The following is a 56912-nucleotide window of genomic DNA, read 5'->3' on the forward strand; positions in this document are numbered from 1 at the left end:
GCGGTGGGTGACGGAGAGGTCGGCGACGTGCTGGCCCTGGTCGAGGCGGCGGAGGCCGCCGACGCGGTGGGCCCGCTGTCCGAGCACGCGCTCCTCGCCCTGCGCGGCGGCCGCGCCGGGACGGTCGTCGCCGACGGCCCGACCATCGTCGCGTACGCGCATCTCGACCCGGCGACCGACGAGGAGCCCGCGGCGGGGGAGCTGGTCGTCCATCCCGAGCACCGGCGGCGGGGGCACGGGCGGGCGCTGCTGCGCGCGCTGCGGGAGCGGGCGGACGGTCCGCTCCGCGTCTGGGCGCACGGCGACCTGCCGTCCGCCGCCGCGCTCGCGAAGGCCGAGGGGATGTCCCGCGACCGCGCGCTGCTCCAGCTGCGGCGCCCGGCGTCCGGTCCGCTGCCGGAGCCGGACCTCGCCGAGGGCGTCGCGGTCCGCCCGTTCGAGCCGGGCAAGGACGAGCGCGCCTGGCTGGACGTGAACGCCCGCGCCTTCGCCGGCCACCCCGAGCAGGGCTCCTGGACGATCGAGGACGTCCGCGACCGCGAGGCCGAGGACTGGTTCGACCCGGCCGGGTTCTTCCTCGCCGAGCGCGGCGGCCGCCTCGTCGGCTTCCACTGGACGAAGGTCCACCCCGGCGGCGTGGGCGAGGTCTACGTCGTCGGCGTCGACCCCGACGCGCAGGGGCTCGGCCTCGGCCGCGCCCTCACCCTGACGGGCCTGCGGCACCTCCGCGACGCGGGCGTCGGGCAGATCATGCTCTACGTCGACGAGTCGAACGCCGCGGCCGTCCGCCTGTACGAAAAACTGGGCTTCACCAGGCACGCTGTGGACGTCATGTACGCCACGGAGACCACCGCCTGACCCGGACCGTTCTAAACCTCCTTGACCCGACCCGGGTGGGCTTTTTGGCTTTGTGAGCTGCGGTGTTAACCCAGCGGCCACTGCAAATCGGGACATTCTTCGCAACCAGGCTCTACCCCGTTCATCTGTCGTTCACCGGGATCAGGGCGGCTGGTCACCTCGCCTGCCTAGCGTCGCACTCGACGGCGACCCCGGCGCCTGGCGGAGCGGACCAGGACCGGCCAGGGGCTTCGCCCAACCAAACCAAGGAGACCCTCCGGTGAAGAACGGTTCCCGACTCGCCGCCCTCGGCGGCGTGGTCGTCGCGGGGGCGCTGGCCCTCACCGCATGCGGGAGCGACAACAACACGACGGCCAGTTCGAGCAGCGCCCCCAAGGGCGACATCGACTGCGCCAAGGCCAGCGTCAACGCGGCCGGGTCGAGCGCCCAGAAGAACGCGGTCGAGGAGTGGACGAAGCTCTACGCGAGCAAGTGCGCGGGCGCCAACCTCAACTACAACCCGAACGGCTCGGGCGCGGGCATCCAGGCGTTCACGAGCGGCCAGGTGGCGTTCGCCGGGTCGGACTCGGCGCTGAAGCCCGAGGAGGCGACCGCCGCGCAGAAGCGCTGCCAGGGGGGCAACGCGCTGAACCTGCCGATGGTCGTCGGCCCGATCGCCGTCGTCTACAACCTGAAGGGCACCGACGGCCTCAAGGTGTCGTCCGAGACACTCGCGAGCATCTTCTCGGGCAAGATCAAGAAGTGGAACGATCCGGCCATCGCGAAGGAGAACGAGGGCGCCAAGCTCCCCTCCTCGGACATCAAGCCGATCTACCGCTCGGACGAGTCCGGCACGACGGACAACTTCACGAACTACCTGCACACCACCGCGCCGAAGATCTGGACGTGGGAGAAGGCCAAGAAGTGGCCGAACTCCACCGGTGAGGGCGCCCCCAAGTCGGACGGCGTGAGCAGCCAGGTGAAGAGCACCGACGGCTCCATCTCCTACGTGGAGCTGTCGTTCGCGAAGAACAACGGCCTCCAGACCGCGCAGGTCAAGAACGGCGCCGGCGAGTACGCCGAGCTGTCGCCGGACAGCGCGTCCAAGGCCATCGCGGGGGCGCAGGTCACCGGTACCGGCAACGACGTCGCGCTGAAGATCGACTACTCCACCAAGGAGCCGGGCGCGTACCCGATCGTCCTCGTGACGTACGAGATCGCGTGTGAGAAGGGGCTGCCCGCGGAGCAGTCGAAGTTCGTGAAGTCCTTCCTCACCTACACGTCCAGCGCGGACGGCCAGAAGATCCTCACCAACCTCGGCTACGCACCGCTCCCGCAGAGCGTGCTGACCAAGGTCCAGACGTCCGTGAAGGCGCTGTCCTGACCGCGGACGACGACACCCGCAGCCCCGCCGCCGGCGACCCCGGCGGCGGGGCAGGCGTGGGTTCGGGCGACGTGACCGAAGGAGGACCCCCCATGACCAGCGAGACCGGCGTCGAGGCGGGCGCGGAGGCGCGGGTCGGCGCGCGGCACCGCGCCACCGGCGCGCGGATGAGCACCGGACGGGCCGGCGACCGGATCTTCGCGGGGGCGGCCCGCGGCTCGGGCATCACGGTGCTCGCGATCGTCGCCGCGATCGGCGCCTTCCTCGTCTGGAAGGCCATCCCCGCCCTCCAGGACAACCAGGCGAACTTCCTGACCGCCGAGGAGTGGAACCCGAACGCGGCGCCGCCGCGGTTCGGGATCGCCCAGCTCGCGTTCGGGACGGTGATGTCCTCCCTGCTGGCGATGCTGATCGCGACCCCGGTGGCGATCGGGATCGCGCTCTTCATCTCGTTCTACTCGCCGCGCCGGCTGGCGACCGGGCTCGGCTACGTCGTCGACCTGCTCGCCGCCGTCCCGAGCATCGTGTACGGGTTGTGGGGCCTCGCCTTCCTGTCCAAGCACATGGAGGGCATCAGCGACTTCCTGAACGGCACGCTCGGCTGGATCCCGCTGTTCGGCGGCGACAGCCCCGGCAAAAACTCGATCTTCACCGCCGCGGTGGTGCTGGCGATCATGATCCTGCCGATCATCTCGTCGATCTCGCGGGAGGTGTTCCTCCAGGTCCCGCAGTCGCACGTGGAGGCGTCGCTGGCGCTCGGCGCGACCCGCTGGGAGATGATCCGGATGTCGGTGCTGCCGTACGGGCGGTCCGGCATGATCGGCGCCTCGATGCTCGGCCTCGGCCGCGCGATGGGCGAGACGATCGCCGTCGCGATGGTGCTGACCTTCGTGCCCGGGATCAACTGGCACATCCTGGAGAACGGCGGCAGCACGTTCGCGGCGAACATCGCGAACAGCTTCGACGAGGCGTCCACCACCGGGCGCGGCGCGCTGATCGCCTCCGGTCTCGTCCTCTTCGTCATCACCCTCGTCGTGAACATGGCCGCCCGCGCGGTCGTCGCGCGCCGGAAGGAGTTCGCGTGACCACGGTCTCCACCCGCAAGGACCGTCCGGGGGCCTCGCTCTCCTCGATCTCCGCCGGGCGGCGGATCAAGGACCGGACCGTCCAGGCCCTCGTCTACCTCGCGTTCGGGCTGGCGCTCGTCCCGCTGCTGTCGGTGCTGTGGACCGTCGTCGTGAACGGCGCGAAGCGGTTCGACCTGACGTTCTTCCAGTACTCGATGAACGCCGTCAGCGGCAACGACTCGGGCGGCGGCGCCTACCACGCCATCATCGGGACGCTCGAACAGGTTCTGATCACGAGCCTGATCGCCGTCCCGATCGCCGTGCTCACCGCGATCTACCTGGTGGAGTACGCCGGGAACGGGCGGCTCGGCAAGGTGGTCAGCTTCACCGTGGACGTCATGACCGGCATCCCGTCCATCGTCGCGGGCCTGTTCGTGCTCGCGCTGTGGCTGCTGACGTTCGGGTTCGACTTCTCCGGCTTCGCCGGGGCGCTCGCGCTCACCATCCTGATGATCCCCACCGTCGTGCGGGCCAGCGAGGAGATGCTGAAGCTCGTCCCGAACGAGCTGCGCGAGGCGTCCTACGCGCTCGGCGTGCCGCGCTGGCGGACGGTCCTGTTCGTGGTGCTGCCCACCGCGCTCACCGGCATGATCACCGGGATCATGCTGGCGGTGGCCCGGGTGATGGGCGAGACGGCCCCGCTGCTGCTCACGATCTTCTTCACCAAGGCGATCAACGAGAACGCCTTCAGCGGGCCGCAGGGCTCGCTGCCCACCTTCATCTGGGAGCAGGCGAAGGACCCGAACCAGAACTCGATCGACCGCGCCTGGACGGGCGCGCTCGTGCTGATTCTGATCATCATGCTGCTCAACCTCGTCGCCCGCTTCGTGGCGGGACGGCGCAGGCCCGCGGGCCGCTGACATCCGGACAAAGGAGCAACCACCCCATGGCCAAGCGGATCGAAGTGTCCGGGCTGCACGCCTACTACGGTGCCGTCCACGCCATCGAGGACATCTCGATGACGGTCGAGCCGCGCTCGGTGACGGCGTTCATCGGGCCGTCGGGCTGCGGCAAGTCCACGTTCCTGCGCACGCTCAACCGGATGCACGAGGTCATCCCGGGCGCCCGCGTCCAGGGCAAGGTCATGCTCGACGACGAGGACCTGTACGAGTCGTCCGTCGACCCGGTCGCGGTGCGCCGCGTCGTCGGCATGGTGTTCCAGCGGCCGAACCCGTTCCCCACCATGTCGATCTACGACAACGTGGCGGCCGGGCTGAAGCTGAACGGGGTGCGCCGCAAGGCCCGGCTGGACGAGATCGTCGAGGAGTCGCTGCGCGGCGCCAACCTGTGGAACGAGGTCAAGGACCGGCTGAGCCGGCCCGGCGCGGGGCTGTCCGGCGGGCAGCAGCAGCGGCTCTGCATCGCCCGCGCGATCGCCGTCCAGCCGCAGGTCCTGCTGATGGACGAGCCGTGCTCCGCCCTCGACCCGATCTCCACCCTCGCCATCGAGGACCTGATCGAGAAGCTGAAGGCGCAGTACACGATCGTCATCGTCACCCACAACATGCAGCAGGCGGCCCGGGTCAGCGACCGCACGGCGTTCTTCAACATCGCCGGGACGGGCAAGCCGGGCAAGCTCATCGAGATCGACGACACCAGCAAGATCTTCACGAACCCGGAGCAGAAGGCCACCGAGGACTACATCACCGGCCGCTTCGGCTGAGCGGTCGGGCCCTGGCGCCCGGGGCTCCGGGGACTTCTTCGCGCGGACGCGCGGCTTCGGTGTGTTCGCGGACGTGACGTGGTAGCACGGTCGTATGGACCGTGTGTACCGGGTCCTCCTGCCCGCGATCGCAGGCGCCGCCTGCGCGCTCGCGGCCTGCTCGGGCGACGCGGGCGGCGGGCTCGCCGTCCAGGCCGGGCGGGCGCGCTGCGGCGACGGCTGGCGGCCGGCGAGCGCGGGCACGCGGACGCTGCTCGTCCACAACGGCGACTCCGCCTCGGTCGACGTCACCGTCGTCGACCCGTCGAGCGGGACGGTCTTCGCCGAGCTGGAGGGCGTCGGGCCGGGGACGACGCGGCCGCTGCGCGTCGGGCTCGGCGCGGGCACGTACGCGATCGGGTGCCGTCCGGCGGGCGGCGCGGCCGTCACCGGGCCGCGCGTCCGGGTGTCCGGGCCGGGCGGGGGAGCGCGGGGCGTCCGGCCGCTGACGGCGAACGACCTGGATCCGGCGGTGCGCGCGTACCGGGGCCGGGTCGTCGCGGGGCTCGGCGCGCTGGTGCGGCGCACGGACGCGCTGCGGGACGCCGTCCGGTCCGGTGACCTGGACGCGGCGCGCGGCGCCTGGCTCCCCGCCCATCTCGCCTACGCGCGGCTCGGCGCGGCGTACGGGGCGTTCGGCGACCGCGGGGACGCGATCGACGGGCGTCCGGCGGGGCTGCCGGACGGCGTCCGCGACCCGGGTTTCCGAGGTTTCCACCGGGTGGAGCGGGGGCTGTGGCACGGCGCGTCCGCTGCTTCGCTGCGCGGGCCCGCCGACCGGCTGGCCGCCGACGTCCGGGCGCTGCGGGACGGCTTCCCGCGCGCGGAGCTCGACCCCGGCGACCTGGGGCTGCGGGCGCACGAGATCCTTGAGGACGCGCTCCGCTTCGAGCTGACCGGCGCGACCGACCAGGGCAGCGGCACGACCCTCGCGACGGTTGCCGCGAACGTCGACGGGACGCGGACGGCGCTCGCCCCGCTGCGTCCGCTGCTGGCCGACCGGCTGCCGGAACTGCCGGAGATCGACGCCGGGCTCGACCGCGCGTCCCGGCTCCTCCGGGCTCAGCACCGGCACGGGCGGTGGACGCCGCTCGACCGGCTCGGCGCGGTCGAGCGCGAACGCATCAACGGCGCGATCGGCGAACTCGTGGAACGCCTGGCCTCGGTCGCGACCGTGGCGGCCGTGCGGAGGACCCCGTGACCGCCGCCGCGGGGCCGGGACGGCGGACGTTCCTGCGCGGCGCCCTCGCCGCCGGTGTCGCGGGCACGTCCGGCCGCGCCGCCCCCGCGCCCGCGTCCCGGTTCCACGGCGTCCACCAGGCCGGGATCCTGGACGGCCCGCGCCCCCGCGCCATGCTCGCCGCGTTCGACGTGATCGCCGCGACGCGGGCCGAGCTGACCGACCTGTTCCGCGCCGTGACGGTCCGGGCCAGGGCGCTGACCGGCGGCGGCGCGCCGCCCGAGGTCGGCGTCGCGGGCCCGCCGCCCGACTCCGGCGTCCTCGGCCCGGACGTCCCGGCGGGCGGCCTCACCGTCACCGCCGCCGTCGGAGCGTCGCTGTTCGACGACCGGTTCGGGCTGGCGTCCCTGCGTCCGGCCCGGTTGACGCCGATGCGGACGTTCCCGAACGACGACCTCGACCCGTCCTGGTGCCACGGCGACCTGCTGCTCGCGTTCGCGGCGCCCGACGAGGACACCGTCCTGCACGCGCTGCGCGACGTCTGCCGCCACACGCGCGGCGCGATGCAGGTCAGGTGGCGGATCGGCGGGTTCACGAGCAGGCCGCGGCCGTCCGGGGCGTCCCGGAACCTGATGGGCTTCAAGGACGGCGTCGCGAACCCCGACGTCACCCGCGCCGCCGTCCGCGACCGGCTCGTCTGGGCCGCCCGGGACGGCTCCGAGCCGGCCTGGACGGCGGGCGGGACGTACCAGGTCGTCCGGCTGATCCGGATGCTCGTCGAGTTCTGGGACCGGATCGCCCTGACCGAGCAGGAGCGGATCTTCGGCCGGGCCCGGGACACCGGCGCGCCCCTCGACGGCACCCACGAGAAGGACGTCCCGCGCTATTCGGCCGATCCGGTCGGCGAGGTCATTCCGCTCACCAGCCATATCCGGCTAGCGAATCCCCGCGTGCCGGAGACCGAGGACAGCCGCGTCCTGCGCCGCGCCTGGAACTACGACCGAGGCACGGACGGCGCCGGGAACCTCGACATGGGGCTCGTCTTCACCTGTTTCCAGCAGGATCCGAAGCGCCAGTTCGAGGCCGTCCAGGAACGGCTCAAGGACGAGCCGCTCACCGACTACATCTCCCCGTTCGGCGGCGGCTGTTTCTTCGCACTTCCCGGCGTCGTGAACGCCTCCGACCATCTGGGCCGCGCGATGCTGGCCTGAGCCCGCCGAGGAGAGGAGGAAGGGAAATGCGCCGCAGGGCCACGGGATGGACGGCGTTCGCGGTGGCCGCCGGAATGGTGGCCGTTCTGGGCGCCGCCTGCGACTCCGCCGGAGACGGGAACGAGGCGAGCGCGACGCCGCCGCTCGGAGGCCGGACCGGCGCGACGAGCACGCCCATCAAGCACGTCGTCGTCATCTACGGCGAGAACGTCTCGTTCGACCATTACTTCGGGACGTATCCCCGGGCGGCGAACACCGACGGCGTCCCCTTCCACGCGGCCAAGGGAACCGCCAAGGTCAACGGCCTCACCAAGAAGCTCCTGACCAAGAACCCCAACCGGTACAACCCGAAGCGGCTGCGCCGATCCCAGGCCCTGACCTGCGACCAGGACCACGGCTACGCCGCCGAGCAGAAGGCCGTGAACGGCGGACGCATGAACAAGTTCGTCGAATTCACCGAGCACGGGAAATGCACCGGCCAGCCCATCCTGTTCGGCGAGCCGGGCCTGGTCATGGACTACTTCGACGGCAACACCGTCACCGCCATGTGGAACTACGCCCAGCGCTACGCGATGAGCGACAACTCCTGGGACTCGGTCTTCGGGCCCTCCACGCCGGGGGCCCTGAACCTCATCTCGGGGCAGACGCACGGCGGTTACGCGGCCGACCCGAAATCGCACAAGAAGGTCGATGACCCGTCCGTGGTGGCGTCCCCGAACGCGAAGGGGATCGGCACGGTCATCTCCGACCCGGACCCGGCGTTCGACGACTGCTCGAACCGCGACCACACGTCCGACAACAATCTCGCCGTCATGACCGGACGCAACATCGGCGACCTCCTCAACGCCAAGAACGTCACCTGGGGCTGGTTCCAGGGCGGTTTCCGCCCGACCGGGACGAAGAACGGGTACAAGGCGTGCGGGTCGTCCCACGCCAATATCGGCAAGAACCTCGTCATCGACTACAGCCCGCATCACGAGCCGTTCCAGTACTACAGGTCGACGGCGAACGAGAGGCATCTGCCGCCGTCCTCGACCGCCGCGATCGGCCACGCCGACCAGGCCAACCACCAATACGACCTGGCCGATTTCGACGCCGCGCTCGCCGCGCATCACCTGCCCGCCGTGAGCTTCCTCAAGGCCGCGCAATACCAGGACGGGCACGCGGGCTATTCCGACCCGCTTGACGAGCAGACGTTCGTCGCGTCCACCGTCAACAAGATCCAGCGGTCGCCTGAATGGGCGTCGACCGCGATCATCCTCGCCTACGACGACTCGGACGGCTGGTACGACCACGCCGCCCCGCGCGTCACGAACGGCTCGAACGACCCCGCGCAGGACCAGCCCGCCTGCCGGAAGGTCCCCGCCATCGCGGGGCGGCAGGACCGCTGCGGGCCGAGCCAGCGCCTCCCGATGCTCGTGATCTCCCCGTACGCGCGGCCGGGGCACGTCGACCACCGCCCGCTCGAACAGGCGTCCGTGCTGCGGTTCATCGAGGACAACTGGGCGACCGGCCGGATCGGCGGCGGCTCCTTCGACGCCCGCGCGGGCGCGCTGACCGGCATGTTCGACTTCGCCCGACCGCGCGCCGGACGGGTGATCCTCGACCCGGCCACCGGGAAGGTCGCGCGGTGACGGTCAGGTCCGCGCGGGGGCCTTCTCCTCGGCGTCGCCCGGACGGTGGTCGGGCACGAACCGGTACCCCACGTTCCGCACCGTGCCGATCAGCGACTCGTACTCGGCGCCGAGCTTCGCGCGCAGCCGCCGCACGTGGACGTCCACGGTCCGGGTGCCGCCGAAGTAGTCGTAGCCCCAGACCTCCTGGAGGAGCTGCGCCCGGGTGAAGACGCGGCCCGGGTGCTGCGCGAGGTACTTCAGCAGCTCGAACTCCTTGAACGTCAGGTCGAGGACGCGGCCGCGCAGCCGCGCCGTGTAGGTCGCCTCGTCGATCGTGAGGTCGCCGCTGCGGATCTCGCCGGGCACGTCGTCGTCCTCGTCGGCGGCGGCGCGCCCGGCGGCGAGCCGCAGCCGGGCCTCGACCTCGGCGGGGCCCGCCGTCTGGAGCAGGACGTCGTCCAGGCCCCATTCCGGGCTGAGCGCGGCGAGGCCGCCCTCGGTCACGATGGCGACGAGCGGGCAGTCGAGCCCGGTGGTGCGCAGCAGCCGGCACAGGCTCTTGGCCTGGACGAGGTCGCGGCGGGCGTCCACGAGCACGACCTCGCCGGGCGGCGTGTCGATGAGGGCGGACGCCTCCGCGGGCGCGACGCGCACCGAGTGCAGCAGGAGTCCCAGCGCGGGGAGGACCTCGTCGGAGGGCTCCAGCGCGTTGGTCAGCAGGAGCAAGCTGCTCAAATGCCGCCTCCGTCCAAAAAAGACGTAGGACCCAGGCGGCTCACCCTTCAGCCCCCGGCCACGGTCGGCGACTCAAGGACGAGGTGACCATGAAGGGTCTGTCGGATGAACTCCATGGCCTCGTCGCCCGGATCCCTCACCCCTGAGCATAACCGAGCCGTCTCTCCCGGCGCGGGGCGACCACCTGCGGACGTCCGTTTCCCAGGGTGGAGACTTGGGACATGGGCAAAGGAACCATGCGCTACTGGGCGGCGGCCAAGGCCGCGGCGGGGACGCACGAGGAGCCGTACGACGCCGCCACGCTGGCCGACGCGGTCGCCGCCGCGCTCGCCGCGCGGGCGGGACGGGACGGCGGCGAGTTCGAGCGCGTCGTCCGGCGCAGCTCGTTCCTCGTGGACGGCGACCCGGTCGGGAGCCGTCCGCACGCCTCGGTGGCCCTGCCGGACGGCGGCGTCGTCGAGGTGCTCCCGCCCTTCGCGGGCGGCTGATCCCGCTCCGGTTCGGCGTTACCGGAGTGATTTTCCTGGTAGTTAGGTCATTCTCCGGTCTGACTCGTTCGCCATGGTTCGCCCACTATCGTGTGGCGACGCGGACGCCGGAGCCGAAGGAGAATGATGCGGAAAGTACTGCTCGTCCTGCTGATCCTCGTCGCCGTGGGTCTGGTCGTCGCCGACCGGCTCGGCGTCCGGATCGCGGAGGACAAGATCGGTGAGCAGGTCGCCGCGCAGTACGACCTGCAGCAGCAGCCGGACGTCACCATCCACGGCATCCCGTTCCTCACGCAGGCGGTCGGCGGTGACTACGACCACATCGAGGTCGAGATCGGTGACTGGACGGAGCGCGGCGTCACCGTCAGCGGCGTCAAGGTCGACATGCGCGGCGTGAACGCGCCCATCTCGGAGGTCACGAAGGGCGGCGCCGCGAACGTCACGGCGAAGACCGCGACCGCGTCCGCCGTCGTCCCCTACGCCGTGATCAAGAAGGAGGCGCCGCGGGAGGTGAAGGGGATCAGGCCGAAGGGCGACAACCTGGAGGTCGACCTGCAGACCGTCTTCCTCGGCCGCCCGTTCACCGGCACGGCCGTCGTCCAGGTCAAGCCGACCGCGCGCGGCATCGCCGTGTCGCCCCTGTCGGTGGGCTCGCCGGGCGGTCCGCAGATGCCGCTCGCGCTGGTCAGGCAGCAGCTCACCTGGATCGTCCCGGTCGCGAGCCTGCCGCTCGGCTCGCGGATCAGCGAGATCCAGCCGACCCCGGACGGGCTGCGCGTCGCCGCGACCGCCGAGAACGTCCACCTGAACGACCTGCGCCAGCAGACCAAGCAGTGACGGCAGCCGAGGTGACGGGCCGCCGAAATGATCCGGCGGGTGTGAACCGGTTCGGGAAGGCGTACGTGTCCTAGTTGTGGGTCCCACCGCGGATGAGGGTTTGCTGCGCGCCCTGTACAGCGAGCACGGCGGTCCCCTCCTCGGTTACGTCCTGCGGCTGACCGGCGGGGACCGCCCACAGGCCGAGGACGTCGTCCAAGAGACGCTGGTGCGCGCCTGGAAGCACCCGGAGGCGCTGGCGGGACGGCCCGTCCGGCCGTGGCTGTTCACGGTCGCCCGCAACCTGGTCGTCGACGCGCACCGCGCGAAACGGGCCCGCCCGCCGGAGACGGGCATCGACGAGCACGTCATGATGACGGCGTCGGGCTCGGACGACATCGACCGCGCCCTGGAGTCCTGGACGGTCGCGGAGGCGCTCGCCGGGCTCAGCCCGCCGCACCGCGCGGTCCTCGTGGAGACCTTCTACAAGGGCCGGTCGGTCGCGGAGGCGGCGAAGACGCTGGGCGTCCCGCCCGGCACGGTGAAGTCCCGCACCTACTACGCGCTGCGGGCCCTCAAACTCGCATTGGAGGAGCGGGGGTTGGCGCCATGAACGGCTGCACGGACGCGCGCACCTCGCTCGGGGGCTACGTGCTCGGCGCGCTCGACCCCGCCGAGCGGACCGACCTGGAGGCCCACCTGGCGGGCTGCCCGGCCTGCCGGGACGAGCTCGCCGGGCTCGCGGGCCTGCCCGCGATGCTCGGCCGGGTCGACGAGGCCCAGCTCGCCGAACTCGCCGGACCGCCGCCCGAGCTGCTGGACGGCCTGCTCGCCCGGGCGGCCGACCGGAGGAGGGGATGGCTCGGACGGCGGCCCGGCGCCCACTGGGCCCCGCTCGCTGTCGCGGCGTGCCTGCTGCTGGTGGTCGGGGCCATGTTCGGCGGTCTCGTGCACCCGTCCGGGTCGGACGAGACGGCGGACCCGCCCATCCGGCCGCCGTTCGTGGGCGCCGAGCGGATCACCGCCGCGAACCCCGCGAGCGACGTCAAGGGCTACGTCCTGCTCAAGAAGAGGCAGTGGGGGACGGAGGTCGAGCTGCACCTCGCGGGCGTCCCGAAGGGGTCGCACTGCAAGCTGCTCGTGATCGCGCGGGACGGCCGCCGGGACGCGCTGGGGAGCTGGTACGTCCCCTACGACGAGGGCTACGGCGAGTACCGCGGCTCCACGATGTTCCCGCGCGGGCAGCTCTACTCGTTCGAGATCGTCGGCCTGGACGGCCGGCCCCTGCTCTCCATCCCCGCCTGACGTCCGTGGCCCGGGCATGTCCGAAAAAGAAACGGAAGCGGATGCGGAAGAAGCCGCGCCCCGCGACGGTTGTCGATTGCGATGACAGGTCTATGGATCGCGGTGGCCGTGCTCGCCGCCGCCACGGTGTTCGGGCTGCTGCGGCGGCGCCGTGACGGCGTGCTGCGCGCGCGGCGGGGGAGCGGGGACGCGGTGGCCGACACCCTCGGGCCGGACGAGCTCGGCGCCGAACTCGGCGAGAAGGCGACCCTCCTCCAGTTCTCCAGCGCGTTCTGCGCGCCGTGCCGCGCGACCCGCCGCGTCCTCGGCGAGGTCGCCGAGATGGTGGACGGCGTCGTCCACGTCGAGCTGGACGCCGAATCCCACCTCGACCTCGTGCGCAGGCTGAACGTGATCCGGACGCCGACGGTGCTCGTCCTGGACGGCGCCGGACGGGTCGTCCGCCGCGCCGCCGGGGCCCCGCGCAAGCCCGAGGTGCTCGCCGCCCTGGGCGAGGCGATCCCGTGAGCCGTCCCGCCGGCCGGCCCGTGACCCATCCCGAGAGCCACACTTCGTTGACCTGGGTTAAGGTCACTGTAACTGTCTCGCAAGCCGAGACGGATGTGACAGCTTGTGGATTGTCGGCTTAACATCGTGGTCGTGCGTTACTGGACAGAGCAGATGCTCACGAAGCGTCGCGCGGTCGACTTCTGCCGCGTGTCCGCCTCGCTCTGTCGCATGGCCTGAGGCATCGAGCCCTACCGCCCCCGAGCACTACCGACTTTCCCGCTCGTACGCACGTTTCCTCCGCCATGGAGCACCCCGATGCAGGTTGACCCACGTGGGCCGCGCTTCGCGGCACTCGTCACCACGGTCGTCCTCGTCGCGGTCCTGGTGACCGGAAGCTGGGCACTGCTCGCCGCTCAGGCCGTCGTGTTCGCGCTCGCGACCTTCCTCGGCCTCCGGTACGCCCCGTACGGGCTGGTGTTCAAAGTGCTGGTCCGACCCCGGCTCGCGCCGCCGGGCGAACTGGAGGACGCGGCCCCGCCCCGCTTCGCGCAGGGCGTCGGCCTCGTGTTCGCCCTCGTCGGGACGGCCGGTTACGCCACGGGGACCACCTGGCTCGGCATCGGTGCCACCGCCCTCGCCCTGGCGGCGGCGTTCCTGAACGCGGTGTTCGGGTTCTGCCTCGGGTGCGAGATGTATCTGCTCATCCGTCGTTTCACCGCGAAGAAAGATCGCTCCGAGAGGAAGGTTCCCGCATGAGCCGCTCCGACGTCCTGGTGGACACCGACTGGGTGGAGTCCCACCTGGACGACCCCGGTCTGGTTCTCGTCGAGGTCGACGAGGACGTCTCCGCCTACGACAAGGGCCACATCCGTGGCGCCGTGAAGATCGACTGGAAGACCGAGCTGCAGGACCCGGTCCGCCGCGACTTCGTCGACAAGACCGGTTTCGAGCAGCTGCTGTCGAGCAAGGGCATCGCCAACGACGACCTGGTGATCCTCTACGGCGGCAACAACAACTGGTTCGCCGCGTACGCCTACTGGTACTTCAAGCTGTACGGGCACGACAAGGTGAAGCTGCTCGACGGCGGCCGCAAGAAGTGGGAGCTCGACTCGCGCGAGCTCGTCACGGACGTCCCGTCCCGGCCGGCGACCCAGTACACCGCCAAGGACCAGGACCTCTCGATCCGCGCGTTCCGCGACGAGGTCGTCGACGCGATCGGCACGAAGAACCTGATCGACGTCCGCTCGCCGGACGAGTTCAGCGGCAAGCTGCTCGCCCCGGCGCACCTGCCGCAGGAGCAGTCGCAGCGGGCCGGGCACGTCCCGACCGCGCGCAGCATCCCGTGGTCGAAGGCGGCCAACGACGACGGCACGTTCCGCTCCGACGACGAGCTCCGCGAGCTCTACAGCGAGGCGGGCGTCGACCTGAACAAGCCGACCATCGCCTACTGCCGGATCGGCGAGCGCTCCTCGCACACCTGGTTCGCGCTCCGCGAGCTGCTCGGCCTCCAGGACGTCAAGAACTACGACGGCTCCTGGACCGAGTACGGCTCGCTCGTCGGCGTCCCGATCGAGCTGGGCGCCCCCAAGTAAGACCGATTCACCGCCACGCCAAGATGTGCTCCGAGATGGAGGAGAAATGACCACCCAGGGATGCGCAGCGCCCGAACAGACGGCGCACTTGCCGGCGACCGTCGACCTCACCAACGAAGCCGTGATCCAGGGCACCGTCACCCGTGACGGCGCGCCCGTGTCGAGCGCCTACGCCCGCCTGCTCGACTCGACGGGCGAGTTCACCGCCGAGGTCGTCACCGGCGAGGAGGGCGTGTTCCGGTTCTTCGCCGCCGACGGCGACTGGACGGTCCGCGTCCTCGCGGCGGGCGGCGTCAGCGTCGACAACGCCGTCACGGCCAAGACCGGCGAGGTCGCCGGCCTCCAGGTCGCGATCTGACGCGCCGAGAAGCGTAGCCGGACCCCGTCGCCCGCCCCGTGCGGACGGCGGGGTCCGCTCTGTGTCGGCATGTTCGGCTCTGTGTCAGCATGTTGGGCTCTGTGTCGGCATGTTCGGCTGGGCGGCGGCGCCCTCGGATCGGCGGTCGGCCCCGATACGATCGGGCGCGATGTTCGGAATGTCCGCGCGGTCGCCGCTGATCCTTCCGTGGGCGACGCTGAAGCTCGCGGGACGGTTCGTCCTGCCGCTCGCCCTCTGGTTCACGGTCGGCGAGCTGCTCCGCTACGGCGTGATGTACGCGGGCTACGAGCTCGGCACGAAGAAGGGCGCGATCGGCACCGTCGCGCCCATCACGACGATCGGGCTGCTGGTCGTCATCACGCTGACCGTCGCCGTGCTGATGGTGCACAGCGTCCGCGAGGGCCTCGACGTGGTCCACGCCCGCGAGGCGGACGGCGACCTGACGCCCTGGGCGGTCGGCAACGAGGAGTCGGTGATCGGCGCGACCGGCCGCGCCGCCCTCCCGTTCGTCGTCTTCTACCTGGCCTGGGGCCTCCAGGGCGAGGACGCCCGCGAGTTCGCGAACATGGCGTCGAGCCGCGGCTTCGCCGAGAACGGCATCCAGGGGCAGATCGACGGCCTCGGCATGCTGCTCTCGCTGGAGAAGCACGTCGGCCTCGCGATCGGCCTCACCGCCGGGCTGTTCGTCATCAAGGTCGCGGCGGAATGGCGGCTGGAGGAGCGGCTGCCCCGCGCGATCGGCGCGCTCATCGCGTTCCTCGAGGTCAACTTCGCGCTTTTCGGCATCTTCACGATCGACCACCTGCGCGGCGAGGGCGTCGACTGGCTGACCGCCCGCCAGGCGTGGACGTGGGTGACCGACACCGCCGGGCCCGTCCTCGACCTGTGGCCGCCGTTCAAGGACGCGGTGCTCGGCGCGCTGATCTGGCTGGTGATCGCCGGGGTGATCCTCGGCCTGGACGCGGGCGACGAGCAGGTCGTCCTCGGCCGCGGCCGGGCCGGACGGCGGCTGGCCCAGGCGGGCGGCGTCGGCCGGACGAACAGCGTCCGCGAGCTGCTCACCCGCGGTTTCCGCGAGATGTGGCTGCCCGCCTGGTACGGGCTGCGGCTCGTCCGCCGGTCGGGGATGATGCCGTTCGCCACGTTCTGCGCGCTGTTCGCCGGGCTGGACGTCGCGGAGGACGCGTCCCGCCGCGCCGTCTACGAGCTGATCGGGCCGCACGAGGTGACCTGGTGGATCCAGGCGCTGCCGTTCGTCGGATACGGGACGGAACTCGTCTTCGAGATCCTGCGGATCTGCCTGCTCGCCGCCGCGTTCAACCTCGTGATGGCGCGGGTCAGCGCTCGAACCGCAGCGAAACCAGTGGTGCCCCCTGCTTCCGCTCCGGTTTCGGCGCCCGGACCTGCAACTCCAGTGAATCAGCCTTGGTCCGGGGCACCGTCCCCCTGACCGTGACGCGAATTGGAACGCCCGGGCGCGGTGCGCCGTCCTTCACGCCTAGGGCCGACCATTCGTGCCCGTCGTCGTCGAGGAACCGGTAAGTGAGGCCGTAGGAGTCGACCGATTTCGCGCTGGCCGCGTCTCCGGGGCGGACGGCGACGGCTATTCGCAACTCGACCACGTCGTTGCCGCTGCCGCCTGTCAGCGGGCGGGCCGTCTGGCGTCCCATGACCTTCCATTGCGCGCCGGCGAGTTCGCCGATCTGCCCTTCCCGGACGCTCGTCACCTTCTCCGGCGGCTTGAGGTTCTTCTGGACGTTGTTCCTCTCGTCCCTCCATTGGATGACGAGAATGGCGGACACGGCGCAGACGAGCGCGATCGCCTGGAGAATCCGCCGGTCGAGCGGGCGCAGCCGGCCCGCCTCCTCCTCCGCCTCCGGCCGGACGATCGGCTGGGGCCGGGTCTCCGCCGCCGTCATGGCGAGCCCTTCTCGACGTCGTACCGTTCGGCCGCCGCGCGGACCAGTTCAGCCGCCCTGCCTGCGGTGATGCCGAGGTCGATGTCGGCTGCGGCGGACAGTTGCGGCAGCAGGCCGCCCGTCCCCACGACCAGATGCGCGCCTTGGAGGCGGTTCTTCGGAAGCTCGAACACGAACGCCGTGGCCGTCCAGATCATCGGCTGGAACGTCGGCTGCGAATTGGACGCGGAGCCGGTGCGCGGGTCCTGCCGGTACGTGTATCCGCCGGTCTCCAGTTCCGCCGTCCGCAGTTCGAGGGGCTCGCGTTCGCTCTTCGCCTTCGCCCGGACGATGAGGTAGACGCCGTCCGTCCCGATCGCGGGCGGGTTGCCGAGACTCAATCCGGGCGCGAGCGATTTCGCCGCGTCCACCCTCTCGATCCGGACGGTGAAATCGCGGTTGTGCACGTCCTCGCCGATCCGGCCGCCGTTCCGGATCGGCTCCAGCGCCTCCGCCTTGACCTCCGGGCGGACGGAATGCAGCCACATCGCGGCGGCGAGCAGCGCCGTCCCGCCGATCCCCGCGCCGCAGTTCAGCAGCGCTTTCCGCGCGTTCACCGCCGACTCCCGGTCGGCCGCGGCGTCCGCGCGACGGAGGGCCGGACGGCGGGCGTCCGGGTGGCGGACGGCCGGGGTATGGGCGTCCAGGTCGCGGGCGGCTGGGGGAGGGCGGCGACGTCGAGGGTGAGGCGGCCGACGAGCGTCTCGTCCTCGCGGTCGACCGTCCAGTTGAAGGTGCTGTCGGTGAACCCGTGGCCGTACTTCCATTCGCGCAGGCCGACGGTCAGCTTGCGCGGCGCGTCCGCCGGGCCCATCTTCCACATCGCCGACGCCTCGACCGGCAGCCCCGGCTGGACGACGTCGGTCTTCGACCCGGCGGCCACGCCCTCGATCCGCTCGGGCCGCAGCCATTTCCCGGCCCTGGTCAGCGCGGACACGCCGTCCGACAGCCCGCCCAGCCCGAGCGGCTCGGTCTCCTCGCCTTTGTTGACGACCCTCATCCGGACGATGAGAAAGCGCTCCTTGGCGCTCCCGAACGTGGCCGTCGCGAGCCCTATCCGCGCGTCGCGGACCGTGACGTCGAACAACCCGAGGTCGAGTGGACGCCCCGGCCGCTTCACCGGCTCCTTCGGCGTCTCCTTGAACCCGCCCGTCACCCACAGCACCGGCACGAGGACCGCCACCGCGCACCCCACGGCAAGCGGCACCGCCCAGCGCTTGATCCCCCTCCCGCCGGGCGGCGGGGGAGACGGCGGGGGGACGGGTCCGTACGACTGCACCCGCCCGATGGTAATGGCCACATTCCCGCCACGCCGGAAACGTCCCCATGCCGAACGCCGAACCACACAGCGAACCCGTCAGCACGCCGGAGAACGGACCGGCTGACGGGCGCGCGCTGATTGCGCTGGAGCACGACGCCCTAACCCGGCGTCCCCGTCCGGCGCCGTAGTCCGGTGCCTTAGCCCGGCGTCCTAGTCGTCTGGTCGGTCGGCGGAGACCCGGACGTAGCCGGGGCGCCAGCCGCGCCGCCTGCCGAGGGGGATCAGCATCCCGGCCGCCACGACCAGCGCCGCCGCGCCGAGGGCGCCGCCCGTGATGCCGAGCGCCACCTTGCGCGTCGTCGGGTCGGTCCGGTCGGCCATCGCGATCCGCACGGGCTGCGCGGCGCCCGGCCGCCCGGCGGCGCCGACGTTCACCGCGGTCAGCGCCTCGACCGGGTTGATCATGCCGTGTCCGCTGCCGGCGCCCTTGCTGCCGTCCGCCGTCCCCTCGATCCGCTGCTTGACCTCTGCGGGCGTGATGTTCGGATACGCCTGCTTGATCAGTGCGGCGAGCCCGGCCACGAACGGGGTCGCGAAGCTCGTGCCCTGTTCGGCGACCGCGTAGGTGCCGTCCGGGGCCGTGGTGACGATGTCCTTGCCCGGGGCGATGACCGAGACCGGGGTCGCCGGGTTGGAGAACGTCGTGACCTGGCCGTCGTGCCCGACGGCGCCCACCGAGATCACGCCCTGGTACGCGCCCGGGTACATGAGGCCCGGCACGGTGCCCTTCTTCGGGTCGATGTTCCCGGCAGCCGCCACCACGACGGCGCCCTTCGCGATCGCGTTCTCGACGGACGCGCGCAGCCGCGGGTCGTCGCCGAGCGACTGGGTCGAGACGTTGATGACGTCCGCGCCGAGCCGCACCGCCGCGTCGATGCCCTTCGCGGCGAGCCCGCTGTCGACGCCGCTCGACTTGCCCGCGAACTTGATCGGGATGATCTTCGCGTCCGGCGCGACGCCGTAGAACGGGGTGACGCCCTGCTTCGCGGCGATGATCCCGGCGACCCAGGTGCCGTGGCCGATGCAGTCGTCCGGGCCGGTGCCGGAGACGTCGGCGCCCTTGAGCACCTGCCCGGCGAGCTGCGGGTTCGCCGCGGACACGCCGCTGTCGACGACCGCGACCTTCACGCCGCGCCCGGTGGCGTGCTCGTGCGCGGCGCCGAAGTTGAGGATCTGCTGCGCCCAGGGCGGCCCGTTCTCGTTGATCTGCTGGGCGGTCATGACGCCCCGCGGCGCGGCGCACCCCTGCGGCGCCCGCTGCGCCGTCCGCGCCGGCGTCGTCCGCGCGGTCGGCGTCGCGCGCGCGGTCGGCGTGGTCCGCGCGGCGGGTTTCGTCGGCGTGGCCGGTGTCGTGGGCGCGGCCGGCGCCGCCGGTGCGAGGGGGGCCGCCTGGGCGACGGGCGCCGTGAGGAGGGCCGCCGTGGGCGCGAGGCATCCGGCCAGGACGGCGATGGCGGTCCATCGCATGGGGGAGCTCCTTTCGCCGGACATGACTTTAGAGGACGTCCCCGACAACACGCCGCCCGGAGAGGCGAGGCGACATGGTGACTTCGTCCGATGGACGTGGACAGATGACCATGATGACCTATCCTTCGGTACCGACGGGGATACGGTCTGCTATTCCGGGACGTCCCGCCGGGCGGAATTCCACCGGCGGACGGACCGATCGCGAACAATCCGTGTGTCGGACGACATCCAACACGTCCAAGGGGCGCCCTCGCCGGAGGGGCGCCGGGCGGAACGAGGCGAAGGGCGGCGGCGTGGGCGGCGAACTCAAGGTCAACCCAGCGCGGATCGACCAGCACGGCAAGGAGATCACCAGCGAGATCCGCCCCGCCCTGGAGAAGGCGCGGAAGACCCTCAACGACAACGGGACGATCGAGGGCGGCGACTTCAGCATCGCCGGCACGATGGCGTCCATGGCCTATCCGATGGGTCTCCAGTTCGTCTACGAGGACCTGAACACCCATCTGGAGATGCTCGACGGATTCTCCAAGAACCTGGCCACCGCAGCGAAGAACTACGGCGGCGCGGAAACGTCCAGCACGATCAAGTACGTCTGAGCGAGGGGACGCGGCGATGGGCGCCTTCAATTCCTACGACACACTCATGGGCACCGCCGACATGGAGGTCGGCGTCGCGCAGTTCATCCTGCCTCCGGCCGTGATGATCGGGTTCCAGTTCAAGCTGGCGAAGGGCAACCCGACGAACCTGGAGAAGGCGAGCCAGTCGTGGGACGAGGCCGCGAAGGCCATCGAGCAGACGAAGACGCTGATGCAGCAGCGCCTGTCCGCCATCTCCGCGGAGGACTGGACGGCCGACGACCGTCCGGCCTATGAGAAGAAGGTCCAGGAGTTCATCTCCCAGCTCGACGTCCTGCACATCTACTGCCAGGCGGTCAGCATCGCGCTGATCGCGTTCGCGTGGGTCCTGATGGTCTACGCGATCTTCGCGATCGGGATGGGCACGTTCCTCGCCGCGCTCGCCGCCGTCGCCGCCGCGGCGCTCGCCGGGATCATCACCGCGGAGATCACCGCGACCTGCGAGGCGATCGCCGCGACCTGCCTGACCATCACGATCGTCGCGACCGGCGTGCTCGCCGCGGCGGCGCAGATGGCGGCCATGGTGTTCCAGGGCGGGTCGATGATCGCCGCGGCCGCCGAGGCGTTCAAGGGCAACGACAAGGCGCTGTCGGACTTCATGACGGCGCAGGCCACCGGCTCCGCCGCCGCCCTCGCGAACCTCGGCCAGAACGCCGTCAACGCCGGCCTCGCCTTCGCCGGTTCGCGCGGCCCCGGCACCAAGGGCTCGCCGATCTCCAACGTCGACCTCGACGCCGACCGCAACGCGAACCACACGTGGAACGTCGGCGGCGGCGTGACCGCGAAGACGCCCGGCGGCTACGAGGTCACGGGCGGCGGCCACGTCAAGTACGGCGACCACGGGTTCGCGGGCGGCGACATGTCCGGCGGCGTCAAGACGCCGGTGGGCCTCGGCGTCAACGGCAACGTCGAGTACACCGACGAGGACGGCGTCGGCCGGGGCGACCACGGCAGCGTCAAGTACGGCGCCGGAGCCGAGTACTCGACGCCGGGCTCGGTGAAGTCGGGCAACCAGGAGGTGCCGATCCCCACCGCCGGGGGCAAGGTCGGCATCGAGGGCGAGCACAACTTCGAGACGGGCCAGGGCAAGGTGTCGAGTTCCGGCAGCGCCACGGTCAACGGCGGCGACGTCGTGAAGGGCACCTCGGGCATCAACTACGACGGCAAGGGGCACACGTCCACGTCCGGCTCGGTCGACACCCCCGGCGGGACGAAGAAGTACGGCGACGAGACCCCGCCCTGGGACAAGTGACCCTTTCCTGAGGGCTCCTGAGGGCTCCTGAGAGCGGTCGCTCTCCTTCGGAGGACGACTCCCGAAGATCGTCCGTGCCCTAGTATGTCCCGGACCAGCGAGCACGACGCAGCCCCCCGATACGAGAGGCACCCGTGGCTCCCACCAAGTCGGCCGACCCGCAGCGCATCGCCCTGCACGGCAAGGACATCACCGACGTCGTCGTCCCCCGTCTCACCAACGCCGGAAACGCGCTCAACAGCGACGGCACGTACAACCTGGAGGGCGGCGACTTCAGCATCGCCTGCACCGGCGCCTCCACCGCCTACCCGATCGCGATCCAGTTCGCCTTCGAGGACACCAAGCTCCTGATCGACACCGCCCAGGACTTCGCGAAGAAGATCGGCGCGGCGGCGGAGAACTACGCCAAGGCGGAGCAGTCCAGCACCCTGGTCTGAGCCTTTCCGGAATCCCCGACGAGAGCGACGCGACGAGGAGCGGACGGACATGACCCAGCACGGAGGCGGCCCCGGCGGCGGCGGTGGCACCGACGGCAGCACGGGCGGCGGCGGGAGCACCAGCGGAGGCGGCAGCACGGGCGGCGGGAGCACATCGTCCGGCGGCGGCGGGAGCACAGGGTCCGGCGGCGGAGGGCGGACGGCGCCGTCCACCCCCGGGAGCCAGGCGCGCGGCAAGGGCATGGGCGCGGGCGGCGCCGCGGCCGGCGGCGCGCTGATCGCGGCCGCGACCGGCGGCTCCGCGACGGCCGTCGCCGAACCCCTGATGGACGCGGCGATCGCCATGGTCAGCGCCGCCGTCCTGCTGCCCCCGGCGCTCATGATCTCCTTCGAGTTCCGGCTGGCGAAGGGCAAGCCGCAGAGCCTGGAGAAGGCCGCGGCGCAGTGGAGCAAGGCGGCGGAGGAGATCCAGCAGGCGGCGAACGACCTGCAGAGCCTGGCCAAGGGCGTCCCCGAGCAGGCGTGGAACATGGACGACCGCCAGGGCTACGAGGGCAAGGTCGACGAGTTCCGGGCCCAGGTCGACGCGCTCAGCACCTACCTCCAGGCGGTCTCGATCGCGCTGACCGTCCTCGCCTACGCGCTGCTCGCCTACGCGATCTTCGCCATGGGCATGGCGGTGTACATCGACGTCCTCCTCGCGCTGGCGGTGGCCGCGCTGGCGAGCATCGTCGGCGCCCCCTCCTACGCCGCGATCCTCTCGGCCGCCGCGACCGGCCTGACCGTCACGCACGTCGCGACCGCGATCCTCGCCTCCGCCGGGACGATGGCGGGCGCCGTGATGGGCGGCGGCGCCGGGCTCACCGCCGCCTACCAGGCCGGACACGGCAACGACGGCGCGGGCGCCGCGTTCAAGGAGGCCGTGGTCAACGGCTCCGCGGGTGCCGCCGCGAACCTGCTGCAGAACGCCGCGAACGCCGGACTGTCGTGGGTCAACCGCTCGGACGGAACCACGATCAACGGCGGCCTCCCCGGCGGCAAGTCCGCGGGCGGCAAGGGCTTCCCGATCAGCGAGATCGACCTCGACGCCGACCGCAACATCAACGAGACGTGGACCTACGGCGGCGGAGTCAAGGTCAACACTCCCGCCGGCGAGACCGAGATCGCCGGAAACATCAAGAAGAACGAAGAGGGCTGGGCGGGCGGCGAGGTCGGCGTCAACCAGAAGATGAACGACCCCACCGGCACCTACAACGGCACCGTCGGTGGCAAAGTCACCTGGGACGAGAACGAGAACGTCGGCGGCGGCTTCAAAGGCGGCGTAGGCGACAACAAGAGCGGCAGCAAGGCCGAATACGAAGGCGGCTGGGACGGCAAGGGCGACTACACGGACAAGTACAACGTGAACAGCCCGGTCTTCAACCGCGAGGGCTCCTTCGACCAACCGAAGGACGAGACGCCCCCCTGGGACAAATGATGACCGCGGCCCTTTTCACCAGCACCGCCCTCCGCCTGAACCCTTCCGACCTCTACGAGTTCCAGGACGCCGAAACAGGAGCAACACAGGCCCGGCTGATCGAGGCGGCCCGCGTCCGCTCCCCACGCGGCACTTTCCTGACTCCCGACCAGGTCCAAACACCGCGCCTGACGTTCGCCCTGCGGGCCCCCGACGGCTCGACACTGATGTACGCCGACCGAGCCGAGCACCTGAAACTCAACCCGGTCGCCCCGCAAATGGCGTTCATCGGACCTGACGGCACGGTTCTCGGCAGGGTGGAATACGACAGCCATTCCACGTTCCAAGGCGGCGGCCGCATCCTGGGAACGACCGAACAGGGCCTGAACCTGAGCCCCGCCGCCCGCCTCCTGGACGCGAACGCGCAACCTCTGGCAGACCTGGTATTCGAGCAGCCGCCGAACCTGGACCGCCCGACCCTGCCCGACGGACGCGACGCCCGCACCGTCCGCTGGATCGCCCCCAACGGCGCCCACCTGGCCGAACGCCGCAACGGTGACCTCCACATCGACAACCGCGTAACGGGAGTCTGGCGCGCCCTGATAATAGGCTCCTACCTGGCCGCCGCCTTCGAATTCCACCTCCCCATAGCCAACGGCGACCCCACCGAAACACCCCCCGAGATCTACCCCGGCTTCACAAACGTCCACACGGCCTACGACGACTTCCAACACGGTTTCGTAGAGGAATACAGCACCCCAACCCGCACCCGAGCATCCTCTGCCGTATTCCGCCCAGGCGTCCAAAGAGCCCACCTAGAACACCTCTACAAACTAATCTTCCCAGTAGCCGTAGCAATAGCAGCAATAGTCCTAATAATCCGCTTCATCACCTGAGGCTCCGGTACATCCGGGCGTGACACGCCAGCCCCTGTGTTGATCATCTTGATTGCGGACACTCTACTTCCGCTGCAGGCGCCCTGTAAGCCAGCGCAAAAACCCTGCTCCGACGCCTGACCACTTCCGCGGTACCCTCAACGCGCTAGTAACGGATCGTCCATAACGAGCAGCCAGTGGATCGCACGTTGCGCTCCGTATCCGAATCGCTGGACCATGGCGTCGTATTCCCTCTAGGCTGGTCAAGCCTTGTCAAAGATCAGTCAAAAGCAGGCCATGGGAGGGAATGTCCGGAAATGGGTGACGTGCGTGTTGACCCGGACGGAATCAGAATTCACGGCAGGATGGTCGAGGACCGTGTCGTGACCCTCCTCGACGCCGCCAAGAAAAAGCTCGGGGAGGACGGGGTCGCCAATCTCGAAGGGGGCGACTTCAGCATCACCCTCGCCGGTGCCGCGATGGGCTACCCGATCGCCGCCCAGTTCGGGTTCGAGGACGTCAGCGCCCTGAAGAAGGAAGCCGACGACATGGCCAAGAAGCTCGGCGCGACAGCCCTGAACTGGCACCGGGCCGAACAGTCGAACACCGCCAAGTAGGCAAGTCCACGAACTGGAAGGCGGAAGAGCCGTGGGACAGGGCAGAGCAGGCGGCGGCAGGGCCCCGAGCGGAGCCGTCGGCGGAACGGCGGCCGGCGGGGCCGCCTCGGGAAGTCTCCTCGGAGGAGCACTCGGAGGAGTGTCAGGCGGCGGAGTTCAGGCGGGAATGCTGGGCAGTGCCGAGACCCTGATGTCGTTGGCGACCGACATGACCGCGGGGGCCTTGATTTTGGCACCCGCCCTCATGATCTCTTTCGAGTTCAAGCTGTGCTCGGGGAAGCCGCAGAACATCATGAAGGCGGCCTACGGCTGGGACAACGCCGCCGACCTTCTGCAGAAGGCGGCCACCGAACTGCGGGAGTTGGTGGCCGCACTGCCCCGGCAGACTTGGTCGGCGCAGGACCGCGAACGGTATGAGAGCACGGTTCAGCAATACACACTGCAACTCGACTACCTGCACGACTACTGCATGTCCGTGAGTATTTCGCTCACCGTTCTCGCGTGGGCGCTGTTCGGTTACGCGCTCTTCGCGATCGGCATGGCGACCTGGCTCGACGCGCTGGCGCTGGCGGCGCTGGACCCGTTGCTCACGGTGGAGTGCGAAGCCGCCGCTGCCACTGCCCTTCAGATCACGACCATCGCCACCGCGTCGCTGGGCGCGGCGGGCGCAATGGCCGGTGCGGCCCTCACCGCAGGCGCCAATCTAGTCGCCGACAACCAGAGCGAGCACGGCAACCAGTACGCCAGAGCCGCCTTCGATGAGGCGTTCAAGAACGGTGGCAAGACCGCGCTGACGAACCTGGCGCAGGACGGGGTCAACGCTGGCCTGGCCTACATAACCAGGGCGGACGGAACAAGTCAGGAGAGGCCCTTCCCCCTAAAAGGGGTCGACTTCGACGCGGACCGGGACGGCGAAGGAATCTGGAGCATCGGGGGTGGAGCTCAAATTGAGACTGGCCCGGTTGACACCGAGTTGAACGGCCACGCCAACGTGGATCACGGCCACGTGACGGGCGGAGATGCGGAAGTCAAAGGGAAGCACGAGTTCGTTAACACCCCGCATGCCATTGCGGGTGGCGGCAAGCTCGAATGGGGGAAGCCGGGTGGTAACGACGGGATCGTCCCCGACAGCTTCACTGGAAGCGGCGGGTATGAGAACACCGATACAGGAGCACAGGCTGGTGCTGAAGGCGGTTACAAGGAGGGCAACTGGGAGGGCAAGGTGCAAGGTGCTTCGAGTCAAGGCACCGCTGAACTGAGCGGGTCGACGAAGCAACCGGACAAGAAACCTGACGAGACGCCGCCTTGGGATCGGTAATGGGGAGCCGGACAGCGGGGCAGGCGGAGCCGGTGCGGCCCAAGCCTTATGTGTGGCGAAGGCCCGATCCGCGCGGCTGGCTTCTCGCACCTGTCGGCTGGATCATTCTCGGCGCGGCACTACTGCTCAGCATCAGCGACTCGCCGTCCGTTCCGACTGAAGTGCGGGTGGTGATTGGCTTCGCGGGGCTGGCCGTCCTGGTCTTCTCGGGTCTGTGGATCTCGGGTAGCCACCAGGCGTGGTCGCCATTTCTGACAATGGGCGGGGCGTTCGCCGTTTGCCTCGGAGTCTTGGATCATGATCCGCCGGGTGCTCGCATCGTATGTGCGCTGATCGGGCTAGCGATCCCCGGAGTTGCCCATCTGTCCGGTCGCGTGTATCAGAACTGTCTGCCGCACTTGTACGGCGAGCCGCGCATCGTTCGACCGTCACCGAGAGCGAAGCCCGATTACGGGAGTTGGTTGGTTTCCACGGCCTCCGAGCTGCATCATGCGCCGATAGTGGTGCTCAACCGGCGGAGTAAGCAAACGGCCTTCGAACTCACCGACCATCGGGGGCAGGTGCTCGCCCGCGTCCGGGAGATTCCCCACCCCCGCGCTGACGACGGTATGCGCGCCGCCTTTGACTTCCGGAACATGGCGGCACCGAGATATGTGATCGAGGTTGCCGCGTTGGACGGCAGGCCGCTGTTCTTTATCGACGGCTCCGAAATACAGATCGACACGGCTGTTCCCAACGGTGCTGGATTCCATCGCGCGTTCGCGGTTGTGCGTCCGGACGGACGGGAGATCGCCTGCTGCGGTGGCCTCCTCTTCGATCGTGTCTACGCCGATGTCATGCGGGATGTCGGCTTCAAACTCGACGGACTGCTGTACGAGTGGGGCCAATCCATGATCGTCGAGGCTGGGAACGGTACCGTCCCTTGCAGTTGGGCGACCAACAGAAGCAAAGTCCGGTGGCGGAGGACCTTCCATTTCACGCTTCTCGATGCGGACGCTGCGACCTTCGCCCAACTCGACTTCATGACCGATATCAAGGTGCGCCATATGATCCGTTTCCGGGAGCAGATCCCGGACAACATGCGGATGCTTGGTATTGCCACCCTGGTCGTTCTGGGAAGTGAGCGGCGGAAAGAGGTGCTGCCTCCTGATCCGGCGGCACCCGAGCCGTACCCCGGGTTCGGAGATGTGCACCAGGCCCACTACCGGAGGTTGCGGGGTTTTATGGATGGGCTTGTTGCTGAGTGTCGGCGGTAGTGGGAAAGGGGTGGCCCCGGAGCGATTGCATCGTTCCGGGGCCGGTGTTTGGGAGGGTTAGCGGGGGCCGGGGGAACCGGGGCCCTTGTAGTTCTCCATTGCCTGTTGGGCGCGTTGTTGTTGGACGCCCAGTTCGCGGGCCAGGTCTCGGAGCTGGCCTGCGAAGCCGTTGGCGATCTTGTCGAGGGAGGCCAGGGCCTTGGCGGGGTCCATGGTCTTCTGCGGGTCGTCCGGGAGGTCGAACATCGAGGAGCTGGCCTCGCGGACCTTCGTCTGGAAGTCCTGCGCGGCGGCGTTCACCGCGGTGCGGATCGCGTCGCTGAGTTCCACGGCGGGGAGGCGCAGCGCGCGGGGGTCGAGGTCCAGTTTGGTGAGGCCGCCCTCCGACCTGTACTCGGCCACGATCCGGCCGTCGGCCGCCTCGCCCCGGCCGACGGCGGCCTTGATGGACTCCTGCATCTTCGTCAGGTCGCCCATCTGCTGCTGCATGTCGCGCTGGTAGCGCTCGAAGTCCGGCCCGAGGCTGAACTCGGCCATAAGGGGGTGCTCCTGTTCCTATTCCTGGTGTGCGGTCTGGATGAGGCGGGTGCCGTTCCGGCGGTTGATGAAGTAGCCGCGGCCGGGCGGCAGCGAGTGCCCCTTGACGTTGCCGAGCACGACGCCCTCGTCCTTGTTGCCGGACATGAGCAGGCCGGGTGAGCCCATCTCCTTGATGCGCTGGAGGACCGGGTCGTACATGGCGCGGCCCGCGCCGCCGAACGCGCGGGACACGATGACGTGCAGGCCGATGTCGCGCGCCTGCGGGAGCAGTTCGGCCAACTGGACGACCGGGTTGCTGGACGTCGCGACGAGGTCGTAGTCGTCGATGATGAGGTACAGGTCGGCGCCGCTCCACCAGGACCGGTCGCGGAGCTGCTCCGGGGTGAGGTCGGCGGGCGGGAGCCGCTGCTGGAGGGCGCCCACGATGTCCTTGACCAGGCCCTGCGCGGCGGCCGAGGACGCGGCGTACCCGATCCGGTGCTCGGTCTCGGCGGCGTCCAGCAGCGACCGGCGGTAGTCGATGAAGATCATCCGCGCCTGTGCGGGGGTGTACCGCTCGATCAGCCCGCTGGTGATCATGCGCATCAGGTTCGACTTGCCGCACTCGGTGTCGCCGATCACCAGGAAGTGGGACTCGGACGCGAAGTCCAGGAAGACCGGCGACAGGCTCTCCTCGTCGATGCCGATCGGGATCCGCGAGCCGCTCTCCGCCGCCGCGGGCAGCGACGACACCGGCAGGACGGACGGCAGCATCCGCACCTTCGGCGCGCCGGGGCCGTCCCAGTTCTGGGCGACGGCGGCGACCAGCTTCCGGACGCCCTCGGCGAGCGACGAGTCGTCCGGGTCGCCGTCCAGGCGGGGGAGCGCGGTGAGGCAGTGGTGGCCGTCGCGGGTGAGGCCGCGTCCCGGCTTGCCCTCGGGGACGTTGTCGGCGAGCTTCCGGTCGATCTCCGACTCATACGGGTCGCCGAGCTTCAGCTCCAGCTTCGTCCCGAACAGGTCGCGGACGTTCATCCGGAACTCCGACCACTTGTTCACCGTCGCGACCACGTGGATGCCGTAGCCGAGGCCGCGGGCGACGAGGTCGGTGATGACGGGTTCGAGGTTCTCGAAGTCCTGCCGGAGGGTCATCCAGCCGTCCACGATGAGGAACACGTCGCCGTAGCCGTCGCCGGTGATCTCGCCGGACGCGCGCATCCGCCGGTAGGTCGGCATCGAGTCGACGCCGCGCTCGGCGAACTCGCGTTCGCGCTGCTCCAGCAGGGCGGTGACCTCGGCGACCGTGCGGCGGACGCGGTCGCCGTCCAGCCGGTTGGCGACGCCGCCGACGTGCGGGAGGTCGGCCAGCCCGGCGAGGGTGCCGCCGCCGAAGTCGAGGCAGTAGAACTGCACCTGCTGCGGCGAGTGCGTCATCGCGAGGGACGCCATCAGCGTCCGCAGCATCGTGGACTTGCCGGTCTGCGGCGACCCGGCGATGCCCGCGTTGCCCGCCGCGCCGGACAGGTCGACGTACATCGGGTCGCGGCGCTGGTCGAACGGCTTGTCCGCGATGCCGACGATGGCGTGCAGCCGGTTCCGCCAGCCCTCGTGCTGCGTCGTCAGGCCGAGGCCGGGGACGACGGCGAGCGTCGGGAGCAGCTCGTCCAGCGTGGGCGGGGCGTCCAGCGGCGGGAGCCAGATCTGGTGCGCGGGCGGGCCGTGGTTCTCCAGCTGCTTGACGACCACGTCGAACAGCGACGCCTGCGACTCCTCCTCCGCGCCCTGCTGCTGCTCCTGCCCGTTCTCGATGACGTGGGGACGGATGTAGTCCGGGATGTAGGGGACGATCTGCCGCACGACCTGCGGCCCCGCCTTCTCCTTGGGCTGCAGGTCCTCGGTGGCGGGGCCGGACACGTACGCGGCGCGGAACCGCGTCATCGACTCGGTGCCGAACTTCATGTAGCCGTGGCCCGGCGCGGACGGCAGCTCGTAGGCGTCCGGCACGCCGAGCACGACGCGCGACTCCTGCGCGGAGAACGTCCGCAGGCCGATGCGGTAGGAGAGGTGCGTGTCGAGGCCGCGGAGCTTGCCCTCCTCCAGGCGCTGCGACGCCAGCAGGATGTGGACGCCGAGCGAGCGGCCGAGGCGTCCGATCATGACGAACAGGTCGGCGAACTCGGGCTTGGCGGACAGCAGCTCGGAGAACTCGTCCAGCACCAGGAACAGCGTCGGCATCGGCTTGAGGTCGGCGCCCTGCTCGCGGGCCTTCTCGTAGTCGCGGAGCGAGGCGTAGTTGCCCTGCGCGCGCAGGTACTCCTGGCGGCGGACCATCTCGCCGTGCAGCGCGTCGTACATGCGGTCGACGAGGGGGAGCTCGTCTTCAAGGTTCGTGATGATGGCGGAGACGTGCCGCAGGTTCTCCATCCCGAGGAACGTCGCGCCGCCCTTGAAGTCGACGAGGACGAAGTTCAGCACCTCCGACGAATGCGTCAGCGCCAGCCCGAGCACCAGCGTGCGCAGCGCCTCCGACTTGCCGGACCCGGTCGCGCCGATGCACAGGCCGTGCGGACCCATGCCGCCCTGCGCCGACTCCTTGATGTCGAGGTGGACGGGACGTCCCTCGGTGTCGACGCCGATCGGGACGCGCAGCCGGTTGCGCGGCGCCCGCGGCCGCCACGTCTCGTTCGGGTCGACGCTGAACGGGTTCTCGATGCCGAGCAGCGACGTGACCGTGGTGGCGCCGGACAGGGCGTCCTCCATCGGGCCGGACGCGGCGCTCGCGCGCAGCGGCGCGAGCTGCCGGGCCAGCGCCTCGGCCTGCTGCAGGGTGATCGAGTCGGGCTTGCCGATGCGGGTCGCGACGTCCTTGCCGGTGCGGTCCTTGGTGAGGCGCGCGACCTGCTCCTTGGTGACGCGCAGCCGCAGCATCGTCGGCTCCGGCGTCGGCGCGACGGACCCGGTCAGGTCGATGACGCACACGCCCTCGACGCCGTCGGCGGCGAGCTGGGAGTCGTAGGACGCCTGCCCGCCGTCCATGATCACGATGTGGTAGGGCAGGTCGTCCTGGGAGAGGCCGGGCTGGAAGCGCGGACGGTCCTTCACGTCCTGGCCGAACATCGCCTCCAGCGTCGTCATGCTCTCGGCCATCAGCCGCACCGCGCCCGCCGCGTCGCGCTCGCTCGGGTGCAGGTTGTGCGGCAGCCACTTGACCCACTGCCACCACGGCATCCGCTCCCGCGACGCGCACACGGTGACGCGCACGTCGTCGGGGGAGTGGAACGTCGCGATCTGCGCGATCAGCGCCCGGACCATCCCGTACACGGCCTCCGGGTCGCCGGACGGGACGATCCGCGAGAACGACCGCAGCGACAGCGAGATCGGCAGGCCGGGGACGTTCGCGTGCGTGCGCATGAAGCGGCGCAGCGCGCCCGCCGTCATCGGCTCCAGGTCCTCGATCGGCTTGGTCTCCGGCGCGATGAGCTGCACGGCGAGCTTCTGCGCGCCGCTCGCCAGCCGCACCTGGATGAAGTCGTCGTCGGACGGCCGCCGCTCCCACAGCCGGGCGCTCATCACCAGCGACCACAGCGACGCGGGGTCGGGGCTCGCCCACTCCAGCGCCTCGCGCTGCTGCTTCGCCGCGCGGCGGACCTTCTTCCGCACCTGCCCGAGGTAGCGCAGGTAGTCGCGCCGGTCGTTGTTCAGCTTGACCTTGCGCTCGCCGCTGCCGCGGCCGACCTGGCCGAGCATCATGCCGAACATGGAAACGGCGAACATGCCGCCCGCCACGTACTGGAGCGTGCCGCCGCCGCGTCCCGCCATCATGAAGACCATCGCGCCGGATCCGGCGAGCATCGGCAGGTAGGTCAGCACCGCCTGCATGCCCTGCGGGATCAGCTCGGGCAGTTCGGGCGGCGACTCGAGCAGGATCTCCCCACGCGGCATGGGCGGGGGGTCACGTCTCTCCCTGCGCCGGACGATGTCCGTGCTCACGCTAGCCGTCCTTCCGTCGCACCCCTGCGTCGCAGCGGGGGGTCCAGGGAACACTTCATCCGCGGTCGCCCACGCCGCGTGGCAGCGGGCAGACCGGGAACGGGAGCGTTCGATGCAGCGGGCGGGGTGCGCCGTCGGCCTGCCGGCATCCTGCTGCATACCGTGTCGCGTCGTCGTGCCGTTACTCGATCGGTACGAATCGTAGAGGCATCGGTTCCGGCGTGCGAGCCGTCCCGGGCCCGCCGGTGACCGGACGGGTACACGGGGGACGCATCCAGACATTATGGTTGGCCCGGTTCACATCACACCGAGGCCCCGCAGCCGAGGCACCCCGCATGGCACCATGCTGATGCCCCGCCCCCCGTCCGCACCGGAAGATTTGCGAGGAAGAAGTCGTGAGTGCGCTCCCTGGAGCTGACCTCTGCCGCATCACGGTCGTCGGACCGAGCCGCCGGGTCGACATCGCACTGCCCTCCGACGCGACCTTCGCCGAGCTCTACCCCACGATGCTGCGCTACGCCGGCCAGAACCTCGCCGACGCCGGGCTGGCGCACGGCGGGTGGGTGCTGCAGAAGCTCGACGAGGCCCCGTTCGACCCGTCCAGCACCCCGGCGCAGGCCGGGCTGCGCGACGGCGACCTCATCTACCTGCGCCCCCGGATGGCGCAGATCCCGGACCTCGTGTTCGACGACGTCCCGGACGTCGTCGCGACCGCCGTCAAGGACCGTCCCGGCCGCTGGCGGAACGACTCCACCCGCAGGTTCGCCCTCGGCTGGGGCGTGGCCGGGCTGGTCGTCGGGTCGCTGACGCTGCTGCTCGCGGGGCCGTCCTGGTACGCCCCGGCCGGGGCCGCGGGCGGCGTCGCGCTGCTGCTGCTGATCGCCGCGATCGCGCTGTCCCGCGCGCTCGGCGACGCGGGCGCGGGCGCCGCGCTCGGCTACGCCGCGCTCCCGTACGCCTTCCTCGCCGGGGTGCTCGGCCCGGCGGGCGACGACAAGCTCGGCGACATCGGCTCGCTGAACCTCGCCGCCGGCTTCGGCGCGGTGGTGCTGGCCGCGACGCTCGCCGGGTTCGCCATCGCGGACGGCCTGCCCGTCTTCTACGGCGCCGCCATCGCCGCCCTGCTCGGGACGGTGAACTGCGCCATCTCGCTCGGCTTCGACATGGACGCCGCGGGCATCGCCGCCATCACCGTCACCGTCGCGCTCGCGCTGACGCCGCTGCTTCCCGGCGTCGCGTTCAAGATGGCGCGGGTGCAGCTGCCGCCCGTCCCGGGCAGCGCCGAGGACCTGCGCCGCGACACCCTGGTGGTGGACGGCCAGGCCCTCCTCGACCGGACGGCCGTCGCCGACCGGTTCGTGACCGGCGGGGTGTCGGCGATCGGGCTGACCGCGCTCGGGGCCGTCGTCCCGCTGTCGATGGACGGCGGCTGGGTGTGCCCGACGATGTGCGTCGTCCTCTCCTTCACGCTCCTGCTGCGGGCGCGGATCCTGCGGGGACGGGCGCAGAAGCTCTGGCTGCTCATCCCGGGCGTCGCCGGGCTCGGGGCGCTCGCCCTCGCGACCGCCCTCGACACCGACTCGCAGATGATGCTGCTGCTCGGCGTCCTGCTGCCCACGCTGATCGTGTCCGGTATCGCGACCGGGGTCGGAATGTGGCTGCCCGGCAACCGGCTGACTCCGTTCTGGGGCCGCGCCGGGGACATCCTGGAGATCATCCTGGTGGTCGCGCTCGTCCCGCTGGCGCTCGGCGTCGCGGGGGTCTTCGAGTACGTCCGCTCCGTGGTGGGCTGACGAGGCTGACGAGGAGGAGGCTCGATGCAGACCAAGAGGGATCTGCTCCAGGCGCACCGCCTGATGACCCACCGCGCCTCGCAGGCGCTGATCCTCGCCGAACCCGACTACCCCGAGCAGCCGCTCCGCAAGCTGAACGTCGGCACGTTCGCCGGCATCATGGTCGGCATCCTCGTCGCCGCCGGATTCGGCATCGTCGGGCTGCTCATCGGCGGCGGGGGCAGCGGCCTGGACAAGCCCGGCGTCGTCCTCATCGAGAAGGAGACCGGCGCGGCGTTCGTGTGGTGCAAGCCGCGCGGCGCGCAGAAGGACGTGCTCTGCCCGGTCGCGAACTACGCGTCCGCGAAGCTCGCCGCGTCCCTCGCGGGCGGCGGCAGCGGCGGGCCCGCCGAGCAGAAGTCGGTGTCGGCGAAGGCGCTGTCGAAGTTCACCCGCGGCCCGATGATCGGCATCCCCGGCGCGCCCGACTCGGTGCCCGCGGCGAAGCGGCTGGTCGGCGGGCCGTGGTCGGTGTGCGTCCGGCAGAACGCGGGCGGCGGCCCCGGGCAGTCGGTCGTCTCGCTGGTCGGCGGACGCGACGTCGGCGGCGAGCCGCTCGACCCGGCGACCGGCGTCGTCGTCAGCACGGGCGCCGACAACAACTGGCTGATCTGGAAGAACCAGCGGATGCGGCTGTCCCCGGCCGGGCTCACCGTGCTCAGCGCGTCGGCGCCCGCCGCGGTGTCGCCCGGGTTCGTCAACGCGCTCCCGCCCGGCCCCGACTTCGCCCCGCCGCGCATCCCCGGCGCGGGCGGCAAGCCAGGGTTCGCCGGGGCGGCCGGCGTGATCGGGCAGGTGTTCGTGGTGAAGGGCGTCGGGTCGGGCGACCAGCCGTACGTCCTGATGGCGGACGGCTACGCGCCGATCAGCCAGCTGCAGGCGGCGCTCATCCAGAACTCGGCCGGATACAACAAGCCGAAGGACACCCCGCTCGACGGCGCGGCCGTGACGAACCACCGGTCGGCGCAGCCCGTCCTGGACGAGCGGCTCCCGCAGACGGCCATCAAGGTGCGCCCGTACGACGCGAAGGACTCCCTCTGCGTCGTCTACCCCGACACCAAGAAGAGCTCCACCGCGGCCAAGCTCACCATCGGCGGCGGCGCCGACCTGCCCATGCCCACGCAGGCGACCGGGACCGGCGTCGACAACGTGGTGCTGCCGCCGGGGAGCGCCGTCCTCGCGGGGGTGCTGCCCGCGTCCGGCTCGATCGAGGCGATCAACACCTACGCGCTCGTCGCCGACGACGGCAAGCGCTACTCGCTGAAGTCCCCGGAGACGGCGAAGGCCCTCGGCTACAGCATCTCCGAGGAGAAGAACGACGCCGTCCCGGTGCCCGCGAACCTGCTCAATCTCGTCCCGCAGGGACCGGCGCTGGACCCGCAGAAGGCACTTGAACCCATTCAACCCGGCAGCCCGGGCACATGATCAGAAAAAATGGCGAGTTTCCCAACGAACCGGCGAATCTTGATACGATCGCCCGGCGTTGCGGTTCATGACGGAGGGTTGCCGTGAGTCAAGCGTTCAGCACCGAGTACGCCACGATGCAGCACGCCCAGGCGATGTTCCAGTCCAAGCACCAGGAAATGGTCCAGTTGCTGGACGCGCTCGAGGCCGATCTGCAGAGCCGGCTCGGCCGCTGGGAGGACGACGCGCGCGACGCCTACTTCGAGGCCAAGGGGAAGTGGGACAAGGTCGCGCGTGAGCAGGCCGACACGGTGAAGGAGTTCGGTGAGTCGGTGGGCGCCGCCCACCACAACTACAAGTCCGCCGAGGGGACCAACACCCAGATGTGGGCCTGACACCGCCGGGTCGTCCGTCCGCGCCCCCCGCCGTTTGACGACGACCCCTTTTGGTGTCATGTGGTCTTCCGTAAGCTGAATCGGCGATCATCTGCCGTACTGCATCCGTAACGTGCTTTACGAGGATGTGCGTTGTGCCTGACGATGGTGTTCAAAGTCGACCGGGTCGGCAGTGAACCAACGGGGGCTCGCGCCGCGTCGAACACGAGTGGTACCAAGTCGGGAAGGGTGACTGATGAGCCAGAAGTCTGCGGTTGACAGAGGGGAAATGGCCCAGGCGGCCCAGCGGGTCGAAGAGGCCGCGCAGGACCTGCGGAAGATCCAGGCTGATCTCGGGCATGAGCAGGCGGCTCTGTCGGGTCGGTGGATCGGTGAGGCGGGGAGCGCGTTCACCAAGGTGTACAACGAGTTCAATGGTGAGCTGGGCAAGGTCCTGGATGTGCTGAACCAGCTGCACGAGAAGTTGGTGCAGGTCAAGATCAATTACGAGGGTAGTGAGCAGCAGCAGACCGAGGCGGTCAATCGGGTCGCCGGGCTGTTGAACGGCTGATCGGTCTTCTCGGTACTCACGAGCACACGGAGGAACAATGGGCTACAGCTCGATGGACTTCGGGGCGATGGAGCAGGCGTACGCGCAGTTCCAGCAGAAGTTCAACCAGATGAACTCGGAGCTGGACGATCTGGCCAGCAGTGTGGAGTCCAAGCTGGGTCAGTGGGAGGACGGGGCCAAGGACGCCTACTTCGACGCCAAGCGTCAGTGGGAGGCGTCTGCGGCCGACATCGCGCGGATCGTGCAGCAGCTGGGTCAGGTGATCCAGTCGTCCAGCCACACCGGTCAGGGCACGGTCAAGACCAACGTCGGCATCATCAGCGGCTGACCACAGACCACAAGCTCCCCCCGGCCGGCCGCCCGACACCGAGGCGGCCGGCCGTGGCGGCGGTCAGGCGCGAAACTTCTACGAGAAGTCAACACGGGGTAGCGGGCGACTCCCGGCCCGCCGGAGGCTCACATGGGTGATCAGAAGAGCGAGATCGACACCGAAGAGGTCAAGAAGATCCTCAAGAAGCTCAGAGCGAACTACGAGGACTTCGACAAGGGCAAGGGCACGCGCAACGACATCTCGGTGCACGGCAACATCACGAACGCCGACCTGGGACAGTATCCCGCTGTGCAGGGCCTGGCCGCGTCCACCACGGCCGCCTATACGCAGATCAAGACCCAGTACGACCAGTTCCTCCAGAGCTACAAGGGTGTGATCGACGCTCTCGATCGCATGGTGGGCAACCACGACGAGAAGGAACAGCAGAACACGGCCGCCGCCAACCGGGCGATGACGAGCGGTGGTGCTGCCACACCCACCACCAAGAACACGAGCGCGTACTAGGCGCGGCTAGGCGGGATCGATTACTCATGGGCAAGCACGACGAGCCGATTCGCTCACATCAGAACAGTCCCACCGACTGGGACGGCGGCATCGACGACATGAACAAGATCCTTGATGCCACCAATCCGCAGCGCGTCAGCGACGCGGGCGGATACTACACGGCCGCCGCACAGAAGTTCCAGGAGGCGGCAGGCATCCTCCGCGCGCAGAAGAGCGCGCTCGCCGGAGTCTGGAAGGGCGACGACGCCGACGAGACCGTCAAGCAGATCCAGCGCCTGGTGGACAGCGCGACGGGCATGCAGCAGGTCTCCCACACCACCGGCGCGGCCCTGACCGACCACGGGCAGAAGCTCGACTGGTACAAGACGCACCGTCCCGGCAAGGGATTCGTCGGCAACCTCTCCTGGGACGACGCGGGCGTCGTCGCGGCGGGCACCATGGTCGGCGGCCCGGGCGGCGGCATGCTCGCCCTCGGCGGCAAGAAGATCGGCGAGGCCCTCGGCATCATCGACAACGCCGAGGAGAAGGCCGCCAAGGAGCACATGAAGCGCCTCGGCGAGCGGACCGTCCAGGCCAACGGCAACATGCCGGAACGCATCTCCACCGACCTGCCGCAGATCCACGACAGCTTCACCCAGCTTCCCAAGAACAACCTGCCCGGCGGCGGCAAGATCAGCAACCCGGGCGGCGGTGGCGGCGGCGGGAGCATCCCCGGCGGTGGCGGCAGCATTCCCGGTGGTGGAGGCGGCAGTCTTCCCGGCGGCGGCCACGGCGGCAACATCCCCGGCGGGGGCAACATCCCCGGCGGCGGTGGCGGCAGCCTTCCCGGTGGCGGCCACGGCGGCAGCATCCCCGGTGGCGGTCCCGGCGGAGGCAGCGACCTCGCCGGTCTCCCGCCCGGCGGTGGCGGCGGTGGCGTCGACCCGTTCGGCAAGGGCGGCCTGCCCGGGGGCGGGCTTCCCGGCGGCGGTGGCGGCGGCAGCATCCCCGGTGGCGGCGCCGGTGCCGGCGGTCTGGCCGGGGGCATTCCCGGTGCCGGAATGGGCGCGGGCAAGGGCGCCCTCGGCGCGGGCCGCGGCCTCGGCAAGGCCGGAGCCGCCGGTCGCGGCGGCATGGGCGGCCCGATGGCCGGACGCGGTGGCGGCGGCAAGGGCGAGGAGGAGCACGAGCGCACCACCTGGCTCATGGAGGACGAGGACGTGTGGGGCGGAAACGATGGTGACACCGCTCCTCCCGTGATTGGCTGAGCGAGGCTCAGTCACCAGAGGACGCAGCAGGAGACGGCGTGAGCGGATCGGCGAAGTCGGGCCGCTCACGCCGTGTTCCGTGTAGTGAGGTTTCGTTGTGCGACGGATGACACGATGGCTCGCCGCGATCGGAGCGACGTCCGCTCTGGTCCTGACCACCGCGGCACCGGCCGGTGCGGCTCCGAACCCGCGAAGCGACCAGTGGTGGTTCTCCGCGTGGGAGATCCAGCAGAAGGTCTGGCCGGTCGCCAAGGGAGACGGCGTCACCGTCGCGGTCATCGACGACGGAGTCAACGGGAAACTTCCCGACTTTCAGGGAGTCATCGTCCCTGGAACCAACACCGACACCGGCAGCGGTGACGGCCAGATCGGCCCGACGTCCAGCGTCGAGGACTCCCACGGCACGGGAATGGCCTCGCTGATCGCCAGCCAGGGAACGGCCTCGGGCTTCGTCGGCGTCGCTCCCGGCGCCAAGATCATGCCGATCATCACCCAGCACGGCGGGTGGGACAAGGCGATCCACTTCGCCGTCGATCACGGCGCGAAGGTGATCAACGTCTCGCAGGGCCTCTCCGGCGAGTGTCGGCCGGAGAACCAGCAGGCCGTCGCCTACGCGCTGCAGCGCGACGTGGTGGTCGTCGCGGCCGCGGGGAACACCGGTGACGTCGGCAATCGCCCGGAGGAGCCGGCGAACTGCAGCGGTGTTCTCGCCGTAGGGGCCGTCGACAACAAGAAGAACGCTTGGACCAAGACCCAGCGGCAGCCCTATGTCGCCGTAGCGGCCCCGGGGCTGCTGGTCAACGTCCTTCGCGCGGACGGCCAGGTCATGGACCGTCTGGCTGGGACGAGCCAGGCGACCGCGTTGACGTCGGCCGTCGTGGCGCTGATGCGGTCGAAGGACCCGCAGATGCCCGCGCGTGAGGTCGTCCAGCGGATCATCAACACGACCAAGGACGCCGGTCCCCCTGGTAGGGACAACATGACGGGGAACGGCGTCATCATCCCGGCCGCGGCGCTGAGCGCGAACGTGCCGAAGAACGCGCCGAACCCCGTGTTCGCCGCGTACGACCGCTGGTTGGCGCAGAATCCGCAGGCCGGCGCGAAGCCGTCCAAGACCAAGGTGCCGAAGTCCGAGGCGACGAAGAAGGCCGACCAGGCTGATCGCAACCTCTACATCCTGCTGGGGATCGGCGCCGTGGTCGTCGTCATCGGCGGGGGCGTGCTGCTCCTTCTCGTGCGGCGCGGCAAGAAGAAGCCGCCGCCGATGGGGCCGGGCGGGGGGCAGTCCGGCCCGCCGCCGGGCTGGGGCGGCCAGGCCGCGCCGCCGCCGCAGGGCGGGCAGCCGGTGCCGCCGCAGGGCGGGCCGTCCGGATGGGGTGGTCCGCAAGGTCCGCCGCCGGGTGGCCAGGGCGGGCCTCAGGGCGGACGTCCTTACCTGCCGCCGCAGGGCCCGGGAGGCTCCCGGCCTCCGAACTGACCTTCCTCCCCAAGCGGCCGCCCGCGCGCTCACCTCCGTGCGCGCGGACGGCCGTCCTCATTTGGTGTGCAATCGACCCGAACGGAAGAGTGATCATGAAGAGACTGCTGGTGGTCCCGATCGTCGCGGCCGCGCTGACGCTGAGCATGAGCGCCTGCGGGGGCGACTCGAAGGACGACGCCGGCGGGAAGGTGTCGCCCTCGGGCGGCGGCACCATCACCGGCAACGGTGGCGGCACCATCACGGGCAACGGCGGTGGAGGCGGCACCGGCGGCAGCACCAAGGGCGGCGGCGGCACGAACGGCGGGGGCGGCGGCTCGGAGCTCACCCCGGCGCAGCGGGAGGCGCTCGGCAAGGTGGTGGCGTGCATGCGGAAGAAGGGCTACGGCATGCCCGAACCGACGTCGCCGGTCGTCGTCCCGACCGACAAGAACGGCAAGAGCGACGCGCAGGTCAACAAGGACTCCGCGGAGTGCGCCGCGCAGTCGCAGCCGTCCGGCGGCTGACGCACGTCTCCCCGCCAGAAGACACGGCCGGGGTGACTCCGGAATTCGCCCGCCGACCAGACCCGTAGCCGCTCGGCAAGGCGCGAACTCCCCGGCGAAATCGAGTCACCCCGGCTCCCAATCCGAGCCGCTCCACCAGAGACGCTCCCCGCCATATTCCGCCGGCCGCTCCGGGTGCCGCTCATAGGCCCCGTCGAGGACGGCCCAGCGATGACGCGCTCCTGCGATGCGCCGAGCTCGTACTTCCTGTGCGGAGCGGTATCTCCGAGAATTTGCTATTGCTCCGCCGTCGAGGGCGCTTCAAACACGATGATCCATGATTGTGATCAACTACCTGTGGTCAGCAATATGGGAGAAAAGGAAAACTCCTGCGGAATCGGAGGATCTCTCCGTGATCACCCCACGTTATGGCCATGGGTGGAAGATGTCTGATTGGACCGTCTTTGAAACCGCGTGCGACCTGCATGTTGAGCTTCGGTGGTCTCCATTCATCCAATGTGGTCTTCCGTAAGTCCCAATCCCCAGCGTCGGGCAATCCCGGCATGTAGCCTCGCTTTACGAGGATGTGTGCCGAGCTTGACAGTAGTGATCAAGTCGATCATGTCGACCACTGGTCCGGGATCACCGCGTCGAGCGACGAACGGGGAAGGGTGACTGATGAGCCAGAAGTCTGCGGTTGACAGAGGGGAAATGGCCCAGGCGGCCCAGCGGGTCGAAGAGGCCGCGCAGGACCTGCGGAAGATCCAGGCTGATCTCGGGCATGAGCAGGCGGCTCTGTCGGGTCGGTGGATCGGTGAGGCGGGGAGCGCGTTCACCAAGGTGTACAACGAGTTCAATGGTGAGCTGGGCAAGGTCCTGGATGTGCTGAACCAGCTGCACGAGAAGTTGGTGCAGGTCAAGATCAATTACGAGGGTAGTGAGCAGCAGCAGACCGAGGCGGTCAATCGGGTCGCCGGGCTGTTGAACGGCTGATCGGTCTTCTCGGTACTCACGAGCACACGGAGGAACAATGGGCTACAGCTCGATGGACTTCGGGGCGATGGAGCAGGCGTACGCGCAGTTCCAGCAGAAGTTCAACCAGATGAACTCGGAGCTGGACGATCTGGCCAGCAGTGTGGAGTCCAAGCTGGGTCAGTGGGAGGACGGGGCCAAGGACGCCTACTTCGACGCCAAGCGTCAGTGGGAGGCGTCTGCGGCCGACATCGCGCGGATCGTGCAGCAGCTGGGTCAGGTGATCCAGTCGTCCAGCCACACCGGTCAGGGCACGGTCAAGACCAACGTCGGCATCATCAGCGGCTGACCACGCACCCCCCACGCTCCCTGGTCGGCCGAAACCGAGCCGACCGACCGAGATCACCCCGCGCAGAACAACTGTCGAACAGAAGTCGAGACGGGGTAACGGGCGACTCCTCCCCGCCCGCCGGAGGCTCCCATGGGTCATCAGAAAAGCGAAATCGACCGCGACGAGGTCAGAAAGATCATCAAGGCCTTGAAGGTCGAGCGCGAGAAATTCGAAAGCGGTGATGGAAACACCTTCGACCTTCAGCAAAACGGCAACATCACCATGCGCGACCTTGGAACGTATCCGGCCGGGCAGGTCTTGAGTGCGTCCACCAGCGCGGCGTACACGCAGATCTCGGGACAGTACCAGGCCTTCCTCAGCAGCTACGACAAGATGATCGCGGCTCTGGAGCGCATGGTCGCGAACCATGACGAGAAGGAACAGACGAACAGCACCGCCGTCTACGGAGTCATCTCAGGCAGTGACCCGAAGGCGGGGCGGCGGGACACGCCGAAGTGGGGCGGGAGTTGACCATGGGTGAAGAACGGTTTCACGCGCCTATCCGCTCCAACACGGACAATGGTCAGCAGTGGTCCGGTGACATGGATGCCATGCATCAACTCTTCGAGGGCACGAACCCCGAAAGGGTGATCAAGGCCGGACACGTGTACCGAAACGTCTCCAACAGGTTCGGAAGCATGGCGGGCGTCCTCCGCAGCCAGTCGTCGGCATTGGCCGCCGTCTGGAAGGGCGATGACGCGGAGGCCGCGATCAAGCAGATGCGCAAGCTGCAGCAGAGCGCCGAGAACATCTATCAGGTTTCCGGTAGGACGGCCTGGGTCCTCAAGGACCATGGCGAGAAACTGGACTGGTACAAGAGGCATCAGCCCAAGGAAGGGTTCTTCAAGGGACTCACCTGGGATCAGGCGGGGGTCGTCACCGGAGGCACTCTCCTGGGCGGCCCGGTCGGTGGCTTGATGGGGCTGAGCAAAGGCGAAGCGTTGGGGCTGATCAAACACACGGAATCCAAGGCCGCCGTCGAACACGTCCAGCGCCTGAGTGACCGTGCCCGCGAGGCCAACGCCGCGATGCCCGCGGAGATCTCCACCACTCCTCCCGATTTCGGGAGGTTCAAGCAAGGCCCGTCCATGCCTCCAAGCGGTGGGATTCCCGGCGGCGGGCCGCCTGGCGGCGGTACCCCGAGCGGTGGCGGCGGTCTCCCCGGTGGTGGCGGAGGAATGCCCGGTGGCCTCGACGGCGCCGGTAGCGGCGGCGCGACGATGCCCGGAGGCGGCCAGGGCGGTGGCATCCCGGGTGGTGGCATTCCTGGTGGCGGCCCGTCAGGAAGTGATCTTGCCGGTCTGCCCGGTGGCGGCGGGGGAAGCGGCGTCGACCCGTTTGGCAAAGGCGGCCTCGGTGGCGGTGGTGGCGGTCTGCCCGGCGGCGGTGGCGGCGGCATTCCCGGTGGCGGTGGTGTCGGTGGAGCGATCGGCGGCAGGCCCGGGGCCAGTGGCATGGGCAAGGGCAGCCCCGGCGGAGGCAAGGGCCTCGGGAAGACCACCGGTGGCAGCGGCCGCGGCGGAATGGGCGGCGCGCCCATGGGCGGACGCGGTGGTGGCGGCCAGGGCGAGGGCGAGCACGAGCGCTCGACCTGGCTCACGGAAGACGAGGACGTGTGGGGTGGAAACGATGATGACACCACCCCTCCCGTGATTGGCTGACCCCGAAATTCGGTTCACGAGACGATGCGGGAGACGGCATGCGCGGATTGACTTCTTTAGGCCGCTCATGCCGTATTCCCTATAGTGAGGTTTCGCCGTGCAACGGATGACAAGAGCGTTGGCCGCGATGGCGGCCGCTTCGGCCCTGGTCCTGTCGACGGCGATGCCCGCGGTCGCGACTCCCCGAGGACGTGATGACCAATGGTGGTTCTCCGCTTGGGCGATCGAGAAGGAAACATGGCCGATCAGCAAAGGGGCCGGTGTCACCGTCGCTGTGATCGACAACGGGGTCAACGGCCGGATTCCTGATCTCCAGGGCGTCCTGGTTCCCGGCATCGATCAGACGACGTTCAAGGGCGGGGACGGCCAAATCGCTCCCACCTCTGACGTGGACGGTTCCCACGGTACGGCGATGGCGGGCCTGATCGCCTCGCGCGGGACCGGCACCGGATACGTGGGCGTGGCCCCGGAAGCGAAGATCATGTCGGTGAAGTCGAGTCTCACCGTCTGGGACAAGGGGATCCGTTTCGCCGTCGATCACGGCGCAAAGGTGATCAGCATTTCCCAGGGATTCGCCACCCAGCGCGGATGCGGCCCTGAGCTACAGCAGGCCGTTTCCTATGCGCTTCAGCGGGACGTGGTGGTCGTCGCGTCCGCCGGAAACGACGGCGACGAGAGCAATGACTCGGAAGAGCCGGGCGACTGCATCGGCGTGCTGACGGTCGGAGCGGTCGACAACAAGAAGACCCCATGGGTTAGCACTCAGCGAAAACCTTATGTCTCGGTGGCGGCGCCGGGTGTCGGAGTCAATGCCCTCCGGGCGGACGGCACCCTTCTGGACAATGTGTCCGGGACCAGCCAGGCCGCGGCTTTGACGGCTGCAGTGGTGACTCTGGTCCGCTCGAAGTATCCGCAGATGTCGGCTCGTGAGGTGGTTCAGCGGATCATCAACACGGCCGTGGACGCGGGCCCTCGGGGCAAGGACGACCTGACCGGTTACGGGGTGGTCATTCCGCATGCTGCGTTGACGGCCACCGTCCCAAAGTCTGCGCCGAATCCGGTGTTCGCTGCGTACGACAGGTGGATGAGGTCCAATCCCGTCCAGCCGAGTGCGGTGCCGTCGGTTAGGCAGCCCAAGACGGCGGCTGAGAAGGACAGTGATCAGGCGGCGCGGAATACGCAGTTGCTCATTGTCGGGCTTGTTGTGGCCGGGTTGCTTGGCGCGGTGTTCGTCGTGTTTCTCGTGGTGAGAGGCAGGAGGCGGGCTGGCGGGGTGGCGTCTGTCGGTGGGCCTCAGCAGTACGGGCCGCCGCCGGGGTGGGGTGGGGCCGCTGGACCGCCGCCGCCTCCGCCGCCGAACGGTCCTGGGGGCACTCGGCCTCCGAACTAGCTCCTTCTTTCAGCGGCCGTCGTCGCGCTTGGTGGCGTGTGCGGCGGCCCTCTGTTGGTGTGCGATCAATCCGAACGGAAGAGTGATGGTGAAGAAGCTCCTGGTCATTTCCGGTGTCGTTGTGATGGCGTTCGGGCTGAGCGCCTGCGGCGGCGACTCCGAGGACGAGGTGGGCGGCATCAAGGTGCCCGAGGGTGCCAGCGTGTCGGCCAACCCTGACGGCGGGGGCAGCATCCAGGGCAACCAGACGCTGAACCCCGACCAGATGAAGATGGCGACCAAGTTCGTGGCGTGCATGCGCGGGCTGGGTTATGACATGCCTGAGCCGTCCGATCCGGGGTTCAACTTCTCGCCGAAGAACGCCCAGGGCATGGGCGCGGCGAAGCTGCAGCAGGTCCGCAAGGACTCCGTGCAGTGCTCCGACAAGTCGGGTGGGAGTTCCCTGACCGGAGGGTGAGGTCTTCCTGAGGTCCCCGTCACCGCTCGGGCGGGGATCTCAGGGGTGGGAGCGGGCGTTCGGCCGGGGCCCCGGAGCCCCTAGGCTGGCACCGGGACGAGAGGAGGGCGGGTGCCGGACTCGGGTTGGCAGCTTGGCGTGTTGCGCGAACTCGGCGCGTCCCAGCGCGGCTTCGCGACGTTCGGATCGGCCGCGGCCCGTCCCGCGGACGCCGGATGGGGGGCGGAGGCGGCCCAGCGGAGTGCCCGGCAGGAGGCCCCGACGGCCGCCGCCGGTGCGCCGGATCCGGAGCCTCTCGCGGCGCCTCCGGCCGCGCCCGTGGCACCGGAGCCAGCCGCCGAGGCGGCGCAGGCGCAGGCACAGGTTGAGCAGGTCGAACAGCCGGGGCCGCCGCAGCCCTATGACCCGTTTCCCGATCCGCCGCAGCAGGCGCCCGCCGAGGCTGCCCAGCCGGCCTCCTACGACCCGTTCCCGGACGCGCCGCAGCCGAGCGCGCCCGAGCCCACGCCCACGCCCGCGACGCCGGAACGGCCGCCGTTGGAGCAGCAGCGCGCGGCGCAGGCCGAGCCCGCAGCGCAGCAACCGCAGCAACCGCAGCAGCAGGCCGTTGAGGCCGAGGTCCCGCTGGTCAACGAGGAGTTCAGTTGGGAGGCGGCGATCACCCCGATCGGGGGCGGCGCGCCGCAGGCCCCCGGGCTCCCGCAGGCTCCCGGCGCCGAGGACCAGGAGCAGGCGCGCGACGTGTCCGGCGGACATGCCGCGCCGCCCGTCCAGACGCCGGGCCAACCGAACCCGCCGCCGGCGCCGCCGCAGCAGCAGCACCAGCACGGCGCGGTGCCCATGGCGGACGAGTTCGTCCGCAAGAACCAGCACGGCGACGCCTTCGTGCGCCGGATGGGACGCGGTGTCCGCAAGGCGGTCGGCGCGTCCGGGCAGATCAGGACGCAGGCCGAGATCGCCGAGTACCTGCGCCGTCCGGTCGGCGGGTACCGGCAGATCACGGTGGTCAGCGTCCGCGGCGGCGCGGGGAAGACGACCATGGCCGCGCTGCTGGCGACGGAGCTGGCGCGGCACCGTCCCGACCGGGTCCTCGCGATCGACGCCGACGCGGAGCTCGGGTCGCTGCCGCTGCGGCTCGGCGTCCGGTCGGAGCTGTCGCTGTTCGACCTCGCCGCGCAGCAGCCGCGGACGTTCGAGGAGGCCGCGCAGTACCTCAAGCAGACCAGGGAGGGGCTGTGGGTCCTCGCCGCGACCCGCGGCGGCCGGATCACCGGTGAGTTCGCCTTCGACACGTACCAGGCGGCGTTCTCCACGGTGAGCCGCTACATCGCCGCCGCCGTGACGGACTGCAGCGCGGGCATCCTCACCGACCTGCACCGGTCGCTGCTCGGCCAGTCGCACAGCGTCGTCCTGGTCACGCCGGGGACGGTCGACGGTGCGCTGAGCGCGCGCGGGGCCCTGGAGTGGTTCTCCCAGGGCGCGCAGCGCGGCCTCCTGGCGCGGACGGTCATCGCGATGGTCTCGCACGCCCCCCAGGTCGGCGCCGACCTGGCGCGGGCCGCGCAGATGCTGACCGCGTGGGGGACGCCGGTCGTGCACGTCCCGTACGACCGGCAGATCGCGACCGGCGCGGCCGTCGACTTCTCCCGGCTGGGCGAGGCCACCCACGCGGCCGTCGGCCGCATCGCCTACGAGGCGTTCGCGCGTTCGCTCGGCGACTTCGCCCCCGGCACCCGCTGACCCACGCCGCACCCGCTGCCGACCCGGCCTCTGCTGACCTACTCCCGGCGCTCGACGACCGGGGAAATGGAGCGGCCGGAGCGCGCATCCGTGGGGATGCGGGCGCTCCGGCCGGTAGAGGGCTAAGGGTCAGTTCGACCAGACCAGGGTGTTGGTGATCTCGACGCCGAGCTCGCCCGCCGTGGCGAAGACGCTGCCCGTGCGGCCGCCGGTCGGGCCGCCGTTCGACCAGTACGACTGGGCGTAGACGACGGAGGAGCCCTGCGACCAGGACCGCGTCCAGTACGCGGGATCGGCGCGCGGCTGCGGCAGCCCGCTCGCGTCGGACGGGGTGAGCAGCAGCGGCCACCCCTCGGTGTTGGTGACGTTGCTGACGCTGCTCGCCGCCGACGGGCTGGCGAACTTCGCGATCGACACCGACGTGATGATGTTCTTGGTCGGGTTCGCGTACACCGCCGAGTACATCTCGCCGACGCACGGGTTCACGCGCAGGGCGGTCTGCAGTTTGGCGTTGGCGCGGCTGGTGCACGACGCGGTGCGCGTGCCCGCCCGGGTGAAGGTGTTGCCCTTCGCCGTCCGGATGGTCGGGCCCAGGATGGAGGCCGGGTCGGACGACGTCCCGCTGGAAGGCGAGGACGACGGCGTCGACTCGGGTGAGTAGGGAGTGTAGGACGGGCTGTACGGCGTGTAGCTGGGGAACGCGGACGTCCGGTGTGAGTCGTCGTCTCCGGTGTTCAGGATGACGAACGCGCCGATGCCGATGAACGCGAGCACCACCACCACACCGATGATCAGCAGCGGGACGAGCGCGCCGCCGCCGCCTCCTCGGTGCGGCGGCGGGAAGCCGGGGCCGCCGGGCGGCAGCGGCGGGCCCGGCGGCGGGGGCGGCGGAAACGGGCCGCCCGGGGGCTGGCCGGGCCATTGGGGGGAACTCATGAGCGCTCCGTGCTTGTGTCCATGCGGGGGACGGTTCGCGGATCGGTCCAGATTAGCGGGCGGAAGTTCCCAATTTCACGAGGGATGGTAGGTATGACTCCGAATGTACGTACCGGGGGACGGGCGGCGGGGCGTCCGGATGTCTCATAGGGTTGCGCTGGAGAGGGGAGGCAGGTGTCCGACTCAAGCCGGCGGCCGGCCGCGGCGCGCGGCGACGGCCCGCTCAGTCCGCCCGATGGGGTGACCCGATGAGCAGTGACCTGGTGGCGCTGGTGCGCCGCCGCCCGGACGTGCACGCCGTGGCGGACGGCATGATCGCCATGGGCGAGCCGCTGGAGCTGCGCGGCGGTGAGCCGGACCCGACCCTCCTCTACGACGCCGAGGGCCGGTTGCTCGTCTCCATCGAGGACGCGGTGCAGGTGTCCGCGCGGAGCGAGATCCGGCGGCTGCTCGGCGCCGACTTCGCCGACCGGGTGGCGGTCCCCGTCTGGTGGGTGGACGTCCGCGCCGTCGGCGACATCCCCGACGCGATGCGGGTGGCGCGGCGGTTCGCCGACTCCCTCGTCCACTGGGCCGGGGGAACGGTCTACCCGGACGGCGCGAGCGAGGCCCCGGCGCGGAGCTGGAAGGCGCAGGGGAGCGGCGGGTCCGCCGCGCAGGCGCCCGGCCAGGACGGCGCCGCCTACCAGGGCGGGGTCATCGGCGGCTAGCCGAGGCCGAGGCCGGAGCCGGAAGCCCCGGGATCACGTCCAGTCGCGGGTGAGGTCGAGTTCCCACGGGACGAGGTTCCACGGGCTGTGCGCCTCGGTCGACAGTTCGTGGATGAGGTTCTCGTACTCGCCCTGGGTCTTCCCGCCGCCGCCGGACCAGAGCCGGCGTCCCTGGAGGTAGCAGGTCGCCATGTCCTGCCAGGACTTGTAGCGCCGCTGGATGTCGAGGGCCAGCGGCAGCATCCGTTCCCAGCAGTACTCCTCCGTCAGCCAGCCGACCATGTAGCCCCAGCGGTAGAGCATCAGCGCGCGGCCGTAGTCCCAGATGAGGAACCGTCCGACGTTGGCGCGCAGCTCCGGGTCGGCGAGGGCCTGCAGCCGGTGCAGCTCCTCGGCCGCGTGGTTGCGGTCGTTGAAGAGCTGGTGGAGGAACTGTGCGAGCTCCGCGCCCTCCTCGCTGGCGTCGGCGCCGGGCTCGTCGCGCAGCAGCTTCGGGACGAGCCGCGCGTACGAGCCGCCCTCGTCCCCGTACCGGACGCGGACCAGTTCGATGAGCCGTTCCACGAACGGCGGTTCGAGCCGGTCGCCCGCGATGAGGGCGTCGACCTCGCGGAGCAGCGTCCCGTACTCCTCCTGCGCGGCGGGCGGACGGGCGGCGAGGTGCGCGTCGTGGGCGAAGTCGGCGCGGTGCCCGTCCTGGACGAGCCAGTTGACGGCGCCGAGGAGCTGTTCGAGGTCGTAGGCGCCCCACGGGTCGTGCAGGAGTTCCTGCGCGGCGCGGCGGTCGGCGGTGGCGGCGTCCGCGCCGGGCGCGGCGCCGAGCCGGTCGAGCCGGAACCCGTTGATCGCCGCGTAGGGCGCGCCCGCCGCGACGATCCAGCGCTGGACGGGGGTGAGGCCGCCGTCGTGGGCGAGGACGGCGGGCACGTCCGGCGCGGAGATCAGCTCCCAGAGCCGCCGCTGGAACTCGGCGGCCTGCCGCCGCTCGCTGTCGAAGAACCCGGCGAGCTGCTTGCACAGCGACGGGTGCCGGACGTACAGCCGCCGGAAGAAGCGTCCGTTCTTCCACACGAGGTGTTCGGGGCGCAGGTCGCGGAACGGGATGCGGGTCCGCCGGTGCACGAGCGTCCGTTCGGCGAAGCGCAGTTCGAGGTCGGGCCACAGGCCGTGCAGCGGCGTGAAGCGCAGGAGTATGAAGTAGCCGAGGGAGACGGCGATCAGGGCCGCGCCCGGGCCGAGCACCCAGCGGGCCTCGTCCTGCAACCCGGTGAGGGACATGACGGCCCCGCCGAGCAGCGACGCGACGCCGCCCACGCCGAGGGACAGGAACCAGCCCGTCGTGACGACGAACGACCCATCGATGCGGAGCACCGCCTCCTCGCCGTCGAACTCGAACGACCCCTCGGCGAGGGTCCCCTCGACGGCCCGCTCAAGTGCGTCGAGCTGACGGGCCTCTCCCATGGGCAGGACCGTACATCATCCCTTACGGGTAGATCATCCGCACTGTGCGGGCGTTTGTCGGGACGCTCGCCGCGATGACCGCTTCACCGCACGTCTCCGGCCGGGCGCGCGCCGGGGCGCTCAGCCCGACTGGAGGTGCTGCATGAGGAGGCTGTGCCGCTGCCAGCCGTCCTGGGAGCGGCCGTCGCCGAGCGGGAAGAAGGTGAGCGGCGCGCGCGGCGGCCCGACCTGCTGGCCGGGGATGCCGGCCGGCCCGGCGACGGCGCCCGCGACGGCGAGCGCGACGGGCGCGGGCGCGCCCGTCCAGCGGGCCTCGGTCGTGAGGTCGGCGCGGCCGGGGGTGACCTGCACGAACAGCGACGCGACGGCCTGGTCGGCGGCGAGCGCGCCGACGAGCGTCGGGAGGTGCTGGAGCGGCGGCGGGTCCTCCGGCATGTAGCCGACGGTGACGGTGCTGACCTCGGCGACGCCGCCGCCGTCGACCGCGGTGAAGTCGCAGACGGCCTGCGCGGGACGCGGCCCGTCGCCGCCGACGAGGAGCCGCGCGGTGGAGCGTCCGCGCGCGTACTCGGTGAACCGGTCGCGGCGCCACGGGTGCTCCAGCGGCTCGGCCGGGCCGAGCGCGCCCGGCTGCTTGCCGGTGAGGAGCTGGAGGAGGCGTTCGACGGGCCCGCCGATGTCGCCGTCGGCGCCGTGCCGGGTGCGGTAGACGAGGGTGAGCTGCGCCCCGATCGGCGCGGTCGGACGGGTGGTGAACCCGGGCGCGTAGTCGCGCGCCTCCGGGACGGGGACGAACGTCCCGCCGTTCCATTTGAGCGGACGCCCGGTGAGGCCCTCGTAGTAGCCGTCGCCGTTGCGGACGACCCACTGCACGTCCTGCCCGGTCGCGGCCGTCCGCAGCGGGAGCGACAGCCGCGAGTCGAGGGGCGTGACGAGCTGCAAGGTGCGTCCGCTGCCGGCGCATTCGGCGAGTGCCCTGCTCAGCCAGGCGCTCAGCGGCACGAGGGGCCGGTCCTGGAGGACGACCATGGCCTGGTCGGTCAGCGCGTCTACGGTGCTCATCTTCGGAGGAGTCTAGCGACCGCGGCATCGCGGGGAAGGGCGCACCGTGGGCCTCCCGCGCCCCTCCCGGCACGCCCCCGGGCACCCCCGTCCGGGGCCGGACGACTTGACTGTGACACGGGTGGCCGTTGTCCAAACTGTGCTGAAATGGTGCGGATGCCGCGAGTCGCCGTGCCCTCCCGCGTGTACTACGCGGACGCCGCCCCGCCGCAGCCGGGCCCGCCGGCGCGGGGGCGGGGCTGGCGCGTGCTCGGCTGGCTGTCGGTCGCGATGTCGGTGGTGCTGGTCGGCGCGAGCCTCACCGCCTACGGGTTCTGGCGCAGGCTGGACGGCCAGATCGACCGCGAGCACGTCGACGACCGGCTCGGCGAGAACCGTCCGGCGAAGCTCAACAACTCGCTGAACATCCTGATGATGGGGTCCGACAGCCGGGCGGGGGAGAACGCCCGCTACGGCGTCGAGGCCGGGCAGCGCTCGGACACGACGATCCTGCTGCACATCTCGCCCGGCGGGGAGAGCGCGATCGGGATCAGCTTCCCGCGCGACTCGATGGTGCAGATGCCGCCGTGCGAGAAGAAGAACGGCGCGAAGGTCCCGGCCCAGTTCGGGATGATCAACGCGGCGTTCTCCAACGGCGGCCCGGCCTGCACCTGGCGGACGATCGAGTCCCTCACCAAGATCCACATCGACCACTACGTCGAGGTGGACTTCGCCGGGTTCAAACGCGTCGTGGACGCCCTCGACGGCGTCGAGATCTGCGTGCCGAGGCGCATCGACGACCCGAAGGCCGAACTGCACCTCAAGGCGGGACGGCAGGTCGTCCGGGGCGAGCAGGCGCTCGGGTACGTCCGCACCCGGTACGTCCTCGGCGACGGCTCCGACCTCGACCGGATCAAGCGGCAGCAGGCGTTCATGGCGTCCGTCGTGCAGAAGGCCACGGACAAGGGCATGCTCACCGACCCCGGCCGCACCTACGGGTTCCTGTCCGCCGCGACCAAGTCCATCAAGGCGGACGACCGGCTCACGCTCTCGGTCATGCAGAAGCTCGCGGGCAGCATGCGCGGGATGAGCGCGGGAAAGGTGCGGTTCGTCACCGTCCCGGTGCAGGCGTTCCCGCAGGACAAGAACCGCGTGCAGTTCGACATGGCGCAGGCTGAGCCGTTGTTCCGGGCCGTCCGGGAGGACAACAAGCTCCCCGAGCCCGCACCGGCGCCGGTGGTGGCGCAGAACGGGGTGCGGCCCGTCCCGCCGAACCAGGTGAAGGCGGCGGTGTTCAACGCCACCGCGATGCCGGGCCTCGCGCAGCGGACCGCGGACCAGCTCGCCGAGCGCGGCTTCCAGATCGTCAAGGTCGGCAGCACGAAGAAGCGGTATCCGCGCACGCAGATCCTGTACGGGGTGGGCGCCGAACGGCAGGCCGCCCGGATGGCGCTCGCGGTGCCGGGACATCCGCCGCGTCCGTGGGCGTCCGCCAAGCCCGGCTACGTGTACCTGGTCATCGGCAGGGACGGGGCGATGCTGAGCGGGCAGAACGCCGCCGTCCCGAAGGTGGCGGGCGAGGTCCGCGCCGACCGCGATATATGCGAGCATTCCTGACCAAGGGCGCACCGGTGCCCACCGGGCACGTCGGTCACGGCCCTTTTGTCGTGGCACACCGGTATCTTGACCCGGGCCAACCATCAAAGCCGCTAAGGCGTCCCACCTAGGACGCGACAACTGAATCCTCCCGACCCCTCCGCCCCGAGGAGCCGCCCCCGCACCGGGCTCTCAGGGCCACGCTCCCCCCGGAACGGAAGCATGAAGCCCGAACCCTTCAGCCTCCTGATGACCGTCTACGGCGGCGATCACGAGGAACACGTGCGGGACGCCTTCCACAGTGCGGTGCACGACCAGACCCTCCGTCCCGACCAGGTCGTCCTCGTCCAGGACGGTCCGGTCTCCGCCGAACTCTCCGGCCGCCTGCACGCCCTCGTGGAGGGCAGCCCGGTGGAGGTGACGTTCGTCGAGCTCGACCAGAACCGCGGCCTCGGCCCGGCGCTGGACGCGGGCCTGCACGCCGCCCGCCACGACATCGTCGCCCGGATGGACGCCGACGACGTCGCCATGCCGCACCGCTTCCAGATCCAGGTGCCGCTGGTGCGCGCGGGCGCCGACCTCGTGGGCGCGGGGCTGCTGGAGTTCGGCGCGGACATCTCCGACGTCGTCGGGCAGCGCATCCCGCCGAGCGACCCGGCCGACATCGCCCGCTACTCGCGGCTGCACGACCCGTTCAACCATCCGACGGTCGTGTACCGGCGCAGCGCCGTCGTCGCGGCGGGCGGCTACGGCGACCTCCCGCTGATGGAGGACTACTGGCTCTTCGCCCGGATGATCGCGAACGGCGCGCGGACGGTGAACGTCGCCGAGCCGCTCGTCTTCTACCGGGTCGGCGACGGCGCGTACGAGCGGCGCGGCGGCCGCGATCTGCTCCGCTCGGAGCTGCGGCTGCAACGGCAGATGCTCCGGGAGGGCTTCATCTCCCAGCCGCAGTACTGGCGGAACGTCATGGTGCGGGGCGGGTACCGGCTCGTCCCGACCGCGATCCGCAGGCCGTTCTACCGGCGGGTGGTCGCGTCCTACGGCGCGCGGCGCAACCGGTCCCGCGACCGGGAGGACGCGCGCGGCGGGGCCGCGGAGCCGCCCGTCCGGTTCGTGCCGCGCCAGCGCGCCCACACGGCGGACGGCTACGACCCAACCGCCGGGTTAGATCCGGCGCCGCCGCAGCCCGAGCACTGACCCGCCCGGTCAGGGGGCGGGACGCCTCCAGAGGACGGGCTGCTCGCCGGAGCCGGCGACCGTGCGGCCGACGCCGAGCAGGGCACCCTTGAACGGGGTCAGGCCGGTGATCTCCTGCCGTCCGGCCGCGCCGAGCACGTCGTCGCCCGGCGCCTGCGCCTTCCAGGACGCGCCGTCCGCCGAGGTCCACGCGACGACGTCGGCCGCGCCCGCGGGTCCGGCGGTCGCGGCGACGGCGAAGCCGCTCGGCGTCGCCGTCACGGCCGTCACCCTGACCGGGTCGTTCGAGCCGGACGCCGGCAGCGCCGCCGGACGCCACGTCCGCCCGCCGTCGGCCGAGGCGTAGCCGAGCGTCGCCGTCCCGGACGAGCCGAGCGCCTCGCCCGCCGCGAACAGCGCGTTCCCCTTCGCCGCGACGTGCGTGAGCCAGCCCTGCGACAGCCCGGCGGGCAGCTTCAACTCCTGCAACCGCCACTTCCTGCCGTCCGGCGAGCTCCACACCGCGGGGCGCCCGCCGGGCCTGCCGGGCCACTGCATGCCGCCGACCGCGACGAAGCCGAACGTCCCGCCCGCGGCGTCGCGGACCCAGCGGCCCCCGCCCTTGTCGGCGGTGAGGTCGGTGCGGCCCACCCCGCGGCCCCGCTGCCAGGACTTCAGGTCGGGGGAGAACCAGATCGCGCCGGACGGCCCGTCGTCCCCGACGACGACGTACCCGGCCTGCGCGGCGGCAACGCCCTGCGTGGCGAGCGGCAGCGAGCCCTTCCGCTCGAACACGGGGTCGGTGTCGGCGGGACGCCAGAGCGCGCCGTCCGCCGACGTCATCACCAGAGGTCCGCGCGGGGCGCCGCCGCCGTCGCCGACCGCGAGCCAGCCCGCGGAGCCGTGGGCCACCGCCGTCAGGCGTTGCAGCGCCGGACGGGAGACCCCGCCGGAGAAGCGGGCGCGGGTCCAGGACGCGCCGTCCGCCGACGTCCAGATCGCGGCGTCGCCGCCGGTGCTGCCGACCGCGACCGCCGGTGCGCCGTCGGCGGCGGCGACCGCGGCGACCGCCTGGTCGGGACGGAACGCGCCGGGGATCTTCAACGGGTCGACCGGAACCTCGGTACCGCGCGCGTCCCGCACCGCGAGCAGCGGGTTCAGGTCGCCCTCGCCCGGGTCGCGGCCGACCAGCACCGTCTGCTCGGCGGTCGCGGACGCGCCGAGCAGCGTGCGGCCGGACGAGGCGGAGAGCGTCCCGGCGTCCTGCCAGGACGCGCCGTCCGCGGACCGGCTCACGGCGATGTCGCGCGCCCGCTCCACGACGGCGGCGTATCCGGTGTCCGTCGAGAGCAGCTGCCTGACCTGCCGGTATCCGGACGGCGCCAGCTTCCCGGCCGCCTTCCACCGGGCCGCGTCCGGGGACGTGTACACCTGCCCGAACACCGACCTGCCCGACTGCACCTCGCGGACGGCGACGAGGCCCGCCCGGCCGCCGCCGACGCGCAGGCCGCGGGTGCCCTTCGGCGCGGGGATCTTGGCGGGGGACCACGTCCGGCCGCCGTCCGTGGACCGCCACGCGCGGCGGAACGACGCCTTGCCGGGGGACGGCGTGTGCGCGCTCTCCATCAGGACCGTGCCGCCGCTCGCCGCCGCCTCTTCCAGGACCACCCGCCCGCGCAGCGGGACGCCGATCCGGCTGCCGGTGACCGAGTCCCAGTTGCGGCCGTCCGCGGACAGCCACACGGCCGGGGTCGCGTCGCTGAAGTCGCCCTTGCGGGAGACCTCGCCGAGCGCGAGGAAGCCCTTGTCGGTGCCGATGACCTGGGTGAGGCGGCTGCCGCCGCCGAACACGTCGCCCGCCGCGTCGGGCTGGCGGCGCCAGGCGCGGCCGTCGGCGCTCGTCCACACGGCGCCGCCGCCGGGGCGGTTGCCGATCGCGACCCAGCCGCCCTGGCCGCCCGCGACCACGCGCGGCACCTCGCCGGGACCGGGCTCGCCGCCGTCCGCGCCCCGCACCTCGGCCGTCCTGAACGTGCGGCCGCCGTCCGCGGACACGACGAACACGCCCCGGTAGTTGCCCGGGTCGGCCTCGCCGCCCACCGCGACCACCGTGGCGCCGGACGCCGCGACGCCGGTGAACTCCTGGTCGCGCCCGTCGACTCGGGCGGCGGGGTCGGCGGCGAACAGTTTCCCGGCGAGCCGCGCGCCGTCCTCGCCGCCGCCGTCCGAGCCGCCGTCACGGCCGTTCAGGATGACGAAGCCGCCCGCGACCAGCCCGCCGACGACCACGACCCCGGCCGCGCCGAGGAGGACCTTCTTGGCGACGCCCCCGCCCTTGCGCTTGGGCCTCGGCTGCTGCCGCCAGGGCTCGTCGACCTGCGGCGGGGGAGCGACCGGATGCGGCGCCATCGGGCTCGGGGACGCGGTCGGCCCCGGGCCGGGGACTTCCTGCGCGTACGGGAACGGCTGCGATGCCCTCGGGCCAGACGTCTGGCCGGGGACTTCCTGGGCGTACGGGAAGGCCGGTGACGCGGCCGGTTCAGATGTCTGGCCGGGGATCTCCTGCGCCCACGGGAACGGCTCGGGGGCCGGTGCGCGCGGAGTGTCCGGGATCTCCTGCGCGTAGGGGAACGGCTCGGCCGCTGGGGGCTTCGGTGTTTCCGGGATCTCCTGCGCGTACGGGAAGGGCTCGGCCGCCGTGGGCTTGGGGGTTTCCGGGATCTTCTGCGCGTACGGGAACGGCTCGGGCGCTGGAGGCTTCGGTGTTTCCGGAATTTCCTGCGCGTACGGGAACGGCTCCGAGGCCGGTGGCCGGGGAGCGGGTGGTTGCGGCGCGGGTGGTTGCGGTGCGGGAGGCTGCGGGGCGGGTTCTTGCGGTGCCGGGGGCTGGGGCGAGGCGGCGGGCGGGGCCGGGAGCCGCGGCGGTCCCACGGCGTCCGGGGCCTCCTGCGCCCAGGGGAACGGCGGGAGCGGCGGGAGTTGCTGCTCAGGCTGCGCCGGACGTGCGGCCGGACGCTCCACGCGGGTGCGGTCGGCGCCCTCCTCCTCGTCCTCGACCTGCTCGCCGGACGGCGTGCCGCGCGAGAAGTCGGTCATGGTGAAGTCGGCCAGCCCACCGGACGGCTGCGGCTGCGGCGGTCGCGCCGCCTGCCGGACGACCTGCGTCCTGCCGTCGTCCTCGGCCGGTTCGT

General features: G+C 70.8%; 56 protein-coding genes (2 of these 56 cut by a window edge). 45 read left to right on the forward strand and 11 right to left on the reverse strand.

All coding sequences use genetic code 11. The features are described 5' to 3' along the window. From mshD to FXF68_RS36690, 8 genes are all read left to right on the forward strand, one after another. Positions 1-858, forward strand: the 3' portion of a protein-coding gene (mshD, locus tag FXF68_RS36655; protein ID WP_148767431.1) for a mycothiol synthase. 15 nt of this gene lie to the left of the window's left edge; 858 of the gene's 873 nt are visible here — the last part of the coding sequence; the start codon falls outside the window, past its left edge; the stop codon is at positions 856-858. Positions 859-1117: 259 nt separating this feature from the next. Further along, the gene (gene pstS / locus FXF68_RS36660; RefSeq protein WP_148767432.1) at positions 1118-2221 is read left to right on the forward strand and encodes a phosphate ABC transporter substrate-binding protein PstS; all 1104 of its coding nucleotides are present in this window, start codon (positions 1118-1120) and stop codon (positions 2219-2221) included. Between the two features lie 92 nt (positions 2222-2313). Beyond that, positions 2314-3306, forward strand: coding sequence for a phosphate ABC transporter permease subunit PstC (pstC, locus tag FXF68_RS36665; protein WP_148767433.1), 993 nt, complete (start codon positions 2314-2316; stop codon positions 3304-3306). Further along, positions 3303-4208 (forward strand): phosphate ABC transporter permease PstA, encoded by a 906-nt coding sequence (gene pstA / locus FXF68_RS36670; protein ID WP_148767434.1) that lies wholly within the window; start codon positions 3303-3305, stop codon positions 4206-4208. Before pstC ends, pstA begins: the two co-directional genes overlap by 4 nt. A 26-nt stretch (positions 4209-4234) precedes the next feature. Then, positions 4235-5011 (forward strand): phosphate ABC transporter ATP-binding protein PstB, encoded by a 777-nt coding sequence (gene pstB / locus FXF68_RS36675; protein ID WP_067900093.1) that lies wholly within the window; start codon positions 4235-4237, stop codon positions 5009-5011. Between the two features lie 94 nt (positions 5012-5105). After that, positions 5106-6251, forward strand: a complete 1146-nt coding sequence (locus tag FXF68_RS36680) for an EfeM/EfeO family lipoprotein (RefSeq protein WP_148767435.1) — start codon at positions 5106-5108, stop codon at positions 6249-6251. Next, positions 6248-7441, forward strand: coding sequence for a Dyp-type peroxidase (locus FXF68_RS36685; RefSeq protein WP_187438316.1), 1194 nt, complete (start codon positions 6248-6250; stop codon positions 7439-7441). The genes FXF68_RS36680 and FXF68_RS36685 overlap by 4 nt, the downstream gene beginning before the upstream one ends. Before the next feature lie 26 nt (positions 7442-7467). After that, positions 7468-9075 (forward strand): phospholipase C, encoded by a 1608-nt coding sequence (locus tag FXF68_RS36690; RefSeq protein ID WP_148767437.1) that lies wholly within the window; start codon positions 7468-7470, stop codon positions 9073-9075. Between the two features lie 3 nt (positions 9076-9078). On the opposite strand, the gene FXF68_RS36695 is transcribed toward FXF68_RS36690, so the two are convergent. Further along, complete coding sequence (locus tag FXF68_RS36695) at positions 9079-9792, reverse strand: winged helix-turn-helix transcriptional regulator (protein WP_148767438.1); 714 nt, start codon at positions 9790-9792, stop codon at positions 9079-9081. A gap of 221 nt (positions 9793-10013) precedes the next feature. Here FXF68_RS36695 and FXF68_RS36700 point away from each other — a divergent pair, with 221 nt between their 5' ends. The 10 genes from FXF68_RS36700 to FXF68_RS36740 all read left to right on the forward strand — a co-directional run bounded on the left by FXF68_RS36700 (position 10014) and on the right by FXF68_RS36740 (position 16311). Then, positions 10014-10280, forward strand: a complete 267-nt coding sequence (locus FXF68_RS36700; RefSeq protein ID WP_148767439.1) for a MoaD/ThiS family protein — start codon at positions 10014-10016, stop codon at positions 10278-10280. 126 nt (positions 10281-10406) lie between these two features. Next, entirely contained in the window at positions 10407-11117 is a 711-nt protein-coding gene (locus tag FXF68_RS36705; protein ID WP_148767589.1) for an LmeA family phospholipid-binding protein, read from the forward strand. Between the two features lie 76 nt (positions 11118-11193). Beyond that, entirely contained in the window at positions 11194-11709 is a 516-nt protein-coding gene (locus tag FXF68_RS36710) for a sigma-70 family RNA polymerase sigma factor (RefSeq protein WP_148767440.1), read from the forward strand. Next, a complete protein-coding gene (locus FXF68_RS36715; RefSeq protein ID WP_148767441.1) occupies positions 11706-12401 on the forward strand; it encodes an anti-sigma factor family protein in 696 nt (231 codons plus the stop codon). Before FXF68_RS36710 ends, FXF68_RS36715 begins: the two co-directional genes overlap by 4 nt. A gap of 162 nt (positions 12402-12563) precedes the next feature. After that, complete coding sequence (locus FXF68_RS36720; protein WP_425458662.1) at positions 12564-12908, forward strand: TlpA family protein disulfide reductase; 345 nt, start codon at positions 12564-12566, stop codon at positions 12906-12908. Between the two features lie 153 nt (positions 12909-13061). Next, positions 13062-13127 (forward strand): putative leader peptide, encoded by a 66-nt coding sequence (locus tag FXF68_RS44875; protein WP_372443026.1) that lies wholly within the window; start codon positions 13062-13064, stop codon positions 13125-13127. A gap of 78 nt (positions 13128-13205) precedes the next feature. Next, positions 13206-13646, forward strand: a complete 441-nt coding sequence (locus FXF68_RS36725; protein ID WP_148767443.1) for a DUF4395 domain-containing protein — start codon at positions 13206-13208, stop codon at positions 13644-13646. Next, positions 13643-14482, forward strand: a complete 840-nt coding sequence (locus tag FXF68_RS36730) for a sulfurtransferase (RefSeq protein WP_148767444.1) — start codon at positions 13643-13645, stop codon at positions 14480-14482. The genes FXF68_RS36725 and FXF68_RS36730 overlap by 4 nt, the downstream gene beginning before the upstream one ends. A 46-nt stretch (positions 14483-14528) precedes the next feature. Further along, the gene (locus FXF68_RS36735) at positions 14529-14840 is read left to right on the forward strand and encodes a DUF1416 domain-containing protein (protein WP_067900064.1); all 312 of its coding nucleotides are present in this window, start codon (positions 14529-14531) and stop codon (positions 14838-14840) included. A 169-nt stretch (positions 14841-15009) separates the two neighbouring features. After that, on the forward strand, positions 15010-16311 hold the full coding sequence (locus tag FXF68_RS36740; RefSeq protein ID WP_148767445.1) for a hypothetical protein: 1302 nt from the start codon (positions 15010-15012) through the stop codon (positions 16309-16311). Here FXF68_RS36740 and FXF68_RS36745 read toward each other — a convergent pair. From FXF68_RS36745 to FXF68_RS36760, 4 genes are all read right to left on the reverse strand, one after another. Further along, on the reverse strand, positions 16199-16780 hold the full coding sequence (locus FXF68_RS36745) for a hypothetical protein (RefSeq protein ID WP_148767446.1): 582 nt from the start codon (positions 16778-16780) through the stop codon (positions 16199-16201). The two genes, FXF68_RS36740 and FXF68_RS36745, sit on opposite strands and share 113 nt — an antisense overlap. Further along, a complete protein-coding gene (locus FXF68_RS36750) occupies positions 16777-17376 on the reverse strand; it encodes a hypothetical protein (protein ID WP_148767447.1) in 600 nt (199 codons plus the stop codon). Before FXF68_RS36750 ends, FXF68_RS36745 begins: the two co-directional genes overlap by 4 nt. Then, a complete protein-coding gene (locus FXF68_RS36755; RefSeq protein WP_148767448.1) occupies positions 17373-18098 on the reverse strand; it encodes a hypothetical protein in 726 nt (241 codons plus the stop codon). The genes FXF68_RS36750 and FXF68_RS36755 overlap by 4 nt, the downstream gene beginning before the upstream one ends. Before the next feature lie 192 nt (positions 18099-18290). Further along, entirely contained in the window at positions 18291-19607 is a 1317-nt protein-coding gene (locus FXF68_RS36760; RefSeq protein WP_246179139.1) for a S8 family serine peptidase, read from the reverse strand. 293 nt (positions 19608-19900) lie between these two features. On the opposite strand from FXF68_RS36760, the gene FXF68_RS36765 reads away from it, so the two are divergent. The 8 genes from FXF68_RS36765 (at position 19901) to FXF68_RS36800 (ending at position 27453) form a co-directional block, all read left to right on the forward strand. Next, entirely contained in the window at positions 19901-20203 is a 303-nt protein-coding gene (locus FXF68_RS36765; protein ID WP_148767449.1) for a hypothetical protein, read from the forward strand. A 16-nt stretch (positions 20204-20219) separates the two neighbouring features. Further along, positions 20220-21494, forward strand: a complete 1275-nt coding sequence (locus FXF68_RS36770) for a hypothetical protein (RefSeq protein WP_148767450.1) — start codon at positions 20220-20222, stop codon at positions 21492-21494. A 134-nt stretch (positions 21495-21628) separates the two neighbouring features. After that, positions 21629-21931, forward strand: coding sequence for a hypothetical protein (locus FXF68_RS42835; RefSeq protein WP_067900048.1), 303 nt, complete (start codon positions 21629-21631; stop codon positions 21929-21931). Positions 21932-21980: 49 nt separating this feature from the next. Continuing rightward, entirely contained in the window at positions 21981-23408 is a 1428-nt protein-coding gene (locus tag FXF68_RS36780; RefSeq protein WP_187438300.1) for a WXG100 family type VII secretion target, read from the forward strand. Further along, entirely contained in the window at positions 23408-24283 is an 876-nt protein-coding gene (locus FXF68_RS36785; protein WP_187438301.1) for a hypothetical protein, read from the forward strand. Before FXF68_RS36780 ends, FXF68_RS36785 begins: the two co-directional genes overlap by 1 nt. 296 nt (positions 24284-24579) lie before the next feature. After that, positions 24580-24879, forward strand: a complete 300-nt coding sequence (locus tag FXF68_RS36790; protein ID WP_187438302.1) for a hypothetical protein — start codon at positions 24580-24582, stop codon at positions 24877-24879. Positions 24880-25045: 166 nt separating this feature from the next. Further along, entirely contained in the window at positions 25046-26197 is a 1152-nt protein-coding gene (locus tag FXF68_RS36795) for a hypothetical protein (RefSeq protein WP_148767455.1), read from the forward strand. 32 nt (positions 26198-26229) lie between these two features. Next, a complete protein-coding gene (locus tag FXF68_RS36800) occupies positions 26230-27453 on the forward strand; it encodes a hypothetical protein (protein WP_148767456.1) in 1224 nt (407 codons plus the stop codon). Positions 27454-27510: 57 nt separating this feature from the next. Here FXF68_RS36800 and FXF68_RS36805 read toward each other — a convergent pair whose 3' ends face one another. Both FXF68_RS36805 and eccCa read right to left on the reverse strand, forming a co-directional pair. Then, on the reverse strand, positions 27511-27990 hold the full coding sequence (locus tag FXF68_RS36805) for a YbaB/EbfC family nucleoid-associated protein (protein WP_148767457.1): 480 nt from the start codon (positions 27988-27990) through the stop codon (positions 27511-27513). Between the two features lie 18 nt (positions 27991-28008). After that, positions 28009-31962, reverse strand: coding sequence for a type VII secretion protein EccCa (gene eccCa / locus FXF68_RS36810; protein WP_148767458.1), 3954 nt, complete (start codon positions 31960-31962; stop codon positions 28009-28011). A 395-nt stretch (positions 31963-32357) separates the two neighbouring features. Between eccCa and eccD the strand changes: the two genes are divergently transcribed. From eccD to FXF68_RS36890, 16 genes are all read left to right on the forward strand, one after another. Further along, entirely contained in the window at positions 32358-33755 is a 1398-nt protein-coding gene (eccD, locus tag FXF68_RS36815) for a type VII secretion integral membrane protein EccD (protein ID WP_148767459.1), read from the forward strand. 24 nt (positions 33756-33779) lie between these two features. Continuing rightward, on the forward strand, positions 33780-35219 hold the full coding sequence (gene eccB, locus FXF68_RS36820) for a type VII secretion protein EccB (RefSeq protein WP_148767460.1): 1440 nt from the start codon (positions 33780-33782) through the stop codon (positions 35217-35219). Positions 35220-35302: 83 nt separating this feature from the next. Further along, positions 35303-35593, forward strand: coding sequence for a WXG100 family type VII secretion target (locus tag FXF68_RS36825; RefSeq protein ID WP_148767461.1), 291 nt, complete (start codon positions 35303-35305; stop codon positions 35591-35593). 235 nt (positions 35594-35828) lie between these two features. After that, entirely contained in the window at positions 35829-36143 is a 315-nt protein-coding gene (locus tag FXF68_RS36830) for a WXG100 family type VII secretion target (RefSeq protein WP_148355784.1), read from the forward strand. A gap of 37 nt (positions 36144-36180) precedes the next feature. Continuing rightward, positions 36181-36471: a WXG100 family type VII secretion target gene (locus tag FXF68_RS36835; RefSeq protein WP_148767462.1), complete on the forward strand. Its 291-nt coding sequence runs from the start codon at positions 36181-36183 to the stop codon at positions 36469-36471. A gap of 132 nt (positions 36472-36603) precedes the next feature. After that, positions 36604-36978 carry a hypothetical protein gene (locus tag FXF68_RS36840; RefSeq protein ID WP_067900009.1) on the forward strand — a complete coding sequence of 125 codons (375 nt, stop codon included), beginning with the start codon at positions 36604-36606 and terminating at the stop codon, positions 36976-36978. A 26-nt stretch (positions 36979-37004) separates the two neighbouring features. Beyond that, positions 37005-38225 carry a WXG100 family type VII secretion target gene (locus FXF68_RS36845; RefSeq protein WP_148767463.1) on the forward strand — a complete coding sequence of 407 codons (1221 nt, stop codon included), beginning with the start codon at positions 37005-37007 and terminating at the stop codon, positions 38223-38225. Positions 38226-38331: 106 nt separating this feature from the next. Beyond that, entirely contained in the window at positions 38332-39702 is a 1371-nt protein-coding gene (locus FXF68_RS36850; protein ID WP_148767464.1) for a S8 family peptidase, read from the forward strand. A gap of 95 nt (positions 39703-39797) precedes the next feature. After that, complete coding sequence (locus tag FXF68_RS36855; RefSeq protein WP_148767465.1) at positions 39798-40208, forward strand: hypothetical protein; 411 nt, start codon at positions 39798-39800, stop codon at positions 40206-40208. A 657-nt stretch (positions 40209-40865) separates the two neighbouring features. Then, positions 40866-41180 (forward strand): WXG100 family type VII secretion target, encoded by a 315-nt coding sequence (locus tag FXF68_RS36860; RefSeq protein WP_148355784.1) that lies wholly within the window; start codon positions 40866-40868, stop codon positions 41178-41180. Between the two features lie 37 nt (positions 41181-41217). After that, on the forward strand, positions 41218-41508 hold the full coding sequence (locus FXF68_RS36865) for a WXG100 family type VII secretion target (protein WP_148767462.1): 291 nt from the start codon (positions 41218-41220) through the stop codon (positions 41506-41508). A 132-nt stretch (positions 41509-41640) separates the two neighbouring features. Beyond that, complete coding sequence (locus FXF68_RS36870; RefSeq protein WP_148767466.1) at positions 41641-42021, forward strand: hypothetical protein; 381 nt, start codon at positions 41641-41643, stop codon at positions 42019-42021. Between the two features lie 2 nt (positions 42022-42023). Continuing rightward, positions 42024-43211 (forward strand): WXG100 family type VII secretion target, encoded by a 1188-nt coding sequence (locus tag FXF68_RS36875; RefSeq protein ID WP_148767467.1) that lies wholly within the window; start codon positions 42024-42026, stop codon positions 43209-43211. Positions 43212-43338: 127 nt separating this feature from the next. Further along, the gene (locus FXF68_RS36880) at positions 43339-44601 is read left to right on the forward strand and encodes a S8 family serine peptidase (RefSeq protein WP_187438303.1); all 1263 of its coding nucleotides are present in this window, start codon (positions 43339-43341) and stop codon (positions 44599-44601) included. Between the two features lie 85 nt (positions 44602-44686). Next, entirely contained in the window at positions 44687-45058 is a 372-nt protein-coding gene (locus FXF68_RS36885; RefSeq protein ID WP_148767469.1) for a hypothetical protein, read from the forward strand. Positions 45059-45169: 111 nt separating this feature from the next. Continuing rightward, positions 45170-46798, forward strand: a complete 1629-nt coding sequence (locus FXF68_RS36890) for a MinD/ParA family ATP-binding protein (protein ID WP_148767470.1) — start codon at positions 45170-45172, stop codon at positions 46796-46798. Between the two features lie 129 nt (positions 46799-46927). On the opposite strand, the gene FXF68_RS36895 is transcribed toward FXF68_RS36890, so the two are convergent. Then, positions 46928-47734 (reverse strand): hypothetical protein, encoded by an 807-nt coding sequence (locus FXF68_RS36895; RefSeq protein ID WP_187438304.1) that lies wholly within the window; start codon positions 47732-47734, stop codon positions 46928-46930. A 248-nt stretch (positions 47735-47982) separates the two neighbouring features. Between FXF68_RS36895 and FXF68_RS36905 the strand changes: the two genes are divergently transcribed. Further along, the gene (locus FXF68_RS36905; RefSeq protein WP_187438305.1) at positions 47983-48444 is read left to right on the forward strand and encodes a hypothetical protein; all 462 of its coding nucleotides are present in this window, start codon (positions 47983-47985) and stop codon (positions 48442-48444) included. Positions 48445-48477: 33 nt separating this feature from the next. On the opposite strand, the gene FXF68_RS36910 is transcribed toward FXF68_RS36905, so the two are convergent. After that, a complete protein-coding gene (locus FXF68_RS36910) occupies positions 48478-49905 on the reverse strand; it encodes a DUF1266 domain-containing protein (RefSeq protein WP_148767473.1) in 1428 nt (475 codons plus the stop codon). A 120-nt stretch (positions 49906-50025) separates the two neighbouring features. Then, positions 50026-50967, reverse strand: coding sequence for a DUF6177 family protein (locus tag FXF68_RS36915; protein ID WP_222870270.1), 942 nt, complete (start codon positions 50965-50967; stop codon positions 50026-50028). 156 nt (positions 50968-51123) lie between these two features. On the opposite strand from FXF68_RS36915, the gene FXF68_RS36920 reads away from it, so the two are divergent. Both FXF68_RS36920 and FXF68_RS36925 read left to right on the forward strand, forming a co-directional pair. Continuing rightward, positions 51124-52563 carry an LCP family protein gene (locus FXF68_RS36920; protein WP_148767474.1) on the forward strand — a complete coding sequence of 480 codons (1440 nt, stop codon included), beginning with the start codon at positions 51124-51126 and terminating at the stop codon, positions 52561-52563. Positions 52564-52764: 201 nt separating this feature from the next. Next, the gene (locus FXF68_RS36925) at positions 52765-53742 is read left to right on the forward strand and encodes a glycosyltransferase (protein WP_148767475.1); all 978 of its coding nucleotides are present in this window, start codon (positions 52765-52767) and stop codon (positions 53740-53742) included. Between the two features lie 9 nt (positions 53743-53751). On the opposite strand, the gene FXF68_RS36930 is transcribed toward FXF68_RS36925, so the two are convergent. Then, positions 53752-56912: the 3' portion of a sialidase family protein gene (locus FXF68_RS36930; protein WP_148767476.1), read on the reverse strand. It continues 160 nt past the right edge of the window; 3161 of the gene's 3321 nt are visible here — the last part of the coding sequence; its start codon lies beyond the right edge, outside the window; it ends in the stop codon at positions 53752-53754.

This window comes from Actinomadura decatromicini (assembly GCF_008121305.1).
Classification (GTDB): domain Bacteria; phylum Actinomycetota; class Actinomycetes; order Streptosporangiales; family Streptosporangiaceae; genus Spirillospora; species Spirillospora syzygii.

Bases quoted from the DNA above. Each gene is read 5' to 3' on its own strand.
- FXF68_RS36795 (WP_148767455.1), top strand. From the start codon at position 25,046: ATGCTGGGCAGTGCCGAGACCCTGATGTCGTTGGCGACCGACATGACC.
- FXF68_RS36830 (WP_148355784.1), top strand. From the start codon at position 35,829: ATGAGCCAGAAGTCTGCGGTTGACAGAGGGGAAATGGCCCAGGCGGCC.
- pstB (WP_067900093.1), top strand. From the start codon at position 4,235: ATGGCCAAGCGGATCGAAGTGTCCGGGCTGCACGCCTACTACGGTGCC.
- FXF68_RS36725 (WP_148767443.1), top strand. From the start codon at position 13,206: ATGCAGGTTGACCCACGTGGGCCGCGCTTCGCGGCACTCGTCACCACG.
- FXF68_RS36875 (WP_148767467.1), top strand. From the start codon at position 42,024: ATGGGTGAAGAACGGTTTCACGCGCCTATCCGCTCCAACACGGACAAT.
- FXF68_RS36745 (WP_148767446.1), bottom strand. From the start codon at position 16,780: ATGACGGCGGCGGAGACCCGGCCCCAGCCGATCGTCCGGCCGGAGGCG.
- FXF68_RS36770 (WP_148767450.1), top strand. From the start codon at position 20,220: ATGGGCGCCTTCAATTCCTACGACACACTCATGGGCACCGCCGACATG.
- FXF68_RS36845 (WP_148767463.1), top strand. From the start codon at position 37,005: ATGGGCAAGCACGACGAGCCGATTCGCTCACATCAGAACAGTCCCACC.
- eccB (WP_148767460.1), top strand. From the start codon at position 33,780: ATGCAGACCAAGAGGGATCTGCTCCAGGCGCACCGCCTGATGACCCAC.
- FXF68_RS36895 (WP_187438304.1), bottom strand. From the start codon at position 47,734: ATGAGTTCCCCCCAATGGCCCGGCCAGCCCCCGGGCGGCCCGTTTCCG.
- FXF68_RS36880 (WP_187438303.1), top strand. From the start codon at position 43,339: ATGGCGGCCGCTTCGGCCCTGGTCCTGTCGACGGCGATGCCCGCGGTC.
- FXF68_RS36740 (WP_148767445.1), top strand. From the start codon at position 15,010: ATGTTCGGAATGTCCGCGCGGTCGCCGCTGATCCTTCCGTGGGCGACG.
- FXF68_RS36855 (WP_148767465.1), top strand. From the start codon at position 39,798: ATGAAGAGACTGCTGGTGGTCCCGATCGTCGCGGCCGCGCTGACGCTG.
- FXF68_RS36790 (WP_187438302.1), top strand. From the start codon at position 24,580: ATGGGTGACGTGCGTGTTGACCCGGACGGAATCAGAATTCACGGCAGG.
- FXF68_RS36730 (WP_148767444.1), top strand. From the start codon at position 13,643: ATGAGCCGCTCCGACGTCCTGGTGGACACCGACTGGGTGGAGTCCCAC.
- FXF68_RS36680 (WP_148767435.1), top strand. From the start codon at position 5,106: ATGGACCGTGTGTACCGGGTCCTCCTGCCCGCGATCGCAGGCGCCGCC.
- FXF68_RS36885 (WP_148767469.1), top strand. From the start codon at position 44,687: ATGGTGAAGAAGCTCCTGGTCATTTCCGGTGTCGTTGTGATGGCGTTC.
- FXF68_RS36915 (WP_222870270.1), bottom strand. From the start codon at position 50,967: ATGAGCACCGTAGACGCGCTGACCGACCAGGCCATGGTCGTCCTCCAG.
- FXF68_RS36870 (WP_148767466.1), top strand. From the start codon at position 41,641: ATGGGTCATCAGAAAAGCGAAATCGACCGCGACGAGGTCAGAAAGATC.
- FXF68_RS36860 (WP_148355784.1), top strand. From the start codon at position 40,866: ATGAGCCAGAAGTCTGCGGTTGACAGAGGGGAAATGGCCCAGGCGGCC.
- FXF68_RS36925 (WP_148767475.1), top strand. From the start codon at position 52,765: ATGAAGCCCGAACCCTTCAGCCTCCTGATGACCGTCTACGGCGGCGAT.
- FXF68_RS36715 (WP_148767441.1), top strand. From the start codon at position 11,706: ATGAACGGCTGCACGGACGCGCGCACCTCGCTCGGGGGCTACGTGCTC.
- FXF68_RS36905 (WP_187438305.1), top strand. From the start codon at position 47,983: ATGAGCAGTGACCTGGTGGCGCTGGTGCGCCGCCGCCCGGACGTGCAC.
- FXF68_RS36910 (WP_148767473.1), bottom strand. From the start codon at position 49,905: ATGGGAGAGGCCCGTCAGCTCGACGCACTTGAGCGGGCCGTCGAGGGG.
- FXF68_RS36700 (WP_148767439.1), top strand. From the start codon at position 10,014: ATGGGCAAAGGAACCATGCGCTACTGGGCGGCGGCCAAGGCCGCGGCG.
- FXF68_RS36785 (WP_187438301.1), top strand. From the start codon at position 23,408: ATGACCGCGGCCCTTTTCACCAGCACCGCCCTCCGCCTGAACCCTTCC.
- FXF68_RS36805 (WP_148767457.1), bottom strand. From the start codon at position 27,990: ATGGCCGAGTTCAGCCTCGGGCCGGACTTCGAGCGCTACCAGCGCGAC.
- pstC (WP_148767433.1), top strand. From the start codon at position 2,314: ATGACCAGCGAGACCGGCGTCGAGGCGGGCGCGGAGGCGCGGGTCGGC.
- FXF68_RS36840 (WP_067900009.1), top strand. From the start codon at position 36,604: ATGGGTGATCAGAAGAGCGAGATCGACACCGAAGAGGTCAAGAAGATC.
- FXF68_RS36690 (WP_148767437.1), top strand. From the start codon at position 7,468: ATGCGCCGCAGGGCCACGGGATGGACGGCGTTCGCGGTGGCCGCCGGA.
- FXF68_RS36835 (WP_148767462.1), top strand. From the start codon at position 36,181: ATGGGCTACAGCTCGATGGACTTCGGGGCGATGGAGCAGGCGTACGCG.
- FXF68_RS36760 (WP_246179139.1), bottom strand. From the start codon at position 19,607: ATGCGATGGACCGCCATCGCCGTCCTGGCCGGATGCCTCGCGCCCACG.
- FXF68_RS36780 (WP_187438300.1), top strand. From the start codon at position 21,981: ATGACCCAGCACGGAGGCGGCCCCGGCGGCGGCGGTGGCACCGACGGC.
- FXF68_RS36920 (WP_148767474.1), top strand. From the start codon at position 51,124: ATGCCGCGAGTCGCCGTGCCCTCCCGCGTGTACTACGCGGACGCCGCC.
- FXF68_RS36705 (WP_148767589.1), top strand. From the start codon at position 10,407: ATGCGGAAAGTACTGCTCGTCCTGCTGATCCTCGTCGCCGTGGGTCTG.
- FXF68_RS36735 (WP_067900064.1), top strand. From the start codon at position 14,529: ATGACCACCCAGGGATGCGCAGCGCCCGAACAGACGGCGCACTTGCCG.
- FXF68_RS36865 (WP_148767462.1), top strand. From the start codon at position 41,218: ATGGGCTACAGCTCGATGGACTTCGGGGCGATGGAGCAGGCGTACGCG.
- FXF68_RS36850 (WP_148767464.1), top strand. From the start codon at position 38,332: ATGACACGATGGCTCGCCGCGATCGGAGCGACGTCCGCTCTGGTCCTG.